The sequence below is a fragment of the Paenibacillus sp. FSL R5-0766 genome (assembly GCF_037971845.1).
Taxonomy (GTDB): domain Bacteria; phylum Bacillota; class Bacilli; order Paenibacillales; family Paenibacillaceae; genus Paenibacillus.
Genome location: NZ_CP150227.1, coordinates 6,631,861 through 6,689,531, shown reverse-complemented (window position 1 = coordinate 6,689,531; position 57,671 = coordinate 6,631,861). Strand labels below are relative to the sequence as shown.

At 47.2% G+C, this 57,671-nt stretch carries 48 protein-coding genes and 1 pseudogene (2 of these 49 only partly in view); 40 read left to right on the top strand and 9 right to left on the bottom strand.

Annotated elements, in window-relative coordinates; all coding sequences use genetic code 11:
• A protein-coding gene (locus tag MKY66_RS28900) for an NADH:flavin oxidoreductase/NADH oxidase (protein WP_076213962.1) crosses the window boundary here: on the top strand, positions 1-436 show its end. It extends 599 nt beyond the left edge of the window; only the last 436 of its 1,035 coding nucleotides appear in the window; the start codon falls outside the window, past its left edge; the stop codon is at positions 434-436.
• A gap of 316 nt (positions 437-752) precedes the next feature.
• On the opposite strand, the gene MKY66_RS28895 is transcribed toward MKY66_RS28900, so the two are convergent.
• Positions 753-1,520 (bottom strand): class I SAM-dependent methyltransferase, encoded by a 768-nt coding sequence (locus tag MKY66_RS28895; RefSeq protein ID WP_076213964.1) that lies wholly within the window; start codon positions 1,518-1,520, stop codon positions 753-755.
• A 227-nt stretch (positions 1,521-1,747) separates the two neighbouring features.
• Between MKY66_RS28895 and MKY66_RS28890 the strand changes: the two genes are divergently transcribed.
• The 8 genes and pseudogenes from MKY66_RS28890 to MKY66_RS28855 all read left to right on the top strand — a co-directional run bounded on the left by MKY66_RS28890 (position 1,748) and on the right by MKY66_RS28855 (position 14,423).
• Positions 1,748-2,176: an SRPBCC domain-containing protein gene (locus MKY66_RS28890; RefSeq protein WP_076213967.1), complete on the top strand. Its 429-nt coding sequence runs from the start codon at positions 1,748-1,750 to the stop codon at positions 2,174-2,176.
• Between the two features lie 258 nt (positions 2,177-2,434).
• Positions 2,435-5,512 carry an ATP-binding protein gene (locus MKY66_RS28885; protein ID WP_339806553.1) on the top strand — a complete coding sequence of 1,026 codons (3,078 nt, stop codon included), beginning with the start codon at positions 2,435-2,437 and terminating at the stop codon, positions 5,510-5,512.
• A gap of 62 nt (positions 5,513-5,574) precedes the next feature.
• The gene (locus MKY66_RS28880; RefSeq protein ID WP_339806551.1) at positions 5,575-6,771 is read left to right on the top strand and encodes a response regulator; all 1,197 of its coding nucleotides are present in this window, start codon (positions 5,575-5,577) and stop codon (positions 6,769-6,771) included.
• A 35-nt stretch (positions 6,772-6,806) separates the two neighbouring features.
• Positions 6,807-8,153 carry a deoxyribodipyrimidine photo-lyase gene (locus MKY66_RS28875; protein WP_076213975.1) on the top strand — a complete coding sequence of 449 codons (1,347 nt, stop codon included), beginning with the start codon at positions 6,807-6,809 and terminating at the stop codon, positions 8,151-8,153.
• 280 nt (positions 8,154-8,433) lie between these two features.
• The gene (locus MKY66_RS28870; RefSeq protein ID WP_076213978.1) at positions 8,434-9,606 is read left to right on the top strand and encodes an acyltransferase; all 1,173 of its coding nucleotides are present in this window, start codon (positions 8,434-8,436) and stop codon (positions 9,604-9,606) included.
• A 2,307-nt stretch (positions 9,607-11,913) separates the two neighbouring features.
• Positions 11,914-12,348 (top strand): annotated as a pseudogene (locus tag MKY66_RS28865) (HNH endonuclease); the annotation flags it as partial.
• Positions 12,349-12,644: 296 nt separating this feature from the next.
• Positions 12,645-13,280, top strand: coding sequence for a TVP38/TMEM64 family protein (locus tag MKY66_RS28860; RefSeq protein ID WP_339806549.1), 636 nt, complete (start codon positions 12,645-12,647; stop codon positions 13,278-13,280).
• 63 nt (positions 13,281-13,343) lie between these two features.
• Entirely contained in the window at positions 13,344-14,423 is a 1,080-nt protein-coding gene (locus tag MKY66_RS28855; protein WP_076212215.1) for a DUF1835 domain-containing protein, read from the top strand.
• Positions 14,424-14,690: 267 nt separating this feature from the next.
• Here the strand turns inward: MKY66_RS28855 and MKY66_RS28850 are convergent, their stop codons facing one another.
• On the bottom strand, positions 14,691-15,209 hold the full coding sequence (locus tag MKY66_RS28850; RefSeq protein ID WP_076212213.1) for a cupin domain-containing protein: 519 nt from the start codon (positions 15,207-15,209) through the stop codon (positions 14,691-14,693).
• 152 nt (positions 15,210-15,361) lie between these two features.
• Between MKY66_RS28850 and MKY66_RS28845 the strand changes: the two genes are divergently transcribed.
• Entirely contained in the window at positions 15,362-16,363 is a 1,002-nt protein-coding gene (locus MKY66_RS28845; RefSeq protein ID WP_179088537.1) for an NAD-dependent epimerase/dehydratase family protein, read from the top strand.
• A 166-nt stretch (positions 16,364-16,529) separates the two neighbouring features.
• On the opposite strand, the gene MKY66_RS28840 is transcribed toward MKY66_RS28845, so the two are convergent.
• Positions 16,530-16,703: a CsbD family protein gene (locus MKY66_RS28840; RefSeq protein ID WP_076212211.1), complete on the bottom strand. Its 174-nt coding sequence runs from the start codon at positions 16,701-16,703 to the stop codon at positions 16,530-16,532.
• 192 nt (positions 16,704-16,895) lie between these two features.
• On the opposite strand from MKY66_RS28840, the gene MKY66_RS28835 reads away from it, so the two are divergent.
• The 12 genes from MKY66_RS28835 to MKY66_RS28780 all read left to right on the top strand — a co-directional run bounded on the left by MKY66_RS28835 (position 16,896) and on the right by MKY66_RS28780 (position 31,713).
• Positions 16,896-17,828, top strand: a complete 933-nt coding sequence (locus MKY66_RS28835) for a hypothetical protein (RefSeq protein WP_076212209.1) — start codon at positions 16,896-16,898, stop codon at positions 17,826-17,828.
• A 35-nt stretch (positions 17,829-17,863) separates the two neighbouring features.
• Positions 17,864-19,663, top strand: coding sequence for a sigma-70 family RNA polymerase sigma factor (locus tag MKY66_RS28830; protein WP_076212208.1), 1,800 nt, complete (start codon positions 17,864-17,866; stop codon positions 19,661-19,663).
• A 688-nt stretch (positions 19,664-20,351) separates the two neighbouring features.
• On the top strand, positions 20,352-20,798 hold the full coding sequence (locus MKY66_RS28825) for a DUF1641 domain-containing protein (RefSeq protein WP_017691658.1): 447 nt from the start codon (positions 20,352-20,354) through the stop codon (positions 20,796-20,798).
• Positions 20,799-20,822: 24 nt separating this feature from the next.
• Positions 20,823-22,004 (top strand): NAD(P)/FAD-dependent oxidoreductase, encoded by a 1,182-nt coding sequence (locus MKY66_RS28820; protein ID WP_036606574.1) that lies wholly within the window; start codon positions 20,823-20,825, stop codon positions 22,002-22,004.
• A 317-nt stretch (positions 22,005-22,321) separates the two neighbouring features.
• Complete coding sequence (locus MKY66_RS28815; protein ID WP_076212206.1) at positions 22,322-22,966, top strand: SDR family oxidoreductase; 645 nt, start codon at positions 22,322-22,324, stop codon at positions 22,964-22,966.
• 55 nt (positions 22,967-23,021) lie between these two features.
• On the top strand, positions 23,022-23,777 hold the full coding sequence (locus MKY66_RS28810) for a response regulator transcription factor (protein ID WP_076212204.1): 756 nt from the start codon (positions 23,022-23,024) through the stop codon (positions 23,775-23,777).
• The gene (locus tag MKY66_RS28805; RefSeq protein WP_076212202.1) at positions 23,774-25,150 is read left to right on the top strand and encodes an ATP-binding protein; all 1,377 of its coding nucleotides are present in this window, start codon (positions 23,774-23,776) and stop codon (positions 25,148-25,150) included. Before MKY66_RS28810 ends, MKY66_RS28805 begins: the two co-directional genes overlap by 4 nt.
• Positions 25,151-25,485: 335 nt before the next feature.
• On the top strand, positions 25,486-26,286 hold the full coding sequence (locus MKY66_RS28800) for a PepSY domain-containing protein (protein ID WP_076212200.1): 801 nt from the start codon (positions 25,486-25,488) through the stop codon (positions 26,284-26,286).
• 232 nt (positions 26,287-26,518) lie between these two features.
• Positions 26,519-27,154 carry a PepSY domain-containing protein gene (locus tag MKY66_RS28795; RefSeq protein ID WP_083657137.1) on the top strand — a complete coding sequence of 212 codons (636 nt, stop codon included), beginning with the start codon at positions 26,519-26,521 and terminating at the stop codon, positions 27,152-27,154.
• A gap of 467 nt (positions 27,155-27,621) precedes the next feature.
• Entirely contained in the window at positions 27,622-29,025 is a 1,404-nt protein-coding gene (locus MKY66_RS28790; protein WP_256704265.1) for an RICIN domain-containing protein, read from the top strand.
• Positions 29,026-29,258: 233 nt separating this feature from the next.
• On the top strand, positions 29,259-30,044 hold the full coding sequence (locus MKY66_RS28785; RefSeq protein ID WP_047840868.1) for an ABC transporter ATP-binding protein: 786 nt from the start codon (positions 29,259-29,261) through the stop codon (positions 30,042-30,044).
• Between the two features lies 1 nt (position 30,045).
• Complete coding sequence (locus MKY66_RS28780) at positions 30,046-31,713, top strand: hypothetical protein (protein ID WP_076212194.1); 1,668 nt, start codon at positions 30,046-30,048, stop codon at positions 31,711-31,713.
• 438 nt (positions 31,714-32,151) lie between these two features.
• Here MKY66_RS28780 and MKY66_RS28775 read toward each other — a convergent pair whose 3' ends face one another.
• Positions 32,152-33,366, bottom strand: a complete 1,215-nt coding sequence (locus tag MKY66_RS28775; protein ID WP_179088535.1) for a Glu/Leu/Phe/Val dehydrogenase — start codon at positions 33,364-33,366, stop codon at positions 32,152-32,154.
• A 346-nt stretch (positions 33,367-33,712) separates the two neighbouring features.
• On the opposite strand from MKY66_RS28775, the gene MKY66_RS28770 reads away from it, so the two are divergent.
• From MKY66_RS28770 to MKY66_RS28760, 3 genes are all read left to right on the top strand, one after another.
• Positions 33,713-34,228 carry a DUF2179 domain-containing protein gene (locus MKY66_RS28770; RefSeq protein WP_076212190.1) on the top strand — a complete coding sequence of 172 codons (516 nt, stop codon included), beginning with the start codon at positions 33,713-33,715 and terminating at the stop codon, positions 34,226-34,228.
• Positions 34,229-34,517: 289 nt separating this feature from the next.
• Positions 34,518-35,945, top strand: a complete 1,428-nt coding sequence (locus tag MKY66_RS28765) for a hypothetical protein (RefSeq protein ID WP_143760331.1) — start codon at positions 34,518-34,520, stop codon at positions 35,943-35,945.
• A gap of 325 nt (positions 35,946-36,270) precedes the next feature.
• Positions 36,271-36,948 carry a hypothetical protein gene (locus tag MKY66_RS28760; protein WP_076212188.1) on the top strand — a complete coding sequence of 226 codons (678 nt, stop codon included), beginning with the start codon at positions 36,271-36,273 and terminating at the stop codon, positions 36,946-36,948.
• A gap of 75 nt (positions 36,949-37,023) precedes the next feature.
• On the opposite strand, the gene MKY66_RS28755 is transcribed toward MKY66_RS28760, so the two are convergent.
• The 3 genes from MKY66_RS28755 to MKY66_RS28745 form a co-directional block, all read right to left on the bottom strand.
• On the bottom strand, positions 37,024-38,100 hold the full coding sequence (locus MKY66_RS28755) for a substrate-binding domain-containing protein (RefSeq protein WP_076212186.1): 1,077 nt from the start codon (positions 38,098-38,100) through the stop codon (positions 37,024-37,026).
• A 140-nt stretch (positions 38,101-38,240) separates the two neighbouring features.
• Positions 38,241-39,425 carry a glycosidase gene (locus MKY66_RS28750; RefSeq protein ID WP_076212184.1) on the bottom strand — a complete coding sequence of 395 codons (1,185 nt, stop codon included), beginning with the start codon at positions 39,423-39,425 and terminating at the stop codon, positions 38,241-38,243.
• On the bottom strand, positions 39,422-40,612 hold the full coding sequence (locus tag MKY66_RS28745; RefSeq protein ID WP_076212182.1) for an AGE family epimerase/isomerase: 1,191 nt from the start codon (positions 40,610-40,612) through the stop codon (positions 39,422-39,424). Before MKY66_RS28745 ends, MKY66_RS28750 begins: the two co-directional genes overlap by 4 nt.
• A gap of 224 nt (positions 40,613-40,836) precedes the next feature.
• On the opposite strand from MKY66_RS28745, the gene MKY66_RS28740 reads away from it, so the two are divergent.
• From MKY66_RS28740 to nikE, 10 genes are all read left to right on the top strand, one after another.
• Positions 40,837-42,150: an extracellular solute-binding protein gene (locus MKY66_RS28740; protein ID WP_076212181.1), complete on the top strand. Its 1,314-nt coding sequence runs from the start codon at positions 40,837-40,839 to the stop codon at positions 42,148-42,150.
• A 196-nt stretch (positions 42,151-42,346) separates the two neighbouring features.
• Positions 42,347-43,234, top strand: coding sequence for a sugar ABC transporter permease (locus MKY66_RS28735; protein ID WP_036606603.1), 888 nt, complete (start codon positions 42,347-42,349; stop codon positions 43,232-43,234).
• Between the two features lie 2 nt (positions 43,235-43,236).
• A complete protein-coding gene (locus MKY66_RS28730) occupies positions 43,237-44,070 on the top strand; it encodes a carbohydrate ABC transporter permease (RefSeq protein ID WP_076212179.1) in 834 nt (277 codons plus the stop codon).
• A gap of 21 nt (positions 44,071-44,091) precedes the next feature.
• Positions 44,092-45,129 carry a glycoside hydrolase family 130 protein gene (locus tag MKY66_RS28725; protein WP_179088534.1) on the top strand — a complete coding sequence of 346 codons (1,038 nt, stop codon included), beginning with the start codon at positions 44,092-44,094 and terminating at the stop codon, positions 45,127-45,129.
• 201 nt (positions 45,130-45,330) lie between these two features.
• Positions 45,331-46,266: a 1,4-beta-xylanase gene (locus MKY66_RS28720; protein WP_076212546.1), complete on the top strand. Its 936-nt coding sequence runs from the start codon at positions 45,331-45,333 to the stop codon at positions 46,264-46,266.
• A 300-nt stretch (positions 46,267-46,566) separates the two neighbouring features.
• Entirely contained in the window at positions 46,567-48,201 is a 1,635-nt protein-coding gene (nikA, locus tag MKY66_RS28715) for a nickel ABC transporter substrate-binding protein (protein ID WP_076212542.1), read from the top strand.
• Between the two features lie 74 nt (positions 48,202-48,275).
• Positions 48,276-49,220: a nickel ABC transporter permease subunit NikB gene (gene nikB, locus MKY66_RS28710; RefSeq protein WP_076212175.1), complete on the top strand. Its 945-nt coding sequence runs from the start codon at positions 48,276-48,278 to the stop codon at positions 49,218-49,220.
• A complete protein-coding gene (gene nikC, locus MKY66_RS28705; protein WP_036606611.1) occupies positions 49,217-50,047 on the top strand; it encodes a nickel ABC transporter permease subunit NikC in 831 nt (276 codons plus the stop codon). The genes nikB and nikC overlap by 4 nt, the downstream gene beginning before the upstream one ends.
• Before the next feature lie 38 nt (positions 50,048-50,085).
• The gene (locus MKY66_RS28700; RefSeq protein ID WP_076212173.1) at positions 50,086-50,892 is read left to right on the top strand and encodes an ABC transporter ATP-binding protein; all 807 of its coding nucleotides are present in this window, start codon (positions 50,086-50,088) and stop codon (positions 50,890-50,892) included.
• 161 nt (positions 50,893-51,053) lie between these two features.
• Entirely contained in the window at positions 51,054-51,854 is an 801-nt protein-coding gene (nikE, locus tag MKY66_RS28695) for a nickel import ATP-binding protein NikE (protein WP_076212171.1), read from the top strand.
• A gap of 85 nt (positions 51,855-51,939) precedes the next feature.
• On the opposite strand, the gene MKY66_RS28690 is transcribed toward nikE, so the two are convergent.
• Entirely contained in the window at positions 51,940-52,212 is a 273-nt protein-coding gene (locus MKY66_RS28690) for a hypothetical protein (protein WP_076212169.1), read from the bottom strand.
• A gap of 18 nt (positions 52,213-52,230) precedes the next feature.
• Positions 52,231-53,613, bottom strand: coding sequence for a hypothetical protein (locus MKY66_RS28685; protein WP_076212167.1), 1,383 nt, complete (start codon positions 53,611-53,613; stop codon positions 52,231-52,233).
• 106 nt (positions 53,614-53,719) lie between these two features.
• Between MKY66_RS28685 and MKY66_RS28680 the strand changes: the two genes are divergently transcribed.
• The 5 genes from MKY66_RS28680 to MKY66_RS28660 form a co-directional block, all read left to right on the top strand.
• A complete protein-coding gene (locus tag MKY66_RS28680) occupies positions 53,720-54,049 on the top strand; it encodes a hypothetical protein (RefSeq protein WP_076212157.1) in 330 nt (109 codons plus the stop codon).
• 170 nt (positions 54,050-54,219) lie between these two features.
• Entirely contained in the window at positions 54,220-54,870 is a 651-nt protein-coding gene (locus MKY66_RS28675; RefSeq protein ID WP_256704255.1) for a stalk domain-containing protein, read from the top strand.
• Positions 54,871-55,163: 293 nt separating this feature from the next.
• Positions 55,164-55,487, top strand: coding sequence for a hypothetical protein (locus MKY66_RS28670; protein WP_083657135.1), 324 nt, complete (start codon positions 55,164-55,166; stop codon positions 55,485-55,487).
• A 204-nt stretch (positions 55,488-55,691) separates the two neighbouring features.
• Positions 55,692-56,645 carry a copper amine oxidase N-terminal domain-containing protein gene (locus MKY66_RS28665; protein WP_076212153.1) on the top strand — a complete coding sequence of 318 codons (954 nt, stop codon included), beginning with the start codon at positions 55,692-55,694 and terminating at the stop codon, positions 56,643-56,645.
• A gap of 6 nt (positions 56,646-56,651) precedes the next feature.
• Positions 56,652-57,671 carry the beginning of a DUF5704 domain-containing protein gene (locus MKY66_RS28660; protein WP_339806533.1) on the top strand. 2,358 nt of this gene lie beyond the right edge of the window, so only the first 1,020 of its 3,378 coding nucleotides appear in the window; it begins with the start codon at positions 56,652-56,654; its stop codon lies off the right edge, out of view.

Sequence of the window (57,671 nt, the reverse complement as noted above, 5' to 3'; positions counted from 1 at the left end):
GGCAGTGAAAAAAGAAATGCCAGCAGATATGCCACTGATTTTGCGGATTTCGGCCGTAGAATACGCGGATGGTGGATACGATATCGACCACACCATCAATATCGCTCGTGCCTACCAAGATGCAGGCGTGGACATGTTCCATATCAGTTCAGGTGGAGAAGGTCCTGCGGGACAGCGGAAACCGGGGAACTATCCGGGGTATCAGGTACCATTTGCCCGTCGCTTCCGTGAAGAACTGAACGTTCCTGTAATCGCAGTGGGTATGCTGGAGGATGCAGCATTGGCTCAGGCGGTGATTGGCAACGGCGATGCGGATCTGGTCGCGGTTGGTAGAGGTATGCTGCGTGATCCGTACTGGGCGAACCATGCCGCTCTGGAACTGGGTGTCAGTAAGGAGCAAGCCGCCATTGCGGAGCAATATTCTCGTGGATACTAATTTGCTCTAAATTGTATTTACACTTGCCACTCCGATGACAGAATAACTTTTCGATCGCTGTTATCCCCAGATTTTTTGATTCACTTTTTCAAAGGTGAAAATCTGAGGATAAAGGCGAAGCGTATGCTTTCGATGTAGCTTTCTTGCAGAAAGCTTGTAGCTTCACTTCTTCAAGTTATTTCTGTCCTCTTCGTTTTCGTGTAAATGTTAGTGCAAATTTTATATAGTAAAAAAGGCCACAGCATGGGTTAAACCTTATGCTGTGGCCTTATCTGTATAATGAGAAGCATCAGCATATCCATCCAATTACGGATGGCTACGCTCTTCGAGTTGCTTCATAGACGAATTTTTGATTCGACTGCGTGGGTGGTTGGTCCGGGTTAAAGTCGGCGTACACTTTAATGTCAGAGAAACCAATGTGTTCGAGAATTAGGCGTAACTCTTCTATGCCGTACCAACGTAGGGTAAGTTGTTGCAGCTCCGTAGCAACAAGAGCACCCTGACGCCATTGTTCGTAGCGAATCAGACTTACTTTATATTGGTGCAGAAGGTTCACTTCAATGGTTTTCACTTCTACAGTAATCGTATCACCATCGGGTAATGAAACGGTTGATGTTTCTACGGAAGAGGGTTGTGTCACATCGGGCAGAAACAGATCAAACACGAGCTTGCCGCCAGGTTCTAAATGCTGAAATAGATTACGTAATACGTTAATCGACGCCTGTCTGTCTTGGATGAGGAGCAGAGAACCACCGGGAATGATAATTGCCTCGTATCGATATGGAAGATCAAGCTTCTCCAGATCGGCAACGAACAGCTCAGGCATGGGTAATGCCCGCTCCATACAACGAGAACGGCATGAATTGATCATATCCATTGAATAATCAATTCCATCCACCTTCAAGCCTGCTTCAAGCAAAGGAATGAGCACTCGGCCTGATCCCGACATGGCTTCAAGGATACGTCCTTTGCAGCGCTGAAGATAATGGCGATAGAATTCAATGTCTCCTCCCAAGGAGTGTCCCACAGGTTTCGTAAGATCATAAACGGCGGTGCATAATGGACCGTAATAACTGAATGACATAGTATAGGTGTCCCCCACATGTAAATGAATTAAATTGCAAACGTGAAAGGGAACTCGTTAAGATTATCCCTTCCGGCAACGGTTGGAAATGGATTTTTCAGAGCAGACTATCATAGGATTCACGCACCTTTTATGGAATATGTTCCAATTATAGGGTGGGGATAAAGCGGAGGTCAACTTCTATTCGGGTAGTCATACGAAATGAAATGTATAAGGAGGTGATTCGAATGGATTCATCATCAAATTCATCAAGCGCACTGCCAGATATCCGGCAGGAACTGGTACTTCATGCACCTGTAGAGAAGGTGTGGGAAATGGTCTCGACCGAGCAGGGACTGAAAACCTGGTTCATGCCAGGCAATCTGGAACCCGTGGAAGGTCACGAGTTTATATTGGAAGCAGGCCCCTTCGGCCAATCACCATGTCAGGTGACGGAAGTTCATCCGCTGCACAAGCTGTCATTCCGCTGGGGTAAGGACTGGACGTTGACGTTCCAACTGAATGAACAGCCCGAAGGTACGGATTTCACACTGATTCACAGCGGTTGGGATGCGGATAAACTGACCGAGTTTGGACAGGCCCACGCTATCGTACGCGAACGTATGGAACAGGGATGGGCCGGAATCGTTCAGAAGCTTGCCCAAGTTGTTAAATAAATCTTCATTCAATCAACCCCAGGCCATTTCGCCCGTTCATTCCGGTGAAATTCGGCCTGGGGTTCCTTGGTGTACCAAGAGCTGGCGGAAACAGATAGAAATCCTTCAAATTATAACGAATTTGACCTATTATGATACGGAAACTATTTCCGTGAGCACCAGAAACGTGTAACATGAATTATAGTGATAAATCGACAGAATTAGACGTCTCTCGCCATTGTGGATGGAAGGAATACATAGATGAGAAAACACTGGATTATGCTGACCATAAGTTTCATATGCATTGTCATTGTTCCGCTGGGCTGGATCGCCCAGACGTTAATTAGTGAGCGGAGTAACCCCCAGGCTGCGGATGGAAGAATTGACCTGACCGAATGGGACTTTGATCGCAAGGGGGCAGCGTCTCTAAAGGGTGTCTGGGATTTCTACCCTGGGCAGTTGCTGAGTCCGGCAGATATTGAAGCAAGTGTATCCGGTCGCAAGCTTTTGCCGGCTTCGTCTGGCACTCAAGTTCCTGCCCGATGGAACAAATCTTTGGGGCAGGCGCATGGGTATGGAACCTATCATTTGCAAGTCCAGCTTACACCCCGGACGATGAAAAATGATTATGGTATACGCACACAGAATATACGCATGGCCCACCGGGTATTTATCGATGGTAAAGAGATTGGCGGCAAAGGTCTGCCAGGAAAGACCAAGGCGACAGATATACAATTAAATCTGCCCTTTACAGGATTCACGTCCATTGAGGGCAATACGGCTGATATTATCATTCAAGTATCGAACTATAGTTATTCTTCCGGGGGCATAGTAGCGCCCATTTTGTTTGGAGACGAGCATAGTATTCTGAAAAGTCAGCAACAAGATTGGCTCAGGGATCTGATGGCCTTATTCGGTTTTATCTTGCCAGCCGCCTTTTTTCTACTTCTGTTCAGATTACGACGTACGGAGAAGGAGCTTCGTTTTCTCGGATTATTCAGCCTTTCTGGTGCGGTGTACGCTCTGACACATGGGGAGAAGTTACTGGGTACGTTTGTACCGTTCCTGACCAATAATGAGATACTTCGGATTCAGCTCCTTAGTTCAGCCTTTGCCTATTACTTTTTGCTTCGATATATGGATGCCCGTGTGCCAGGAGCAGTTCATCAGTGGTTTGTTCGTCTGGCTGTAGTGCTAATCATTACTCAGACCATTGTGGGTATTACGCTTCCTCCGACGCTTTTCTCGTCTCTTGAGCTTCCCATGTTACTGATCTCGCTTGTTGTCATGTTGTATACGCTGCGAGCCATGTTCTATTGGTTGAAAGGCCGGCCGAATGACAGCCACTTTGCATTGGTGAGTATGATGAGCATACTCATGGTTGTTGTGTTGTATACGCTTGGTGCGTTCACTACCCTAGACACAGCGTTCTTTGCGCTGATTGAACTTTTATTATTTGTATTTGCCCAGATGATAGTGACCGCACTCCGCTTCGCACAATCATTCCGAGACGTGGAAGCCCTGTCAGAGCGTTTGCTGGCCATCGACAGCCTGAAGGACGAGTTCATGGCGAATACGTCTCATGAGCTGCGAACTCCCCTGCATGGCATCATTAATATTGCGCAATCCATGCTGGAAGGGGCGGCCGGAGCAGTCACGCCCAAGCAAGCCAAAAATCTCTCCATGATTACTTCAACCGGCAAACGCCTTTCACTGCTGGTTAACGATATTTTGGATTTTTCCAAATTAAAAAATAGTGAGATCGAGTTGAAACGGGTACCTGTTGATCTGGAATCCGTTGCTCGTACTGTGGTTGAAGTCTCGGGTTTCACGTTTGAGGACAAGCCGGTTATATTGATTCAGCAATGGCCCCAGTCTTTGCCACTTGTTGAGGCAGACGAAGATCGCCTAAGGCAAGTTCTGTATAACTTGCTGGGTAACGCCTATAAGTACACTGAGCAGGGTGAGATTCGATTGTACGCCAGTGCGGAGGGGGATTGGGTGAAGGTATCGGTCGCGGATACAGGGGTAGGCATTGCCTTGGACAAACAGGAGGATATCTTCCAGGCGTATGAGCAGAGTAACGGCACGATTGAGCGATTAAGTAATGGAACCGGACTGGGTCTGAGTATTACGCGAAAACTCGTTGAGCTTGGCGGTGGTGAGATCTGGGTTGAATCGGCGCCGGGGCAAGGTTCGACCTTTCATTTCACCCTGCCTGTTATGAAGCTGCCTATGTTGCAATCTCATTCGAAACCAGTTGCCGCCCGATATGTTGCTGCACAGGGGGCAGGGGCGAAGGAGCTTGTGACAAGAGAGTCAGATGAGCCGGATGATCTTCCCGAAGCGGAGCATACGATTCTGATTGTAGACGATGACCCTGTGAATCGACAGGTATTGCTCAACCTATTGTCGACAGAACGATATCGCGTGATTGCAGCGGACAGCGGGTCCACTGCATTAAAACTCCGTGAGGAGTTCCCGTCCATTGATCTTGTTATTACGGACTGGATGATGCCTAAGATGTCCGGGCTTGAGTTATGTCGCAAACTGCGCGAGCACAGTTCCTTGTCGGAGTTACCGATTCTGATGCTGACCGCCCGTGGGTTGCCTGAGGATATCAAACACGGATTCCAGGCGGGAGCCAATGACTTCCTGAGCAAACCGGTGGATGCCGGTGAATTGCGTGCCCGGGTTCGGACGTTAATTGAGATGCGGAGTTCTGTGCAGGAGGCTATTCGGACCGAAATGGCCTTTTTGCAGGCCCAGATCAAGCCACACTTTCTATATAATGCACTCAATGTCATTATCGCGACCTGTGCAGTGAATCCGGACAAAGCAACCGATCTGCTGATTGAATTGAGTCATTACCTGCGCGGAAGTTTTGACTTCCAGAACAGGGAGCAGCTTGTTCCTTTGACCAAAGAGCTGGAATTGGTGGAGTCTTATGTGCATCTGGAACAGGCGAGATTTGAGGAAAGGCTGGTGGTTGAGTATGAGGTGGAATCGGACGTGCATCTGTATCTGCCACCTCTCAGTATTCAGCCCCTTGTGGAGAATGCCATTCGCCACGGCGTGATGGAGCGGGCAGCCGGCGGGACTGTTCATCTTAGGATTTTCAAAGAGAGCGAGCATGTAGTCGTCCAGGTCCAGGATGATGGTGTAGGTATCCCTCCTGAGCGTATGGCTCAGGTCAAGTCTGGGCGCACCGAAGGTCCGGGAGGTGTCGGGCTGCAAAATATAAACCGTCGCCTGATGTCTCTCTATGGTCAGGGACTGGAGATTCATAGCCATGTGGGTAAAGGCACGCAGATCCGATTCCGTATCCCTGTGCAAAAGGTGGATTATTCCAATTAGTGTGCCGAGTGAAGCAATTATGGTTAACAGACTAGGGGGTGCCGATAAAATCGGTATTCCTATTGAATCTTTCATGGCAGGAGGCTGAAAGAACGGTGAGAGCCATTGTGATCGATGATGAGAAGCCAGCGCAGCTTCATCTGGAGCGACTACTACGAACGGACGGACGAATTACACCCGTGCAATGTTTTTCAACAGCTCGTGATGGTCTGCATTTTCTGGCAAAGGAACGTGTAGATGTTGTATTTTTGGACATTGGAATGCCCGAGATGAATGGCCTGGAAGCGGCTGAATATATACAGCAATTGGATCAGAGTATTCGTATTATCTTTGTTACGGCTTATGCGGACCATGCAGTGGAAGCATTTGAGTTGCATGCACTGGATTATGTACTGAAACCGGTAAGTTCCGCCCGATTGGCCAAAACCATTGATCGAGTAGCGGGCATAATGTCGCATAATTCCCAAGTTGCAGCCACCGCCGAGGTACAGGAATCGGAACCTGTATCTGTGGAGTTGGATACTGAAGTTCCGGGGCTGCTAACGTTCAAACATCTGGATATCTACAGAAGCTTGGATCAGGGAGCCAAGAAACATAAGTGGCGTACAACCAAATCACAGGAATTGTTTGCTTTTTTGTTTCATCACAGGGAAGAATGGGTAAGCAAGGAGATTCTGCTGGATAAGCTATGGGGTGATGTTTCCCAGGAAAAGGGATTAACCCATCTACATACTTCCGTGTACCAGATTCGAAAGCTGCTTAAGGAATGGAACATGACAGGCAAGCTTGAGTACAATATGAACCGCTATCGTCTGTTATCAGGCAATCTGGTAAGTGATGTGGATCAATTTGAAAAAGCCATGGTCTACAACGTCATCACATCAGACAATGTTGAAGACTTGAGACATATGATTCCGCTTTATCGTGGCGATTATCTGGAAGAGCATGATTATCATTGGGCACAGGCCAAAGCAAGGGAACTCAGACGCAAGTATACAGCGCTGGTTATGGATATCGCGAGATGGGATATGGAGCATGGTCGTGGCAAGGAAGCGATTGAGCAATTAACGATATTGCAGGAACGGGAGCCTTATTCGGAAGAGATCTGCCGACTCATGATGGAAGTGTATGCATCCATGGATGATCAGCAAGGCATACTTCGTTTATATCGTTCATTTACATTGACATTAAATGAGGATCTGGGATATCAGCCGGAGCCCGAAACAAGCAGGTTATATCAGAACCTGACGGATAAATAAACGTATGTAATGTAAGTTCAGACAGGAGGGTGAGCATGAAGCTATTCATACACCGCAAAGATTTGCGTACGGATGATTTGGCCGCATTCGATTATTTGCGGGAACACCAGGAAGAGAGTGTGCATGTTCTCATCTATGATTCATTCCTCCTGCGGCAAGGCCGAGAGAAGGAACACAGCGGTGTGAATTTCAGGCAGCACGCAGCGGAATTAGGCAGACAGTATCTTGAAGCCAAACGAAAACTGCATGTTGCTTATGGCAAACCGGCTGAAGTGGTTGATTTCATCCTGAACGAATTCGAAGGTGAGATTAACGAGATTGTGGTCCATCGGGACATGACGCCATATGCAATCGAGCGGGATAGGGCCATACGCAAAGTTAGTGAGGCGCACGAGGTTTCGTTCACACAACTGACGGATCATCTGCTGATGGATCTGAATGGATTTTCCAATTTTACAGGCAAGTCGGAGCCTTATAAAGTATTTGCGGCTTTTCATCGGCGGTGGGTGGAATTCATGAATGAACATCCCAACCCTCCTTCGGCAACAACGGTTGCAGCGTTGAAGGTGAGCGATCGTCAGATTGAATGGCCGGATGCAATGCAGGTACCTCCAGAGTTGCTGGAGGGCAGTCTTTCGAATGACGAAGACCCACATCTGCTGTTGGATCAATTTTTGTCGGATCGAATTGCTGAATATGGGGATCATCGGGATGAATATGAGGCGTACGAGCCAAGTCATCTCAGTTCTTACGTAGCTGTGGGGGCTGTATCCATTCGCAAAATGTATGATGCGGCGAGTCGCACGGCTGAGGCTGGGGAATGGATCAGGCAGTTGTGCTTCCGCGACTTCTATCTGTATCGAGCGGTCTATGAGAGTCACTATTTTACATATGAAAAGGTGTACGATCTCTCGGCTCTCCATGATGATCACTTTGAACGGTGGTGCAAGGCGGAGACAGGCATTCCGATTATTGATGCAGCGATGACGGAACTGAATGAAACCGGACATATGCCAAACCGGCTGCGGATTCTCACGGCGATGTTTCTCACCAAAAACCTGCAATGCCCATTCACCTTGGGCGAAGCTTATTTCAGGCGCAAGCTGCGTGACTATGATAACATTCAAAACCGTGGTAACTGGTTATGGTGTGCCTCGCTTGGGGAGAATGCGGCTCCGTATTTTCGCGTGAACAATCCAGTAACGCAATCCGAGAAGTATGATCCGCAAGGTGATTATATTCGCAAGTGGTTGCCTGAATTGAAGGATCTGCATAGCAAGGACATCCATCAGCCGCGCAAGGATGCCATTGTTGATCTGAAGGCATCGAGACAGGCAGCGATTGACGTGTATAAACAGATTCTGGCGAGTCGTGGGAAGTAGACTCAGTCAGGGCGTGATCATGCCCAAACCCAAATTTACCATTCTCATCCGGTTGATCCAATATTCATTTGGTTGAGAGCAGGATGTTCCACAGACCGCGTACTCGCGGTCTTTTTTACATATATAGACATGAAAATAGTGTGAAATGTGTTGAAAATTTAGGAATTGTTAAGAAAATGGACTATCCATCTTAAGCATTATGGCTTTTAATAGATAGAGAGCTTTATTGTATTAAGTCATATCTGACATATTGACGAACACATTAAGGAGAAACGTAAACATGAGTGAAACACTGAAAAGAGAGCGAATTCCAGAACTGAATCTGGTGCGTGCCATGGCAATTATCGGCGTACTGTGCGTGCATTCCACGTCCTATGCGACGGTGGACATGACGGGTTCAGGCTACTACTGGCTGTACAACTTTATTAATATCTTTATGAAATATGGTACGCCAACCTTTATTTTTATGAGCAGTTTTGTACTGTTCTATAACTATTACTCCCGTCCGCTGGATAAGAAACTCGTGAGTAACTTCTACAAGAAAAGATTTGTGTATATTTTGCTTCCATACTTCCTGTTTTCATTAATGTATTTTGTATTGCTGCATTTCACACATTATCAGGGCCGACCTTTCGGCGAATCGGCAGTAAGTTTTATCACGAAATTGTTTACGGGCAAGGCCTATACCCATCTGTACTTTGTGTTTATTAACATGCAATTTTATCTGTTATTCCCATTGGTGTTATGGTTGCTTAAGAAATATCCTTCTGTGGTGAAATGGTCTGTTCCGATTGGACTATTGATTCAATGGGCATTCATCGTAAGTAATAAATATGGATTCCAGGTACCCAACAAGGGAAGCTGGGCGTTCTCGTACTTCTCTTATTTCATGCTGGGTGCTTTTATCGGGGTGTATTTCCCTAAAATCAAGCAATGGTTTGTCATCAGTCGGGCCAATGCCACCAAAGGACGCGTAGCTTCATGGATTCTGCTCTGGGCGGTATGGATCATTGCCGGACTTGGCCATGTGTATATCTATTATCTGCTGCGTCTGAAGATCGCAACGTACAACACACTGTGGTATGAATTCTTCTGGAATGTGCATACCTTTGCTTGTGCGCTGGTACTTATCCAGGTCGCTTATCTGCTCTATCGCAAAGGACCATCACTGATCGTGAAGCCGCTAAACCGGCTTGGAGCCCTGTCGTTCGGGATCTACCTGATCCATCCCTTCTTCCTGCTGGTGTATCGTGAATTTCCACCGCAAACTGGTGTTTCCTGGTTAGTGCATCTGTGGTATGCCGGAGGATTCGGTGTAGCTCTGATCGCTTCGTGGATTGTCGTTGGATTGACGGCAAGGTTTGTTCCATATGCATGGGTCATCTTTGGCAATCTGCCAAAACCCAAACCACGTCTGGTCCCACAACAGAACTCAGGCCAACTGGACGTTTGATAAGATGTATTTCCAACACAGGAATAATAAACCGTTTCTTGGTCGACCTTAGGGGAGAGCGGGGAGCGGTTTTTTCGTCTATAGCGTGCCCAGCTAAGCACGCATCTTCTAGCCGGTGAAAATCCGGTCGCGGGAGAGGCCAAGCCCCGTGTAGCTAGGATACTTGCGTATGGAGAAATCTGTGCGTAAAAGCGTATCGACGAAAGTACCTGTCAGAGACAGGGCGAGCGACAGTCCAGGCCGTAACATCAAGTGAATCCTGCCGCGTCGTCAAAAAGGCCTTGCAAGAGGGAAAAGAGGAAGCCGAGTCTCGTGTAGATGGACGAAGGCCAGGGAAGCTGTTTTGAACTTGGAGCGACAGCGAAGAATCCTCCGGCGTAAGGGGAGCGGCATGGTCTGAAAGAGGATGCAGTGAACTGGGGAGACCCTCCCCTGCACGGATTTTTTTTTAGGAATCCGTAAAGTGGTACTCTATAAGCCAGAAGGTGAAGTGAGTGACCAGCAGGAAGGGAGTCCGAGGGGCTCATACTACCTGGGAACGCAGGACAACACAACCTGCGGGAGGGAAGGAGCCCTACTTTGTTCACGTTTCACCAAGAGGTACGAGTTCGTGAATGCCAAAATGGCTAACGACACGCTAGAAAACACTCAACAACTCTTATAGGGGAAACTAAGTCATGAGGCCAAAGCAAATATGCTGCATGCCCATGAAAGATGAACATCGGAAAGCCGTATGAGGGAAAACCTCACGTACGGTTTGATGAGGAGGGGCTGGGTTTTGCCCAGCCTTTTACTCTAGTAGATATGCTAGATGTGGGGAACGAGTGTTTCTTTTTCATGTATAAGGGGTAATCATAAGGCGGAACGATAATACATTATGGATAACAGGATTAAGGTGAATATAATGACAACATGCGAAAAATGCGGGAGACCGATGCAGGATATATTGGAATATGTGGAACACATTCTTCACGAATGCAGTGAACAGACACAGGAGTACAACTCGAAAGATTATCAGGCCTATGGCCATGAGGGTGTTCACGAGCAGATGTGATACAATAGAAAGAAACCGGATTCATACGGAACCGAGGTGACAACATGGAGACGGGTCCAGCCCCTTTCCGGCAAGGAAAGACGGAACAAGAAGCGCGACTGAGCAAAACGTGTATGTATTGCGGACAACAGCGGCCGATGTCCGAATTCCGGCGCAGAACCGGAAAGCGGGCAGGTCCCGGAGCCAGGCGTGGAGCCTGCCGCAGCTGTCGCCAGCTTGATGGACAGGCTGACCACGAGTCAGGTTCAAGCGTGAGCGGACGAACGAATGAACGGATCGAGCGTCAACGGGATGGCTTGGAGACACGTGCTGTTACTGCCAGACCCTCTGCATCTGCGAAAAATGAGGCAGGTCGTACCTCCCACGGTATGGAGCAGGGATCTGCTACGGTGTCTGAGTCTGACAGAATTCTGGTGTCTCAACCGTCAGCAGGCTCGTCATCTTCGAATGACGATGAACGTGCTGACTTGGTGACTTCCTCCCCCTCTTCTTCGGGTATTCGGAAGAAGAGGAGAAGACGGAGAAAGAGCAAGCGATCAGAGGGCATGACGGGCAATGAGCTGAGAGAGACGAGTCTGGAGCAGGATGCTTTGGCAGGTGAGGTAGGAGATGAGCCACAGCCAGGCGAGCACTGGCGTGGGGAAGAAGGGCATTCGCAGGGGCATGCTGCTGCGAATGAGAAGGGCAGTGCACAGCGGGCTGGCGCGCGAGCAGCCGCTGCAGTGCAGGCCGCCGAGCAAGCTGCGGCGGCCCACCAGGCTCTACTGCCAGCTGCGCCGCAAGGCCCGGCAGCAGAGCCCATGGCTGCGGATCAACCGACCGCAGCCAAACACAAGCGCAAGCGGCGCCGCAAGCGTGCTGCCGCGCTCGCGCCCGGCGCAGGGCAGGCCCGCAGCGTAGCTGCTGAGGCCCATGCGCCGGCACTGAGCGACCGTGGCGATGCCACCACGGTCGCTGCACCTACGGCGGCGGAGGCACAGCCTGCCGCCACCGGGCGCGAGCCCGGGCAAGCGCCGGGGGCTGCTGCGGAGGCAGGGCCTCCTGCGCCCGTGCGCCAGCCTGGCTCGCCAGGGTCCAAGCCGCGCCAGGCGCGCAAGGAGCGTGCGCCCAAGGCGAACGGCGAAGACGCTGCCCGCGGTGTATCTGGGCAGCGACCCGCGCATGCCAGCCGAAGCCACGGGGCTGGCACGGATGGCCGTCCCCGCCGCCAGACGCCGTCGGCCCCGGTAGCCATCGACCCGGAAGATCCGGCTTCGCTCCGGACCAACCGGCAAGGCATGGTACGGATGAGAGGCAAGACGGACAAAGGCAGACGCTGGCATCAGGAAGTGGACATGGAGCTTGCGGTCACGCTGGTGAAGGAAAAAGCCGCTGTGGTGGTCAATCGGTACACGATTCGCCGATTGTTCAGCAACAAGGATTTCAAACGGTATATTCTGACCCGGGATCACTACACCTGTTACTTCTGTGGATCGTACGGAGATACGATTGACCATCTGCTGCCGCGTGCCAAAGGTGGACATACCACTCCGCTCAACTGTGTCTGCGCCTGTAATCTGTGCAACCAGTCCAAAGCAGCGATGGATGCCGAAGAGTTCATGCGTTCCGGTATTCCCGAATGGAATGCTGCCCATCAGGCAGAGTTGATTGAACTGGCCATGCAGGAAGCGCAGCTGGAAGAAGGATAAATACCCCCGAAGATGGAATCGGGGTTTTGATATAAAGAGCACACCAAGACCACAGAGGTCGAGGTGTGCTTTTTTGATTTAATTTTGATTGGGGTGGGAAGTAAGTAAGTTTGCCGTGCAATAATTTCTTCAAATTGACATCGGTGTTCATCGAAGATGTACGTTATACTGGGAGGGAGTTGCTAAAGAAGCCTCATCATCCATAAGAATGATGAAATGTATAGTGAACATCAAGCCTGAGAACTTAGAATGTATAGATTGGATGGATGCAGATGACCCCGGCAGCATTGGACATTATGTCATATATTACGGAAGAAAATATTCGTTTCTGGCTGGAGAAGTTTCGCTCCCTGGGCCCGTTGCCGGGAATTTTGCTTACGTTTATGAAATCATTTGTACCGCCACTTCCGACGCTATTAATCGTAGGTGTGAACGGTGCAGTATATGGTCTGTGGGCAGGATTTATATATTCATGGATTGGCATGGTGCTCGGTTGTACCGTTACGTTCCTGATCGTACGGGAGATTGGGAAATCCGCTTTTGTGGAACGATGGGCACGCAAACCTCGTGTGCAACGCAGCATGGTATGGATTCGAAGGAATGCATTCAGTTATGTTTTTCTGCTGAGTATCTTCCCGGTAGGTCCGTTTGTCATTATTAATGTGGCGGCAGGTATCGCGCGAATGCGATTGTTATCCTTCCTGCTTGCGGTGGGTTGTGGCAAAGCGATAATGATCTTCTCAGTTACGTATATCGGTTCCAATGTGGAACAATTTCTGGAGCACCCTGTACGCTGGGTAGGCGTAGTGCTGTTTATTGCGGTATCCCTGTGGGCAAGCCGCAAACTGGAGCGACACTTTACCCGGTCATCGTCAGATGGAGAAGATCTGCATGATCTGAATCAACCAACTGGAAAATCGATTTCCTCTTAAAAGAATTATCAGTGAGCAGATATAGGATGTCAGTAATCTCATTAGCTCGAAGGAGGACCCAGCATGAATGATAATATCTATGTATTCAGCCGAACGATAAATCGTATGAGTGAAGATGAACTTCGTTCAATACTGCGTGTGCTCTATATGAAGTCAGGACATGTGGTCAAGCGGCAGGAAGAGCAAGGCGAAAAGGTGGATTTTGCGGAAGCGGTACAGTCACTGTTTCGGAATATGGATACCCCTTTTGATCTGGGTCGTCTGGAACAACAAGCTCTCGCCGAGGTCGACAAGCCAAATGAAATTCATATTACGTTTGGAGAATCACCTCTAAGTAGTCTGAAAATGGGAATGAGTACATTGCCTGATCAGGAAAAGCGGAGTTTTTTCTCTATAGATGATAATTATGCGGTAGGTCCGTTGGGTGATCTGACCCGGCGTGCAGACTTGCAACGCAGGCATCTCTGGCTGACCGAACGAATGTGTCTCAATGACCGTGAGGCATATGGCATGCATGAACTGGAATCATTATTTGAGCTCAACGCCACAATACAGTCCTTTGATTCCAAGACGTCGATCATTATCTGGTATGCGAATAATGCACGGGAGAAGACGGGACTGCTCTACGCCCTGTATCTATTGCGGAACAGCGAGAGCCCCATATATCTTATCGAGACGAGTGACTTATATAAGCAATTATTTGATAGACCTGACGTTCAATACGATGTGCTCCACACAGGCGAGATTCTTCCGCAAAAGCTTCTGGCGATGTGGCACGTTTGCTCTGAGCAAGAGCCACTGTCCAAGCAAGAGCGCCGCCAACTGGAGCAGGATTGGCTGGAACTTTCGGTACAGCCTGGGCTATTACGTATGATGGAGAATGGCGTGATTCGGAGCTTAACTGAAGATGCGTTGGACGAGTACATTATGCAGAAGGTGAGGGAGCTGACACCGAACTGGGAGCTAGGCAAGTATATCCGAGCAGCTCGTATTGTGGGTGAAGTGATTGGTACAAGTAGCCAGCATATAAGTGATGCGTTCGTGGAGTACCGTCTACGGCAACTGGTGCTGCAAGGCCAACTTGAAATGGATGGAAAGCCACTTGCAATGAGGTATTACAGTATTCGGCTTACCGAGCGCTGAGGCTGAAACGCACAGATAGAAAAACAAGCGACGAGATCGCAAAGTTTGGAATAAGACGGAAGATTTGAGCAGTTCCTTGCACAGACAGGAATATGATCACGAAGTGTCTCCGTTACCAGCTGTTCAGATTTAACACTTAAATAGACTGTTCCACCGGTGAGTAACTTCTACTTGTCCGGGGAACAGTCTATTTTTTCTCGGTAAGTACCGAACCAGCTTCGCTAGTGGATTGTCCAATAACATGCTTCTTGATTATCTCCATATCTATTATGATTTCTTCCCATTCCAGATTTCTAGTAACGGTCCGTGCTGCCCATAGACCGGATCGGTATCCGGGATCGGAACCTCTCGGATTTCCTGAAGAGCCTTGGCATGATCGTCTTCCTCACCTGTGCGTGTGTTGTAACTCATGCCGCCCGGATAAGCTCCGGCAATACGAAAATCAGTGCTGGACTCCAGACGTTTATGCCCTGTTCCAGCAGGAAGAACGACAACGTCGCCTGTTTGAAGGTAAACTTTCTGACCGTTTTCTCCGCCTAAAATCAGTTTCACGAATCCACTCACCACAGCAAGAGCCTCATGAGCATTACTATGATAATGATGATAATTGAACACACCATTCAACCAGCTATTTCCCCATCCGTTACGGTTCAGCAACGATTCTGCGTGAAGGGCCTCTTCAGCCCATACGTTTTTATACAAAAGCACAGGCAGGGTCGGATGATTGGGAATTACACCGTCATCCGGAAGGAATAACGTCTCTATGTCCTTTTTCCGTTCATTCATCTCACATCACCTCACTATAAATTACCCGATAACCTCAAGGACGAACAAAAAACAATTGTAAAATGATACAAAATGTATCATTTTAAGGTTATACTCAGTACATAAACTCTCTTCAATGCACTCGTTGTATAAATCGCAAGGGGGAATCGTGTGTGAACATTGTGATTACAGGGGCTTCTGGATTTGTGGGATTTAATCTTTCACAGTATTTGGCGCAAAAAGGGCATCGAATTACCCTTCTGGATCGGGATGATTACTGTCAGAGGCTGGTTCATATCTCTCCTCTGCACGAGATGCCGTTCATCTGTTGTGACCTTGCAGCGGACCGGATTCATCTACCTCCAGGAACAGATTACATAATTCATCTGGCGGCCATGCCACACGTGGATTATTCGTATCATCAGCCAGGGGAAGTTTTCCGCAATAATACACTTAGCACACAGTCTGTCCTGCAATATGCTACGGAACATCACATTCCAGTCTTGCTGGCTTCATCCGTTGAAGTGTATGGCGGCGATTGGGGCAGAGTCTATCACGAATCAGATCCGTATGCACCCGTCTCTCCTTATTCCGCGTCCAAAGTCGCGTGTGAAATGCTGGCTCACTCCTATGCTCAATGTTACCAGCTTCCAGTCAAACTCTTTCGTTTGACCAACCTCTATGGTCCATGGCAGTTGCCAGACCGTATTATTCCCCGAAATTTTGGTCGGATGTTGGACGGACTGCCTCTGGATATTCAGGGATCGGCAGTGCGTGATTTCTTGTATGTAGATGATGCCCTCCGGGCCATTGAACAGATCATGCTGAAAGGCAAAGACGGACAGGTCTACAACATATCAACAGGGCTTGGAACAACCATGCAGGAAATAGGGGAGATACTGAAACCAATGGATCGATCCGTAGCTACTGTAGAGATCCGGGAGCAAGAACCAACCCAGTCCAGAGGGTCGAGTCTGGTCGTACATTCAGGCAGATTGCGAGCGGAATTGGGATGGTTACCGCAAACCACGTTGGAAAAGGGATTGGAAAAAACCTTCCGTTGGTATCGGGAACATCCCGAATGGGTCAGACAGTTCAGCCGTGAATACCATACAACAAGGGAAACGCGCAGTTTCATTATCGATATGGCAAGATACGCAGTTCCAGCAGTATAAAAAGCGCAAAAAAAGCCAGGGAAGGGTGTATTGAGTAACACCTTCCTTGGCTTTTTTGCGCCTCCGTCTCACATTCGGATAACTTCCGAACACGGACGGTCAGGCTATTTTAAAACGATCTATTGCACGAAATCTTCGTGCTTTCTGAGGTTTGCATCAAAAGGATCTAGTGATCTCTTTTAATGTCGGCAATTTTATCCTGTACAGCACCTTTGGCTTTGTCTTTTTTACCCTCAGCCTGAAGGGATCTGTTGTTGGTTGCATTACCGATCTGATCCTTCACTTCGCCTTTGGCTTTGTTTACGCCTGCTTTGATTTTATCGCCAGTTGAATTACTCATATCGAACATCTCCTTCGTTTCTGGTGTAGTCCTTATTAACCGGGATGTCCGCATTCTAAACGTTCACTATTTCATGGCGGTCAGAAATTACTTCTGGATATTCTGTCACAAATGATCTGTACGAAGAGTCAGTATAAGTATAGGCATTGCATAATTGCGTGCTTCATTAAAGGAATGAGAGGATGTTATGATATGAGCAATTATATTGGAAATGGTGCGTATTGTTACGCCAATTCAGCTTCAATGCTGCTGTCGTCCATTGGAGAAAAGATAGATCCCGGTCTGCTTGAAACCATCGGTGGCTTTTCACTAGGGGCCTTTCGAACGCAGGAAGATATGCTTTTTTTTGATAACTGTACCTCCAGTCCTGATCTGGCCATCAGCAAGGCGATGAGCATTCTGGGATTTAGTGTGCGCGAAAGTGTGCAAGCACGGGGTACAGAGATGCCTGTAGATGAGCTAAGAGAGGCTTTGAAGCAGGGCCCTGTGATGATGGGGCCGCTGGATATGGGCAAACTCGTCTACAATCCCAACTCTCCCAACCTGGGTGGTTGCGATCATTATATAGTGGCGCTCAATATGAGTGGCGATGAAATATGGCTGCATGACCCGGCTGGATTTCCGAATGTCTTCCTGACACTGGATAAACTTGAGGAAGCATGGAAGTCTGAATTCCCATGGAGTAGCGGTGTGTATCGACGATGGTGGGGTCCTGAACGCATTGAAAATCCTGATGGGGAGGAGATTAACCACCGGGCTTTCACTTGGTTCAAATCAACCCTTACAGAACAGACCCATGATATTGCTGCACAGGAAAGACGAACCGGAGCTTCAGCCATTCTGCATAAGGCGGAACAGGTTCGTACTGGAGCAATCGATGATAATGAGTGGGCTCATTATGTGTATTTTGCTCTGCCAGTAGGCGCACGTCGTGCCCATGATTATGGTTTGTTTTTTAACACAATCCATCCTGACCTTTCTGCTTTGAAATATGCACAATCCCGCCAATTCGGGGAATGCCAATCCCGTCTTGTCTCTCGGAACTGGGAGGCTGCTGCGACAATCATGGTGGCAATCGCGGAGACGGAAGCCATGATCGAAGCTTCTATTTTGAAGATGGAGTAATGAAAGTGTAGACGTTATAAGAAAGGGAGATATACATGGATGGATTAACTAACAATCGCCATATCAGGCCAGGGTTAGATGAGACATTAGAGGATGGGCAAAAGGAGCCCGATATCGCGCTTATCCAACGAGCCCAAACGGGGAATACAGAGGCCTTTGGAGAGTTGATTCACCGTTACCGTGGGCAATTGTTTCGTTATGTGCGAGCACTCACGTATGATTCTTATCTCGCAGAAGACATTTTACAAGATGGGCTTATTCGTGCGTTCATTCATATGGGACAGCTTCAGAATGCTGAGCGTTTTATGGCCTGGATGCAGCGCATTGTGCGTAATCAGGCATACTCACATATGCAGCGCCAAAAGCAGCAGCGGGAAGAACATTTTTCTTCGTTCTTTGCATTTGGATTTGGAGCCGATGATGCCTCATGGAGCGATCAAGACTCGCTCGACATGACGCTGAATCATCTTTTGAATGACACAGATCGGAGATCGCAGGATACAGGCTATGATCCGTATCAAGCTGTTGCTCAGCAGGAAATGAGGAACAATCTCCACAGGCTGTTGGGTTGCCTGAATGAAAGAGAACAACAGGTCTTCACATCATATTGGATGGAGCAGCTGTCACCGCAAGAAATAGCCTGCAAGTTCAATCTGACAAGTGCCAATGTGTATCAAATTCTGTCCCGTTCACGTAAAAAAGTGTCTCAGCTTCATATTCATTTATCTGTAGAAGAAATGCTGGCAGAGTGGAATACACTCGGGCAAAATCGAGTGACTCTGGAGGAACCCCTTTCGTTTCGGGCTCCCCAAACCTGGAACTCGGCAGCAGCATCCATTCACGAGATGTTAGGTTATATCGGTCCATCTCCGTCTCTCCCCATGGTTATGGGGATGAGTGGACTTTCTTTTCGTTTGACCATCCTGCCTCAGGACATACATATTGCTGGACCTACTGCCTATAACTTCAAAGAGGTGCTTACAAGAGGATTGCAACATATGGGTTATCGTTCCCATGCGGTTGAGGCTTTGGCGAGCGAAGCGGGACTCAATGCCAATCTGGTCGATCCTTCGATGCTAGAGGAGAAAGCGAAAGGGAAAAGGTTGCTTAATCCAAGACTTGTCCAGGCCCTCTCCCTGATACGTTACGCCATTCATCGGGGAATTCCGGCCGTCGTGTGGGACCTGAATATTCCCGAATTCGGGTTGATCTATGGCTATGATGATGCAGCCCGGACCCTATACGGTACTGATTTCATTAAATCAGGAACAATTCCCTATGATCATGTAGGCCGGGGTGTGAATCAGGAAGTATTTGTACTGGCAGCCGAATCAGATGGCATGATACGAGAAATGAACTTGAACGCGGCACTGACAGCTGCGTTGGCTCATTATCGTGGAGAGGACCCGTATACCTTGCCGAACACAGTCAGTGGTGTGGCTGCCTATGCAGTCTGGAGAGAAGCCTTAAAATACAGACGGGTAGAACCGAACGGTCACGCCTATAACATTGCGGTTTTGTGGGATGCAAGACGTTATGCAAGTGAGTTTTTCAGAGAAATTTCTCTAAAGTGGGCTTCGACTGCCTGTTATTCCAACTTGATTCCATTCTGTCTTCAGGCAGAAGAGTTATATCGAAACATGTCCCAAAAGTTAAATACACTCACAGAATTATTTCCTTTTCCAGATGGAGGACTGCCTAATGAGAAGCTTCATGCCGATCAGGCTATCTCGATACTTCTGGAATTGGAGGAATTGGAGCGAGCCGCCGTTGTTGTAATAAAAGCGTTGCTTGAAGGAATGGAACAGCATTCCCCAGAAATAGTTATGGTGTGACCTAATTGTAACAATCAGATTGGACATACAGTGAAAACAAATATCAGGAGGCAGGGCGATCCGTCAGGCCTTCTTTTTGTCTTTTTTGCATTCGTGACGCAAGAGGTTCATACTTGAAATAGAAAAGATGTCTCAATGATGGAATAAGGCTGAGCCCAACGCTGCATAATAACGACAGTGACCAATTTCGTTGCATGATTATCTTGATATTGGAAAACAATTCCTGAAATTTTGGATAAACGAATCCTTCCTTGTGTACATATCGCACATCTGGTCATATGTGATCTTGTCTTAATACCACATGTGGTAGGAATACGGATCATGGACAGGAGGATCGGCGGCGTTAGCCTGCCTTCATGGGTTGACAAAAAAATCGATTTTGCTACAATGTTCACAATATCTTCACAAGTGTAAAAAATTTCTTTTTCATGTTCATGTGTAAGAGGTGTAATATAAGGGTATAGAGTTCGGTTTCGGCCTGCTTGTCGTTTTGTGCGTCAACACATGTTGTCCGCAATAGATCCAAGATACAATGCATGATATGGGAGTGGCCATGAGCTACGCTCATCCTATTGTGTGAAATTTGGTACATTTAGATGTATTCGATGTATTTTGTGGTTCGGCTCTGCTTGACAGGCATCATGAAAGTCGCGGACTTCTATCCCAAAGTAAAGGAGGACTTTCTCTTATGTCACAATCGCCTACTCAACAAGAGGTGCCAGTTACAGAAGGTGCCAACGTTTCCGAGCGCCAGTCCTTGGACGTTCTGGATCAACTGATGAAGCCTGAGGTACAGGAGTCTTTAACCGTTCTGGTGGAGAACCTGCCTAAATTGGCTGAAATGGTTACTGCTATGACAAAAGCTTATGACTTTGCACAAAGTGTAGCAACAGACAAAGTTCTGATCAGCGACACAATGAGCGCAATGGGCGAGTTCGCTAAGCCTGTTGTAGACAAAGCTAAAGGTGTAGCTTCTGCTGCCATCGAAGCCAATGACCGTGCGCAAACAGAGCAAACTTCAGTTGGCTTGTTCGCTATGCTGAAAATGCTTAAAGATCCAAACGTACAACAATCGCTTCGTTTTGCTCAATCTTTCTTGAGCATCTTGAACGAGCGTCAACAACCGAAACGTTAAGACTTAGAAGAACGGAGGATGGATATGTCGAAGCAAATTTTGATCTTGGGTGGAGGATACGGCGGTCTGTTGACTGCATTGACTGCGCGTCAATACTTGTCTCCAGAAGAAGCGACAATTACTGTCGTGAACCGTTACCCTACACACCAAATTATCACGGAACTGCACCGTCTTGCAGCGGGAAGCATTGCTGAACAAGCAGTTGCTCTTCCACTCGAAAAATTGCTGCGTGGCAAAAACGTGAACTTGAAAATCGATACGGTGGATACAATCAAGCCGGACGAGAAAAAAGTTCTGATGACCAGCGGCTCCACATACTCTTACGATGCACTTGTCGTTGCCTTGGGCAGCGAAACGGCATTCTTCGGAATTCCGGGATTGCAAGAGTACAGCTTCACGCTCAAATCGGTTAGCGATGCAAACCGTATTCGTGCACACGTTGAAGCACGTCTTGATGCTTACAAACAGTCCGGCAACAAAGCAGACGCTACGTTTGTTATTGGTGGCGGCGGCTTGACAGGTATTGAGCTTGTTGGCGAATTCGCTGACCTGCTTCCTGCTGTATGTCAAGAAAAAGGCATCGACTTCAAAGAAGTATCCCTGTACACAGTTGAAGCAGGTCCTTCCATCCTGGCAGGATTCCCGCCAGAGCTGGTTGAACGTGCTAAATCAAGTCTTGAGAAACGTGGCGTTAACTTCATCGTTGGCGTAGCGATTACCGAGATGAAAGAAAACGAAGTTCTGCTGAAAGACGGCAGCTCCATCCCTACGAACACACTCGTATGGACAGGTGGCGTACAAGGCAACGCGGTTGTTGCTAACAGCGGAATTGAAGTGGATCGTGGCCGTGCGAAAGTTACGGAAGTTCTGCAATCTACTTCTCACAAAGACGTGTTTGTTGCTGGTGACAGCGCAGTAGTCTTCCCTAGCGAAGGCGCTCGCCCTTACCCTCCAACAGCACAATTGGCTTGGCAAATGGGTGAGACTATTGGTCACAACTTGGGCGTTATGTTCAAAGGTGGCGCAATGGAATCCTTCACACCAGTATTCTCCGGTACGCTGGGAAGTCTGGGTCGTAAAGATGCTGTCGGCATGATCGGTGGCAACCAGACTCGTCTGAAAGGTCTGCCTGCAACCATGATGAAAGAAGCAAGTAACATCCGTTACCTGGCTCATATTCACGGTTTGTTTGCACTGGCTTACTAATCTTAATGCCATTCAAGGGCGCCCTTTGGGCGTCCTTTTTGGTTGTCACGATTACAAAGGATAACAGATATTCAGATGGAAAAAAGGTGCGGCAGAAGTGGTCAAATGTGAGGTCGCGTATAAAGTACCTAGGGGATATGGCATATTAATGGGACAACGGAAGACTTCACATTTCTTAGAGGTACTGAACAGGCATGGACATGAAGCCGGCGCTTAGAAGCGCCGGCTTTCGTTTAAATTATAGGATGAGCATCTTTAAATAAAAGGAACGGGGAGCAACAACAAGCCATCCGTTCAACTGAGAGGAGAAATGACATATGAACGTTTTAGTTATAGGAGCAAATGGACAAATTGGAAAGTTTGTGGTGGAGCAGCTGGCACAGGAAGGCAAACATAAAGTAACGGCTATGATCCGCAAACCGGAGCAGGCAGACGCACTGAAGGAACTCGGTGCAGATGTGGTGATCGGTGATCTGGAGGGTAGTGTGGAGGACTTGGCTGAGGCAATGAAGGACAATAATGCCATTGTGTTTACGGCGGGTTCTGGCGGATCTACCGGTCAGGACAAAACACTGCTGATTGATCTCGACGGTGCGGTGAAAACGATGGAAGCCGCAGAGCAGCAAGGAATCTCCAGATATATTCTGGTCAGTGCGTATGGCGCAGATCAACGGGAGAAATGGTCAGAGTCCATTAAGCCTTATTACGTGGCGAAACATTATGCGGATCGTGTGTTGTTTGCAAGTGATCTCAATTACACGATTATACGTCCAGGTGGTCTCAAGAATGAACCGGGCACAGGCAAGATTGCAGTTGGAACCGATCTGGAGCCGGGAAGCATCCCGCGTGAAGATGTGGCCCGTGTCATCGTGGCTTCTTTGCAGGAAGAGAAGACGTACCGGATGGCCTTTGATCTGATTGCCGGGGAGCATCCGGTTGAAGATGCCTTGGGCAAATTGTAGATGTTATTGTAAGATAACGGGAGAATGAAATGATGGGGATGAGGGGGAGCGCTGCATGAACGAAGCCGTGCTGGTCATAGAGGATGAGCCCAAAATAGCACGTCTGCTTGAACTGGAACTACAGTATGAGGGGTATCAGGTAGGCAAGGCTGGTAGTGGAACAGAAGGACTGGAGAAGTATGCAGAAGGACAGTGGGATCTGATTCTGCTGGATGTGATGTTGCCTGGTCTGAGTGGAATTGAAGTGTTGCGGCGAGTACGGGCCAAAGATGCTACGGTACCGATCATTATGCTCACTGCCAAAGATTCGGTAGAAGACAAAGTATCTGGCCTGGATCTCGGAGCCAATGACTACATCACCAAGCCGTTCCAGATTGAAGAGCTGCTTGCCCGAGTTCGGGCCGCATTGCGGCTTAGTGCAGTGGCGTCTGTTGTTTCTTCCGCTTCTTCGTCTACACCTGCTGATACGGGGAATGACTCTCCTGGGCATCAGGATGAAGCTGAGGCGGGCTGGTTGACGGCTGCCGGGTTGAAACTGAATGAAGGAACGCGAGAGGTATCCCGAGATGGTGTGGCCATTGAGCTTACTCCACGTGAGTTCGATCTGCTGGTGTATCTGCTTCAGAATCAACGTCAGGTGCTCAGTCGTGACCAGATTGTGCAGGCCGTGTGGGGATACGATTATTATGGAGATACCAATGTGGTGGATGTGTACATCCGTTATGTGCGCAAAAAGGTGGATAACGGATTCACACCGCCCTTAATACATACCGTACGGGGCGTTGGATACGTCCTGAAGGAACAGTTATGAGCCTGCGCAGTAAAATCTACGGATATTCGTCTGTATTATTTGCTGTGCTGTTAATCGCGGTGAACCTGTCGGTCTACATCGTGTTTGAACGGATGTCGATTGATAACGAGGTTAATCGGGTGGAAGCGGAAGCGGAGTCTATTGTCAAAGGAGTACGTCAGTCTGCCGGTTCCATTCCGCCGGACGACTTGTTGCGGGCCTACGCGCCTGTGAACGGCATGCTTCGGATTGTTAATGAAGACGGCACCAGTTCCCCGGTGACAACAACAGCAGCTTCCGAGCAGCTGAGCAAGCTACCTTATAAGTACGAAAGTGAGAAGAAATTGGAGTATACCCAAGTCGAACAGATTGGTTATGTGTGGGTATCAGTCCCGGTCATCTGGCCTGATGGCGAGGTGGTGAATGTACAAGTCACCGAGAGCATTGCAGAGACGGAGAATCGTCTGTCTGTACTTCGGACTGTGCTTGTGGCAGTCACGATTATTGCTCTGATCCCAGCCATTATCTCCAGCCGGATTCTGGCAAATCGGATGACCAGACCGATTCAGCAGATGACACGCACGATGAGTGACATTCAGTCCAGCGGCCAATTCAAGCGTCTTCCACTGGAGGAAGGGTCGAAGGATGAACTGAAAACGATGGGACAGACGTTTAACCGGATGATGGACCTGCTCGAATCCAACTTTGAACGACAGGAACGATTTGTATCCGATGCATCTCATGAGCTCAAAACACCGCTGACCATTATTGAAAGTTATGCCAGTCTGCTACAGCGGCGAGGAAAAGAGCGGCCTGAGGTATTTGATGAAGCGGTGGAAGCGATTCTGTCCGAATCGGTTCGTATGCGGGAGATGACCGAGCAACTGCTACTGCTTGCGAAGCAGCCAGAGCAGTGGAACGTACAGTTGGAGCGTGTGGATATCACGAGACTGGCGACAGACTCCACACGTGCGTTTCGCGAAGCCTATCACCGTGAAGTCCGGTGTGAAGATCCAGGTTCAATCTGGGCGATCAGCGATGAGAGCAAGCTGAAGCAGCTGTTGTTTATTTTGCTGGATAATGCCCGGAAGTATAGTGAAGATGCAATTGAAGTCAGGCTGGAAGCCAAGGGGCAAGAGTGCCGAATTCGGATTCTAGATAGAGGGATTGGTATGCGGGAGGACGAGCTGGAGAAGGTATTTGACCGATTCTACCGGGTTGATCCGGCCAGAACACGCAGTTTAGGCGCAAGCGGTTCAGGTCTGGGATTGTCGCTTGCCAAAGAGCTTGCAGGAGCAGTTGGAGCACGGATCGAACTGACCAGCACCGAGGGTGAAGGCACCGAGGCTTCGATTATTTTGCCTTTATCGGTTCAGAACGGGCCGCTCTCATGAAATTCTCATTCTTCTCTTATATACTATATAAACTGAACTAAAGATTGTTCACACTGACACTACGATGACAGAACAACCTTCCAATCGCTGTTATCCCCAGATTTTTCGATTCCCTTTTCTCAAGGGGAAAATCCGGGGATAGCGTATGCTTCCGATGTAGCTTTCTTGCAGAAAGCTTGTAGGCGAACGCTTCGCTTTTTCAGGTTTTTTCTGTCCTCTCCGTTACTGTGTAAAAGATTAGTTCATTTTATGTAGTAGCCATTGGAAACTAAACTCAGACCGAATATATAACAGATGAACTTGGGCTATTGGGAGAGTTATAAGGGGGAAACGTGATGACAGAGCATGAGCAGCGACCACCGGAGATGAAACGGCATGAACAGACGAACAGTGGGTGGGCAAAATCGCGAAGATCACTTTGGTGGGGTGCAGGGCTTCTCGTTGTGCTGATTGTGGCTGCTGTTGTGTGGTGGAAGCCGTGGCAATCGACGGGTGCGGTACTTACGGCAGATGCGGCAGCCCAGTCCGTACTGGATCAATATCCAGGGGAGATTGTGAATTCCACGTTGAAGGACGGGACGTATATCATGCAGCTCCGTTCGGAGACTGGCCTATATGATGTGCAAGTGGATGCCGTTACAGCTGCTGTGAATTCCATTAAACGGCTGGAGTCGAACCCGCAAGCGGAAGAGAAGACGTTATGGAGCCGCGAGCAGATCAAGACGGCGTTGTTAAAACAACAGACAGATAACCAATTGGTCTCGCTTGAACTTGTGGAGCAGCAAGGCAGTCCGGTATACACCGCGGTAGTGAAGGCAAAGGATAACAGCCGTGAAGAACTCACCATTGATCCATACACGGGAGAGACGATAGCTTCCAAAACAATAGCAGCCCCGACAACTGAACCAACCAAGGATGATCCCAAACCTCAGTTTCTGAGCGAGAAACAAGCCAAGCAGAAGGCACTTGCGGAGGTCCCGGGGGAAGTAGACGACATCGAACTGCGTGGAACCAACAGCGGGAATCCATATTATCTGGTTGAAATTGATTTGGAGGATGGCCGTGAGGCTATTGTACAGGTGAATGCCATCTCAGGAGCAATTCGTTCGGTGACTTGGGATGAGGACGATGATTAACATTTGTACAGGAATTCATTGAATATAGAGTTACACCTTGTTGGATAGATGATTCCTAATTTAGGGGTCATCTTTTTCATTTCTTTTAGATTACATACATAATGAACACTCATTAATTGAGCATTCTCTTCATTTTCTCATCAAATTCTAATCTAACTCTCGCTGATCTCTCATTCCTGCAGGTTATTCTATAAATGTAGACGAGAACGAAACAACAACAACGAGGAGATGAATGATGATGATGAACAAACATAAACTTTGGATTGGTAGCTTGTCAGCAGCAGTATTACTTGGTGGATCAGCCGTAGCGGCTAGCGGGAATGTGAACGGACAATCGGTGCAAACTACACCAACGTCAACAACACAATCTGCAACACAGAATCAGAACAGCACAGGTAAAATGCTGAATGCATCACAAGCGAAAGCGTTGGCGTTAAAAGCAGCCGATGGTAAAGTGGATGACGTGGATCTGGAGCGTAGAAACGGCCAAACGTTCTATGAAGTTGAGATCGACAGAAAAGGAACCAATGATGTTGTTGTTCGTCTGGATGCTTATACAGGCAAAATCCTTGCGGTTGTGAATGATGATGACTACGATGATGACGACGATTATAAAGGTACTGCAACAGGCAACACATCTAATAACTCTACTTCCAAGCAGGTCAAATTGACGGCATCCCAGGCTTCAAACATTGCGTTGAAACAAGTTACGGGTGGTAAAGTAACCAAAGTCGAGCTGGATCATGATGATGGTCGCTATGTGTATGAGATCGAACTGAGAACTGCTCAAGGTGAAGCAGATGTAGATATCGATGCCAACACAGGTAAAGTGTTATCGTTTGACCAGGATTTTGACGACGAAGATTAAGCAATAAGGGCGAGTATACGCCGATAAAACATCATATAAAAACCTGCCTATGAACAGCCGCACACACCTAGAGATCGTTACATCATGGAGGGGCAGGGCAGGTATAGCAGAGGACGCTTCGGGGGAAGCGTCTTTTTGTTGTTGATCGAGAGATCGGAGTATAAAATTGTACATCTTCCGCCGGATTGTTCACTATTCGAGCAGGAACGTGGCGGATACAATCGGAATCAGGGAGGTGAACGCCCAGCCAGTATTGCCAGGAATTCTAATGCTGAAATGCATCATCGATCGGAGGCAGATGAGACATATCGATTTTCTTTTATGTAAGCGCTCCACAAAAAAACATGGAGGTGCATTACGATATGGCTATGAACGATGGATGGTTGAAAAAGAATACACATTCACGTCGCTTTACCTGCCGCTTAAGTTATCTGCTTGCTTTGGTTTTGGCGCTGCAATCAATAGGTATGCTGCTCGCACCCGGACCGAATGCTTTAGCTGCTCCGCTCAGTGTAACGAACGGGGTACAGTTCAAGGATACTAATGGCAATGTCGTTCATGCTCATGGGGGCGGGATGATCAAGGCAAACGGGTATTATTACTGGTTTGGAGAGAACCGTAATACGAATGGAACGTTCAAGGCCGTATCCGTGTATCGTTCATCGGATCTGAAGAACTGGGAGTATCGCAATGATGTGCTCACCAGCAGCTCGGCAGCCGAGCTAAATATCTCCAACATTGAACGCCCAAAAGTCATCTATAACAGTTCGACTGGCAAATATGTGCTGTGGATGCACAAGGAGAATGGTCTGGATTATGGCGAGGCCCGAGTGGCGGTAGCTACTTCGAATACGGTTGATGGCAACTATACCTATGTGGGCAGTTATCGTCCACTTGGGTATGATTCCAGAGATATGACGGTGTACAACGATAACGGAACCGCTTATCTGATCTCTGCGACCCGGGTGAATGCAGATCTTAATATATATAAGCTGACCCCGGATTTCCTGGGTGTGGAATCCCTTGTCACAACACTATGGCCCGGACAATATCGTGAAGCACCTGCCCTATTCAAAAAAGACGGCGTCTACTTCCTGATCACCTCGGGTGCGACTGGCTGGAATCCAAATCAGGCCAAATATGCGACAGCCTCCAGCATTACAGGTACATGGAGCGGTCTTAGCAATTTTGGAGACAGCACAACGTATGGTTCTCAATCCACCTATGTTGTTCCAGTAGAAGGTTCACAGACCACATCCTATCTCTACATGGGTGATCGCTGGGCTGGTGCATGGAGCGGACCTGTCCAGGATTCCAAGTATGTCTGGCTGCCACTTTCATTCCCGAGCGCAACCAGTCTGGCGATGAACTGGGCCAGCAGTATTACGATAGATACAGCAACAGGGACCGTGACCGGAGTGAGTACACCGGATGTATGGGACCCGAATGCTTCATATCAGCTGATTAGCCGTAAAAGCAACAAATTGCTAAATGTCATTGGGGGTTCTTCCGCCAACGGTGCGGATCTGGAGCAGCGAGCAGATGGGGGGATGACAAGTCAACAGTGGCAGATTACCGATGCAGGTGGCGGTTATGTCAAAATCATCAACCGTTCCAGTGGCAAGCTGATCGGTGTGGAGAATGGTGCCACGACGGATGGGGCTGTCATTGAACAGTGGAATGATGGTGGCTGGGCCAGCCAGCAATGGCAGCTCGTCCATGTAGGTGGTGGTTATTATAAACTGAAGAACCGCAGTACAGGCAAGGTCTTGGACATCTCCAGTCAATCCTTGGCAGATGGGGCTGCGGCCATCCAGTGGACGGATAATGGCGGCACGAATCAACATTTTCAGATTGTTAAGGTGCAGTAAGATGTTTTAAATATTATAAAATAAGGTTCAACATAAAGTGGAAGCCCTTGTCTCTTACCATAAGGTGGGACAGGGGCTTTGTGATGTGTTCACGCTTGTTACGTGATGCTCTTATTCAATGGAATATCCAGATGTTGGCTTACATCGTGAGCTTTATCCGCTCATTACCATACCAAACTGTGGTAAACTAGTAGAATTGTAGAAAAAGATAGAGACAGGAGCTGGATAACGAAGTGAGTGAACAACAAGTGCTGTCCATTGAAAGCTTACGTATGAGATATAACGGACGTTATGTGCTGAACGGCATCGATCTGGAAGTGAATCGCGGTGAGATGATTGGATATATTGGTCCGAATGGGGCTGGCAAAAGTACAACGGTTAAGATTTTACTCGGGCTGGTTGAAGGATATGTAGGCACGGTGCGAATCTTTGGTAAAGATATTGCGGATGGGGATGTAGAGTATAAGCGCAGAATCGGTTATGTTCCGGAGGTCGCGGAATTGTACGAACAATTAACGCCTGCGGAGTATCTGACATTCACGGGGGAGTTATACGGCATGTCCTATGAAGATGCAGATTACAAAGCCAAGTTATTGATGGATTGTTTTGGACTGGAAAAATCATATCATTCCCGCATTGCCTCCTTTTCCAAAGGTATGCGTCAGAAAGTGCTGTTAATTTCTGCGCTGCTGCATGACCCGGATCTGTTGTTCCTGGATGAACCACTCAGCGGATTGGATGCCAATAGTGTGATGGTGGTCAAAGAGATTTTGTCACAATTGTCAGCCAAAGGCACAACGATCTTCTATTCGTCACACATTATGGATGTGGTGGAGAAGATCAGCAGTCGAATTGTACTGATCGCTGAAGGACGCGTAGTGGCAGACGGTACGTTCAAGCAGCTTCAACAGCAATCCATGGAAGGTACGCTGGAGGAAGTATTCAATCAATTAACGGGCTTTAATGAGCACAAAGCCATTGCTGAGCGTTTTGTATCCATTGTGCAGGAGGTGTACTGATATGGAGGAATCCTCCGACTTCCGCACACTCAAGATTCTGGATCGCTTTCGTCCGCTCATCGCCAGAACAGGGGCGGATTATGATGTGCTTCGCCTGATCTTGCGAGTGAAATTCCAGATGGATCAACGCAGAGTACCTACCATTTTGTCCAACAATTCAGGGAAAAAGGAGCGCAAGGAAGGTAATCAGTTTCTTCGATCCCTGTGGTTGTATGGATTAATGGGACTGATGATGGTTCCCTTCATCGTCTGGGATACGGGGCATTTCATGCTTCAGATGGGTCTTGTGTTTGGCATCTTAATGTTTATGATCATGACGTCCATGATCTCGGATTTTTCCTCCGTACTGCTGGACATTCGGGATCGTAATATTATTATGACTAAGCCTGTTAATGGGCGAACGGTGGGTATGGCCCGAGCCATCCATGCAGGCGTTTATCTGCTATTGCTGACGGGTTCATTAACCGGTATACCGCTAATTGCCGCGTTGGTGACGCATGGAATCGGATTCTTTCTGATTTTCCTTGTGGAACTGATTCTGATCAATATGCTGATTTTGGTGACAACGTCTCTGATCTACCTGTTCATGATGAAGTTTCTGGATGGTGAGAAGCTGAAGGATATGATTAACATGGTACAGATTCTGCTTTCCGTGGGGATTGCAATCGGTTATCAGCTGGTGATTCGTTCGTTCAGCATTATTGACTTTGGTATGGTATTTACACCGGCTTGGTGGCAGTTGCTGCTGCCTCCGTTATGGTATGCGGCTGCCTATGAATGGTTATTCGCGGGCGGTGGGAATGTGTGGATATATACGTTCACAGCACTTGCAGTCTTGGTTCCTGTAGTGAGTATGATCGTATATGTGAAGCTTATGCCTGCTTTTGAATTGTATTTGGAAAAAATGGCACATTCGGGTCAGTCCTCCGGACGCAGACGTGGAAGATGGGATCGGTTGATCTCCAAGGTGGTCAGTCGTTCCAGAGAGGAGCAGGCTTGCTTCCGTCTGTCAGCCAGCATGATGCGTAATGAACGGGAATTCAAGCTGAAGGTGTATCCATCGCTTGGTTTATCATTTGTTTTACCTTATGTATTTTGGTTTACCGAATTACAATCTTCTACCTGGGCGGAGTTTAGGCAAAGTTCGTTTGTATACACCTTTTACATTGTGCTGATGCTGGTTGTAACGGTGGTGGTCATGCTGAAATTTTCGGGACAATATAAGGCGTTCTGGACCTTTCGCGCTGCACCGATGGCGAATGATAGCGCGTTATATAAAGGCGCTCTGAAGGCATTCTTATGCAACATGTTCCTGCCTATATTTCTGGCAAATGCCATTCTGTTCACCTTGACATTTGGATTACGGATACTGCCGGATATTGCAATTATTATGTTGACGGCTACGGCGCTTGTCCCACTGGCAGGCAAGTTGTTGCTGCGTAAGCCGCCGTTCTCCCAATCCTTCAGTATGGCGCAGCAAAGTGATGGTTGGTATGTATTCGCCGCCCTTCCTGTACTTGCCATGTTATGGGGAGTCCATGTCTTTTTCCGCTCGGTATCGGGGGGAGTGTGGATCTATGGCGCGCTACTGATTGTAGCGAATGTATTGCTGTGGACGCTGCTGTATCGGGAGAAGAAGACAGCGAAGAAGAGGTCGGTTGCAGTTTGAAGTTGCAGCAGAGCTGAAGAATAAAAGAGTAAAAGAAGGAAATAAAAAGAGGGTGGATTACGTTGAGAGGGACGGTTTACAAGAAAACTCCATGTAATCCGTACAGAGAGCGATTGGAAAAAATGAGCCAAAGGGTCAACGTTCTAGAGAAGTAATAGATTAGAGTACAGTACACCATAGAAGCATGAATTAAACATCGAAGAACGAAGAGCTAAGAACCAAAGCGATAAGGGATTAGAGATGAGAAGGACGAAGTGATAAGAGCTTAGAAGAGTTATGAGTGCTAAGAAGAACTAAGAAGAACTAAGAAGAGCTTAAAGGAGCTAACCTAGACGCTGATGTCAGGGTTAGCTCTTTTTGTTAGGTGATGCTACCCCAAAGAAACTTCATCATAGCTAAATGGAGTGAAGCAGTGTAGGCTCCCCAGGAGGGGGCACCCTATCTCGTATGGCCTGCTCGGAGGATGGATTCCGCTAGCCGATCGGCTGCATCGGCTGTGGAGATTGCAGATTGCGCAGCTTCTGCGTATACCTTGCTCAGCGTGCCTGCAATCCCCGCCACCTTTTGGCGGATCAGGTCAGGCCCGGCGCCTTCCAGCTCGTAGGCGGTGGAGATGATTCCGCCTGCGTTGAGCACATAATCAGGCGCATACAGGATGCCGCGCGCCTGCATGCGGCCTGCAACCAGCTGTCGTTCACTCAGCTGGTTGTTGGCCGCCCCGGCAACGATGGAGCAGCGCAGCTTCTCCACCGTTGCCGGGGTCAGTACGCCCCCTAGGGCACAGGGGGCGAAGACCTTGCAGTCAGCGGCGTGGACATGGGCCGGATCGGCCGAGATGGCGCCGCTGAACTGCCCAAGGGCACGTTGTACACGCTCCGGTACAACGTCTGCCACATTGAGCCGTGCCCCGGCTGCATGCAGGTAACGGCACAGGGCATACCCGACCTTGCCCAGTCCCTGGACGGCAACGGGAATGCCCTGCAAAGATGCAATGCCTTGCTGGCGCAGCGAGGTCACAATGCCGATGTGTACGCCATAGGCGGTCATCTCGGCAGTGAAGTCATCCTGCGCCCCAAGCGAACCCGTGGTGTCCGTCACATGTGCGGTCTCCAGTCGGATCTGGTCCATGTCTGTCGCCGTGGTACCCAGATCAAGACCGGTCACGTATCGCCCGTTCAGCCGCTCCAGACAACGACCCAATGCACGAAAGCGCTGCGCCCGCTTGGATACATCCGTATCCAGACTTTTATCTTGTGAATGTGTCATCTCATCAGCGGCGACTTTCCGTTCAGCGGCAGCGCCCTTTTGCTGCTCTACCCCTAGATTTCCAACGACCTGCTTACCACTTTGAGACCCGCAACCATCCTCATCCGGTTTCGCATTCTTGGCAAAAGGTACATCCCATATGACCACTTTCCCGCCACCATACGGCAGTCCGGAGATTGCATTTTTGTACGTCATGCCTTTAGCAAGCTTCACAGCATCCCGAACAGCTTCTTCCTCGGATGCATACGTCCAGTAGCGGCATCCTCCGAGCGCAGGCCCAAGGACCGTGTTATGAATGGCAATGACCGCCCTCAATCCACTAACTGCATCATGGCAAAAAATGAGTTCCTCCATGCCTTCCCGCTCCATCTCCTGCCATAGCTGCATGACGGTACCCCCTTTTTGTTTTGACCCATCCATCCTCGTTTTGACCTGATATCCTGTGCCAGCGTGCTTGGCTTTATGATGATACAGCATATTCACAGGTACCGATTTTCGACCCTGGGACCTCCGCCGGGTTGATAATCGGTACAAACGGTTCTATAATTGCAGTTCCGACATGCCAGAGAGCAGAAAATGCCTACGGATTTACATTCAACCGTTTAGAATGAGGGCATAACGTCCAATGATGGAGATAGAGCGAACATACAGGAAGCATAGATGAAACGAAATCGTCGAGTATATGCAGCAAAGGGCCAATTCCGTTGGGAGGGCCAGGAAAGAGGGATTGTGATTGTTTAAAATATTGGTATTTATCTTTTTGATCCAGATTGTGTACGTATCCGCTTATACACTCCGGATGATTCTGACACTCAAAGGCCAGAAATACATCGCCGCACTGATCAGCATGGGTGAGATTGTGATCTATGTACTCGGTCTGAATCTGGTGCTCCAATACCTGACTCAGCCTTCGGCCCTGATCGTGTACGCGGTGGGTTATGGACTCGGTGTATTACTCGGGGCCTGGATTGAAGAGAAGATTGCCCTCGGTTACATTACCGTTAAAGTCATCTGTAACCAGATGGGCAACAACGTCGCGAATGCCCTGCGAGATAAAGGATATGGTGTTACTGCATGGGTGGGCAGTGGACGTGATGGAGATCGGCTTGTGATGGAGATTCTGGCAAAACGTAAAAACCAGAAACTGCTCTACCAGACGATTCTCGATCTGGACCCTAAAGCATTTGTTATTACCGTGGAGCCCAAACAGTTCCATGGCGGCTTCTGGACACGTTCCATCAAAAAGTAAAATCGAGCAGGTCTGCGGCAGATGCAGTCCTGCTTTTTTAATTTCATCCCATCTGGAATTGTCTTGTTGCCACGATATATCCCTGAAACCTTACTCCCCAAGTTAACTCCGTACGATTCAAGGTTGCTTCCAGTACAATCTCTAGCTACATCAGCATTCCCACCTATATGTGAGATAGGGATTATTGTTGTAATCGCTTTCAACACTTACATTGAGAACATGTCCTTCGTAACACGGCATGGCAGCGATGGACGAATGTTATCATCATATATTGGGAGGAATGGAATCGATGAAAATCAAATTTCGAAGTTTATGCAGCACAGCCTTGGCTCTAACGTTGGTGTTAACTTTATTGTCCGGACCAGCAAGTGTGCAGGCAGCGGGTAACGCAGACTACAATCTTACAGGCTTCTCCCAAGGGAATGCGGGTGGCGGGATCATTAGCGAATCCAACACAGCTACGTATAAGAAAGTGTATAATGCGACCGATCTGGCATTGGCGTTGAAAAAGAACTCCGGTGTCAAAGTTGTCGAGATCATGAACGATCTGAATCTGGGATGGAATGAAATTCCGAGCGCAGCGCAGACTTCTCCTTTTGCCAAGCATAATGATGCGCAGACGCATCCCGTATTAAAACAGACCGGTGTCAGCAAGCTCACGATTGACGGTTTCAATGGACTCACGATTTTCTCCGCCAACGGCTCCAAAATCAAACACGCTGCGATCAGCGTGAAACGAAGCTCCAACGTCATCATCCGCAACCTGGAATTTGATGAGTTATGGGAATGGGATGAATCCACCAAAGGTGATTACGACAAGAACGATTGGGATTACATCACCCTGGAGGAGAACAGCAACGTATGGATTGATCACTGCACATTTAATAAAGCCTATGACGGACTCGTCGATTCGAAAAAAGGAACCAGCGGCGTGACCATCTCCTGGTCCCTCTTCAAAGGGGATGACGGCAGCTCGAACAGCTGGGTTACCCAGCAGATTAACGAATTGGAAGCAAACAAGGCTTCCTATCCCATGTACAACTACCTTCGCAGCAGTGCTGTAGGTCTCAGCAAAGCCGATATTATCGCCATCTCTGGACCGCAAAAGAAAGGACATCTGGTCGGTTCGACCAGCCTGGAATCAGCTAACGCCAACCTGTCCATGACCCTGCACCATAACGTGTACAAAGATATTCAGGATCGGATGCCACGCCTGCGTGGAGGCAACGCACATGCATACAACATCGTGATGGATTCGACAGGGGCACGTGCCGCTAAAGCCAAAATTACAACGGGGATGGCAACAGCGATTGCGTCCAAAGGTTATAAGTTCGATATCATTGGCAATGGGGCAATCTCGACAGAGAGCGGAGCCGTATTAGTTGAGAAATCAGTCATCAAGGACGTGCTGTATCCTGTTCGCAACAATCAGACCGATCCGGCAGATCCAACCTATACCGGCAAAATCAGAGTGACCGATACTATGTATTCTTTGGATGGAAGCTCATTCCGTGGCAGCAGTGATACGTCTGGCAGTCCACTGGCACCAATCCCGGCCGTGGTGAAATCGTTCTCCTGGAACGGCTTCTCGACACTTCCTTACAGCTATACCACGGATGATCCATCTACGTTGAATGCACGCCTCACGGCTTCCAATGGCGCGGGTTCGGGTAAATTGACCTGGTCCAAGGACAATTGGTTGAAGACAAGTTATTGATATCAGAGTAACCTGTTGCTTTTACGTTCTTCAAATAAGGAAAAGAGTGCTCCTGCAGCTACGATAGCCGGGGGTGCTCTTTTTATATAATTTAGCTCCATATACAGTTTGGCGGGCCGCTTGAAAAGTGACTCCTTGTTAGGGTGGATCATCTCCAGCTACAGCATGTGTTGGTCTCCCCGGTGATCGTTGTAAATCTTTATTTATCTTCATTACCTTTGTGAGTAATTTATGACAAATTAACCATTTATACAAGTACGCCTTGTAATTTTACTTACCGGTAAATATAATTTATTAGAATTGACAATAAGGATGGTGAAGCAGCTTGGATGTATGGATATATTCCGCACTTACGCTTGTTTATTTGATACTTGTTGTTCGGATGGGCGTCGATTTAACCCAGAGGAAGCAATGGCTCGCGTATTCCAGTTTTCAGCTATTCGTAGCGTTCAGCTTGGCATATGACAATGGAATTATTGCTGTAGGTAATTTGATAGGGGATGGGGAAGTGTTAATGGTCCTCAGTAGCCTTCGATTTTGGCTACATGCCTTTGCTACCCCTACCCTTATTCTTGTTGGCTACCATATCTTGCGCAGCTCAGGTGCCAGGTTTGCCAATAGAAGTATAACGAGTGTGGTGGCATGGCTGATAACTTTAGGTTTGGTTATCTACCAGATTGTAGGTTTTACTTTATCCGAGGTTAAAAATCTCAAGGTTATAGAAGAGTATGGAGTACTGAGATATATGGCAGAAGGTCATGGAGGTCCGCCGATGATGGTGATCATCGTGGGGATTGTTCTGTTATTTGTTAGCCTGGTCGTTCTTTTCAAACATAAATGGGTATGGCTGTTTGTTGGGACTGCATTATTGTTTGCAGGGCAGTTAATCTCCCTGCCAGTGGAAACCGGTACTTTAACCAATGTGTATGAGTTGATCCTCATCCTCTCGATTTGGAGAACGACTACATTTTTGAAAAATTCAACAGATCATCGTCGTCGTTAAGCTCCGATGTATCAGAAAAGACTGGCCCGTAAGATAAAGGCCAGTCATCTGTGTTCCTATATTTCATTTTTTAATTCACATATTCATGGTATCTGATGAGGCAGGCACAGCACTCACCGAGTCACGATAGATGATGTTGCCTTTCACGTGTACACGGCCGAAACTGCGGTTTGGGTTGTCGACCTTTTTGAGCATGGACTGAACTGCCGTGCGTGCCATCTGTTCCACATCCACTTCAACAGTTGTGAGCTTGGGATCGGAGAGCATCGCATAGATATCATTATCAAAACCAACAACAGAGCATTGGCCAGGCACCTGAATATCCATGGAAGTCAGCTTCTGAACGAGCAGATGAGCGACCTGATCACAGTTGCATACAAAAGCGGTTGGCAGCTGTTCCGGCAGATCAATCTCAATAAACGTACCCCGTTCATCCCGATCATTCAGAACCAGATCCGGATTCATTGGCAACCGATGTTCCAGCAAGGATTTGTAGTACCCGAGGAATCGGTCCTGGATGCTGCTCGTGGAATACAGGTTCCCTACATAAGCAATGTTCCGGTGGCCTTGCTGAACCAAATAGTTCGTCAGCTCATAGGCAGCGTAAAAGTTATCGGTAACGACGGAATCGATGTCCGAATGTTCATCGTAGAAGTCGAGAAACATTTTGGGAACCTCCATCGATCGCACCAGTTCAATATACTCTTTGCTGATCTGTCCGAGCACAATGAAACCATCGACTTTGTTATCGCTGTATAGCTTGGGTAGCGTTAATTCTTCCTCATCCTCCACATTCAGAATGTGCAGAATACCGTAGTAGCCCTGTTCCTCCAGATGTTTGGTGATGCGTTGGAACACACGTACATAGAACGACTGCGTAGGCCCGGTAAAACGCTCCGGGATAATTACGCCAATATTATGGGTTAAGCCTTCCTTCATGGAACGGGCAGCAGCATTATACCGATAGCCCATTTCAACAGCAAGCACTTTAATTTTTTCCTTTAATTCGCCACTCACGCCATCTTTATCATTCAATGCTTTCGAGACGGTCACACTGCTGACCCCGAGCCTGTCGGCGATATCCCGCATGGTGATATTGTTCTTCAGTATGGTCGCCTCCTTCAAGCCGGTATAGGCACAATGTGCTGTCATTATGATGAGCGCTTTCCTCCAACATAATAACAATCCATATCAGTATACATCGTTACCCACTTGGAATAAAGCCATTCTGGCTGTTGTTTCGCTAATTTTCAGCACATTGCAGGTTTCTCTGAGAGGACGCTCTACCGATGTTACGTTAATTGTTTCTGTAAAAGCTTCTCATTCTGTTCAATCAGCTGACCCCGCTGGCTGGCACAGTCCAGGGAACGATACGGATCAGCCGGTGTATTGAACGTATAATCGACCAGTTTCTCCAGAGTCGTTGTTGCCACATGACAGCGGGTATCGCTGGAAGCGTAATAGATAAAGACTTCTTCCTTCTCATTGACCACAGCACCGTTGCAGAAAATAACATTGGACACATCGCCTACCCGCTCATCGTCATAAGGAGCAATGAAGTGGCCGCCCGGCTTGGCAATAATACGCGCCGGATCATTCAGATCCGTAGCGAAGGTGTATAACACGTAACGCAGGCCTGCTGCGGTGTTCCGAACTCCATGAGCAATGTGAATCCAGCCACGATCCGTCTTGAGCGGAGCGGGGCCTTGACCGTTTTTGACCTCATATACCGTATGATATTGCCGTTCGTCGATAATGGTCTCTTCATGAATGACAGGGTTCAAGATATCCTCACACAGACCAAAGGCGATTCCGCCGCCACTGCCTGTTGAGATGAAACCGTCCTGTGGACGGGTGTAGAAGGCATACTTTCCATCCACGAATTCCGGGTGCAAAACGACATTGCGCTGTTGAGGGGAATTCGTTGTGATGTTGGGCAACCGTTCCCAGCTTATAAGATCCCGTGTACGAACCAGTCCTGCCTGTGCAACTGCGCTGGATGTATCAAATGCAGGAGCATCAGGGTCTTTGCGTTCCGAGCAATAGATGCCATAGATCCAGCGATCTTCATGTTGAACGAGGCGCATATCATACTGATTGGTTTCATCCGCATCGATATCTTCCCAGACCAATGGTTTACCCGTGAAACGGAATCCGTCGATACCATTATCGCTCTCGGCGAGCGCAAAGATTGATTTGCGATCCAATCCTTCGGTACGAATAACCATGACGTATTTGCCATTGAAATAGATGGCTCCTGGGTTCAGTGTAGCGTTAATGCCCAGGCGCTCCATGAAATGCGGGTTCGTCGTCTCATCCAGATCGAATCTCCAATGCAGTGGTACGTGATGGCGAGTGATTACCGGATATTGGTACCGGTCATATACGCCGTTGTAGAAGGAAGAATTGATCTCATTAGGGCGAGTAAGCAGCTGCTCCTGTTTCTCCAGTAACTCCTTGTATTTCGGGTGTATCATTCTGATCCCATCCTCTCGATTAGTTCAATACAGAATCTGCTATTGTGATACGGGCATTTCCACGGTCCGGCAATTTCGCTCTGATCCGGTGTGCCGTTCCCATCAACCGACCAGTACCATTCCCCACCAGCGCGCTGATCAATGATGTTTTCTTTTGTATAGGTCCACAAGCGCTCCACTCTCTCCAGAAACATTGGATCACCTGTACGCTGATACGCGTTATAGAAACCGACCATCGCCTCGGCTTGAACCCACCAAATTCGCTTCTCATCGATATGTTCACCTTCTTGTTCATTTAACAGGGAACCATCTTCATTCACGGCTACATTGGAGATGTTATAGGCGATATCCGTTACCATTGCCGCATACTCCGGATGTTGTTCCATCCCTAGAACTTTCAGTGCTTCGTCAATCAGCCAGCTGGCTTCAATGTCATGTCCGAACGAGCGCAGGTCAATGATGGATTCCCAATGTTTGTTGAAAAATACCCCGAGAAACTTGGTGTCTTGGTCATACACGCGTTCATACAAAATTCCGAGCAGGCGTTCCAGCGCCGCCTTCACTTGTTGATCCGGCCACACGCGATAGAGCGTGGTGTAGGCCTCCAGCACATGGATATGCGTATTCATTGTGTAGTCCGCAATAACCCCATTTTCGCTCAGCATTTCATTGGGCTGTTCCTTCCATGTGCGATCAAATTGTTCCTTATACGCAGGTAGTTCGGCATCCAGACCTTTGTCCTCGATTAGAGCAAAAAGCGTTTTCGCAAGTTCTAATGCAGAAGCATCCCCGGTAGCACGATAGTACTCACTGAGTGAATAGACGCCGAATGATTGCGTATACACATGTTTGCTCGTATCCAGCGCTTCCCCTGTGTAATCTACCATCCAGTACATGCCGCCATATTCGGTATCCATCACATGATCGGCGAGAAAACGGTATGCATGTTCAGCATGCTCACGCCATCTCTCGTTTCCGGTAACCCGATACGCTGCTGCAAAAGACCAGAGTTGTCGTGCTGTGGCGATCCCGCCTTTGGGTGCCTGTTGATTAACCTGAAGATCATTGCCCACCCAGCCATAGAACCCACCGTGGGTTGTATCTTTAAGGTTGGACCAGAAGGGTAAAATCTGCTTCTCCCAATGCGCCTTAATTTCAGATTGAAGTTCGATTGTTTTTGTATTCATAAGTGAGCGCTCCTTCAAAATAGTGCATCAATCTAATTAAATTAAGTTAACGGTAACTTTATTAAATAATATTAGTGCCCTGAAAAACAGATGTCAACGACATGCATCGCAATTTTTATTGTTAAGTTATAAATAATTTAATTGACAGGTAAGCGTTACCATAATAGAATTCATTTTGTAACCTTAACGATAACTTAATTTATTTAAGAGAGGAGCCGAAACAATTGAGAAAAAACAAAGGTTGGATGATGTTGCTGACGATGCTGCTCATCACTTCACTACTTGCTGCATGTTCATCCGGAGGTGGATCTTCGCAGGCAGGGGAGGAGATCAGTACAGATCCGGCAGATATCAAAGGTGAAATAACCGTTCTGACGCAACGGACAGATATTGTGGATACCGTGTTCAAAGACTACGCTGCTGAGTTCAACAAGGAATATCCCGATGTGAAAGTAAATTTCCAGGCACTGGCCGACTACGAAGGACAAGTGAAGATCCGTATGAGCACCAAGGATTATGGTGATGTACTGATGATCCCGACCAGTGTTCCGATCGCAGATATCCCAGACTTTTTCGAGCCGCTCGGCACGTACGATGAATTGAAAGACAAATACACCGCCATTGAAGAACGCATGGTGGATGGTCAGGTCTACGGTATCCCTACCGTGATCACGTTCTCCGGGATCATTTATAACAAACAGGTCTTCAAAGACGCAGGCATTATGGAAGTTCCCAAAACACCGGAGCAATTCCAGGCTGCGCTTCAACTGGTCAAAGACAATACAGATGCGGTTCCGCTCTACACCAACTATGCATCCGGCTGGGCTCTCACGCAATGGGAATCGGATCTGCCAACCGTTGCAGGCAGTGTGGATTACGTTAACGTGGATCAACCGAACACAGATGAGAACTTTGTGCCTGGTCAGCCGCACTATGAACTATATAAAGTGCTCTATGATGCAGCCAAGAACGGTCTAATCGAGAAAGATCCAACAACAACCGACTGGGAAAGCTCCAAAGCAGATCTTGCCAAAGGCAAAATTGCCACAATGGCACTGGGCTCTTGGGCCATCACACAGATCCAAGGCATGACGGATACCCCGGACGACATTGGATTCTTACCTTTCCCAACCAATGCTAGTGAGGTTGTGGTTCCGCTCTCCGCCGACTATAACATCGGCATGAACGTAAACAGCGAGAACAAACCTGCTGCCAAAGCTTGGATTGACTGGTTCCTGGCGAAATCGAACTACGCAGTTGAACAGGGCGGCGGTATGGATGCAGCCAAGAATGCTGAATTACCACCGATTTTGGATCAATATAAAGATGTGAAATTCTCCACACTCACGCCTGCCAAAGAAGGTCAGGAAGGTCTGGTCGACAAGATTGATAACGAAGGCGAAATCGGTCTCTGGCAGCCTGACTTCAAGAAACGCATTATCGAAGCAGGTATTGGGAACCGCAAGGAATCGTATGACGACATCATGAAAGATCTGAACGACAAGTGGGTCAAAGCAAGAGCAGAACTCACAAAATAATTGGATTAACGTAAGTGGATCAGGTGATGAATGGACTGCGGGGATATAGGAATCCATATATGAATGGAGCATGGAGTATGTGGTATTTGAAAGCATGATACCCATGCTCTTTCCCCGGCAGTTATTCCTCCGGAATTCCATTGGACGGGAGTCTTTCGATATATAGGCGGGAAAACCGCTTGGAGGTGTGGAGAGCATGAAGTACTTAAAACTTTCGAATTGGGGCTACTCAGCGCAACGCATATTTATCATCTGTGCCTTCTCAATTATTCCGCTGGCGTTGCTGTTTACATTTGCATACTTACCGGTCATCAACATGTTCAAATACAGTTTCACCGATTGGAACGGATACAGCAAAAGGTTTGATTATGTTGGCTTTGAGAACTATACGCGTATCTTCAGTGATCCCGAATACTTCAAAGTATTTATTGTCAGCTTGTACTACTTCGTGGCTACGTTCTTACAGATGGGCTTGGCGCTTTACTTTGCCACCATTCTGAGTTTCAAAGTTCGAGGCAAAAACTTCTTCAAAGGCATACTGTTTTTCCCTTATTTGCTGAATGGGGTAGCCATCGGTTTTATTTTCCTCTTTTTCTTCAAACCGGACGGTACACTCGATATGCTCATGCATGCTGTCGGGCTGGGACAATACACACAGCTCTGGCTCGGTAATCCCAATATTATTAACGTGTCACTCGCAGGTGCCTCGGTATGGAGATACATGGGCTTCAACTTTATCATTTTCCTGGGTGCAATCTCCTCCATTCCAAAGGATGTGTATGAAGCATCCGATATTGATGGTGCCAATCGCTGGCAGCAATTCCGCCACATCATCCTGCCAAGCATTACACGCATCCTGCAGCTCAACCTGATCTTGGCGATTAGCGGCGCAATTAGTGCGTTCGATATTCCATATATCATGACCGATGGTTCCAACGGCAGTATGACATTTGTAATCCAAACGGTTCACTTGGCGTTTAAATACGGCAAGCTGGGACTGGCATCCGCCATGGCTGTGGTGCTGCTCATGATCGTTATTCTCGTTACGCTTGTGCAGCGCGTCACCATGAAAGGGGAGGAATAAACGTGACACAACTCAAATACACCCTTGCGAGCGTGGTTAAATATGCTTCCCTGGTGCTTGCGGCGTTTATCGCGCTGTTACCCATCGTGTTCATCCTGTTTGCATCTCTCAAAACCAATGCGGAATACGCTACCAGCAGTCCGCTTGCCCCGCCAGCCAACTGGCTGAACTTTGCGAACTATACGAAGGCTTTTGTGGATGGCAACATGTTGGTCGGTTTCAAAAATACGATCATTATCCTGATCATCTCCATTATAGGTGCAACCTTAACGGGTTCCATGATCGCGTATGTGTTGGATCGTTTCAAATTCAAAGGCAAGAAAATCATGGTCGCGGCATTCCTGCTCGCTACGCTGATTCCAAGTGTTACAACACAGGTCGCTACATTCCAGATCATCAACGCGCTCGACCTGTTTAACACACGCTGGGCGGCCATCGTGATGTATCTGGGTACAGATATCATCGCGGTTTATATTTTCCTGCAGTTCCTGGGCTCCATCTCAAGTGCACTGGATGAATCCGCCATGCTGGATGGCGCGTCGTACTTCACGATCTACTGGAAAATCATTCTGCCACTGCTGAAACCGGCCATTGTAACGGTCATTATCGTGAAGGGTGTGAACATCTATAACGACTTCTACACACCGTTCCTGTACATGCCAAAGACCGATCTACAGGTCATATCCACCGCCTTGTTCAAATTCAAGGGACCGTTCGGATCGCAGTGGGAAGTGATCAGCGCCGGCATCATGATCGCCATTATTCCAACCATGATCATCTTCCTGTTGTTACAGAAGTACATCTATAATGGCTTCGCGCAAGGCTCAGTTAAATAAAATCCGAAGGGAGAAATGAAAATGTCAGTTGCTGAAACGAAAAACGTACACATTGTTGGGGACGCTTTACCGAATATGCCTTGGGAGGAAAAACCGGAGGGAACGGAAGGCCCGGTATGGAGACACTCGGCGAATCCGGTGGTTCCGCGTAACCCGGTCAAAGGCATTGCCCGCATTTTCAACAGTGCTGTTGTACCGTATGAAGGAAAATTCATTGGGGTATTCCGTGCTGAAACTGTTAATGGACGTCCACACCTTCACATGGGCGCAAGCGAAGATGGTCTGGAGTGGACAATTGAAGAGGAACGCATTGCATTTGTGGATGAGAATGGCGATCCATTTATGCCGAACTATGCGTACGATCCACGTTTGGTCAAAGTCGAGGATACGTATTACATCATCTGGTGTACAGACTTCTACGGCGCAGCACTGGGCCTGGCCAAAACAGATGACTTCAAAACATTTGTCCGCCTCGAAAATCCAATGCTGCCGTTCAACCGTAATGGCGTGTTGTTTCCACGCAAAATCAACGACAACTATGTAATGTTGTCCAGACCAAGTGACAGTGGACATACGCCATTCGGAGACATTTTCCTGAGCGAAAGCCCGGATCTTGTGTATTGGGGCAAGCACCGTCATGTGATGAGCAAAGGCGGCCAAGGCTGGTGGCAATCGGTTAAAATTGGTGGCGGGCCTGCTCCGATCGAAACGTCCGAAGGTTGGCTGATGTTCTACCACGGCGTCACGGGAACCTGTAACGGATTGGTATATAGCATGGGTGCGGTCATTCTGGATCTGGATGAGCCGTCCAAAGTCAAATATCGTTCCTCCAACTTTGTGCTGACACCGGAAAAATGGTATGAAGAACAAGGTTTCGTTGATAACGTCATCTTCCCATGCGCAACACTGCATGATGCTGATACCGGACGTATCGCCATCTATTACGGGGCTGCCGACACGTATGTGGGTGTGGCGTATACGACCATCGAAGAGATCGTGAACTATGTGATCGAGACGGACGAGGTTATTGCAGGTGACCGCGAGGAAGGCAAGCTGTAATTGTAGTAAAACCTAAAAAAGTTAATTCACACACTAACGGAGAGTGTAGAACCAATCTGAAGAAACGGAGTGTTCGCATTTATCAACGGATTTTACCCTTTTTAAAGGGAATCAGAAAATCTGGGGATAACGGCGATCGGAAGATGGTACTGCACTCGGAGTGACAGGAACGGTGAAAGGGGCTTTACAGTGCAAACATATATGGATTACATCAAAGGATTTACATTTGGCTGGATGAGTGGCAGGGGCGACTTCCGCAAGCCGGAAGCCAAAGAGTCTTTGCGTCTGATGGCCGAACGTACAGGCAGTTCACATGTTATTTTTGCACTGGCCGCACATCAGGGTCATCCGCAGGCGGTAGAAGTGAAGTATCGGGGTGAACATCTGGTCGAGGATGATGAACTGGTCGACATGATTCGTTATGCCCGTACACTTGGGCTGCGTGTCATTCTGAAACCAACCGTCAACTGCACCGATGGCACGTGGCGTGCACACATTAACTTTTTTGATATCGATGTGCCGTGTGAGCCAAAGTGGAAGGATTGGTTCCGCAGCTACACAGAATTTCAGAAGCATTATGCAGCGATTGCAGAGCAGGAAAAGTGTGAGATGTTCATTGTAGGCTGTGAGATGGTGCAATCCGAGCGTCGGGATGAAGAGTGGCGCGAGGTGATCAAAGGTGTGCGTGAAGTGTACACGGGACTGGTGTCATACAACACGGACAAATATCAGGAAGATCATGTGAAATGGTGGGATGCAGTGGACGTGATCTCTTCCAGTGGGTATTACCCCATCGGAGACTGGGAGGCACAGCTGGATCGTATTGAACAGGCGATTGCTCCTTATGGCAAACCCTTTTTCTTCGCGGAAGCTGGTTGTCCCAGCCGCAGCGGATCAGCCCACGTACCAAACGATTGGGGGCTGGAAGGTGAAGTCAGCGCGGAGGAACAGGAGCATTTCTATGAAGCCATGTTCCGGCATGTCAGTCAGCGTGACTGGGTACGCGGATTCGGTCTGTGGGATTGGAGCGCACATCTACACGCGGAGAAGGATGCGCTGACCGATGACGGATATGGAGTGTACGGCAAGCCAGCGGAGCAGGTAATTCGTCGGTTCTATGAGGGCATCACTGTATAAGTTTAAACGAGAAACAAGAAGGCGTATGAAGATGGAATTCAGTAGTATATCTGCATATGTACTATCGTGATTTCCATGCTGTGAGCAAGGAATAACAGATTATTGTGGAACTTATTTTTGCAGTTGCGATTCATATGCAGGTCGAGAGGCTCTTCCTCCTATAGGAAGGGCTTTTTTGGCTATTTTAATAACAACACATACCATGTCGAATTTTGTTGACAAAAGGAGGTCTCCTGCCTATTCTTAATGGATGAATATGATAATCATTATCATAAAATAGAGAAAAGGGGTTCAACATCCATGTCTGTACAACATCGCAAATCTTCAGCCCTTACACTGGCAACTATGCTCTTGTTGTTATTCGTTATTGTGGGTTGTAGCAATACAGGAAGTGGAGATGAATCCTCATCTGCTGCTTCGGATCAAACATCTACGAAGTCGATTACGATGTCATGGCCACGTGATATCGGTACAATGAATCCGCACACGTACAATCCTTCGCAATTATTTGCCCAATCCATGCTCTATGAGCCGCTGATCAGTTACCAGATGGACGGAAAACTGGAACCTGCGCTGGCAGAATCATGGACCATCTCCGATGACGGCAAAGTATATACATTCAAGCTTCGCCAAGGTGTGAAATTCTCAGATGGTACGCCATTTAATGCTGAGATTGTGAAAAAGAATTTTGACGCTGTAATGAAAAATAAAGACACACATAGCTGGCTGGGCATTGTAGGTGTGCTCGACAAGACGGAGGTTGTGGACGATCAGACTTTCCGCATGACACTCACAGAGCCGTATTATCCTGTTCTTCAGGACTTGTCGGTGGTTCGTCCTTTCCGCTTCCTGGGTGAAGCCGGATTCCCGGATGACGGAGATACATCCCAAGGCATCAAAGAGCCGGTTGGAACGGGCCCGTGGATGCTGGCTGAATACAAGCAGGACGAATATGCCGTCTTTAAACGTAACCCGAATTATTGGGGAACAGCACCGAAGGTAGATCAGATTACGGTTAAGATCATTCCTGATGGGGAGACCCGTGTCCTTGCTTTTGAAAAAGGCGATCTCGACTTGATCTATGGTGAAGGTATGATCAGTCTGGATGCATTCCAACAACTTCGTGACAACGATGAGTATGTAACCCAACTGTCTGATCCGGTAGGCACTCGCAGCTTGCTGCTGAACTCTTCCAATCCAAAGCTGTCCGATGTCAGAGTGCGGATGGCGCTCCAGCAAGGGTTTAACAAAAAGGCGATGGTGGAAGGCGTGACTTCCGGTTTGGAAGAACCAGCCGATACCGTATTGTCCAAAAACTATCCGTATACCAATGTAGACTTGGAACCGATCACGTATGACGTGGAGAAATCCAAAGCTTTACTGGATGAAGCGGGTTGGAAGTTACCGGCTGGTGGTACGGTTCGTGAGAAAGATGGTCAGCAGCTTGATTTCGAGATGATTTTTGACAAGACGGACCCGATTCAGAAAGCGATGGCTGAGACCATTCAGGCAGAATGGAGTGAGCTTGGGGTTAAGGTAAAACTCACTGGGCTGGAACTTACGGTTCAGATCAAACGTCTAAAAGCCAATGATTTCGACCTGTATTTCTGGTACAACTATGGCGCGCCGTATGATCCACATTCCTTCATTAATGTTGTGGCAAGCCCTGGATTCGGGATTTCCGAGACCCTGAGTGCGTTGCCGATGAAAAAGGAACTGGACGATCAGGTGCATGCAGCCCTGTCATCTACAGACGAGACGAAGCGCCAGGAGTTATATGGCTCCATCCTGAAAACACTTCAGGAGCAATCGGCGATCGTACCGATCTCTTATATTAAGAAAATGGCTGTTTATCAGAAGAAAATTTCCAACTTTATTTTCCCGGCGAACCGTGATGAAAATCCGTTTGTGGGTATTGAATTAGGCAATCAATAAGTCGTAATGACTTTAATTTCGGAGTGGTAAGGCCTTGGAAAGGTCATGTAGCTTGATAAAGGGAGGAATGTTTGGTGATCGGTTATATTGGTAAACGAATGATCGCGATCATTCCTATCGTTTTTATCGCTACACTTGTTACCTTTGCGCTTATTCATATTTCACCGGTTGATCCAGCCGAGGCTTATCTGACAGCTGCTCATATCTATCCAACACCTGAGTTGCTTGCGCAAAAACGGCATGAGTTCGGTCTGGATCAGCCTTTATTAACCCAATATGTGCATACGATTCAGAAGATTGCCAAGCTCGACTTCGGAACTTCGTATCTCACCAACAAACCCGTATGGGATGAAGTGAAACTAAGGATTCCCGCTACGGCTGAACTAGCCTTCTGGAGTATGCTGTTATCAATTTTGGTGAGTATACCTTTGGGAATACTGGCGGCGGTGTATAAGAATAGCTGGATTGACATGGTCAGCCGTGCGATTTCCTATTTTGGAGCGTCGATTCCGCAATTCTGGCTCGGTTACCTGCTGATCTTCTTTTTCTCGGTGAAGCTGGACTGGCTGCCTGTGGAGGGACGTGGATCGTGGGAGAATCTGGTTCTGCCTACGATTACACTCTCCATGATCCTGATTGCGGTCTACACCCGATTGTTACGTTCCAGTGTACTGGAGCAATTGCAGGAGACATATGTACAGTACGCAAGAACACGCGGGATTCGCGAACGAGTGATTATGCTCAAGCATGTCCTGAAAATCGCCATATCGCCCCTTATTACGGGGATGGGGATGAGTATGGGCAAGCTGCTCACAGGCACCATTATTGTAGAGCAGGTGTTTTCCTGGCCGGGGTTCGGACGTTATTTTGTCGATGCGATATTTAACCGGGATATTCCCGTTATTCAATGTTATGTCTTCCTGGCGGCCTGCCTGTTCATCGTATGCAATCTGCTCGTTGATCTGGTGCAGCTCGTTATGGACCCACGGATTTCAGCGAAAGGACGGGCAGAACATTGATAAACAAATGGCGTGCGGTATTTAAAGGACAGAGAGCCATCCAGATCTGCTCGGTGATCATATTGCTTTTCTTCGTGATCGCGTTATTAGCCCCATGGATTGCTCCTCATGACCCGGTGAAGGTGAATCTGTTGCAGAAGCTGGCGAGTCCATCGCTTGAGCATTGGCTCGGAACGGATCATCTGGGACGCGACAATCTCACCAGGCTGATGTATGGAGCGCGGGTGTCGCTCGGATTTGCTACCCTGATCTTCCTATCATCTTTGCTCATTGGTGTCATTGTAGGTTCAATCTCCGGTTACCTTGGTGGTTGGGTGGACAGTCTGTTGATGCGCTTGTGTGAAGGCATTATGGCGTTTCCGAATCTGGTGCTGGTGCTCGGTATTGTAGGGATCTTTGGTCCAGGTCTGATGCAGGTGCTTCTAGCACTCATGATGGTACAGTGGGTGTATTATGCACGTATCTGCCGGAACATGGTCGTTAGTCTGAAAGAACGGAACTTCATCGCAGCGGCGCGGATTAGCGGCTCCTCTTCTTGGACGATTATTCGGAAACATATCATCCCCAACGTGCAGCGTCCGATCGTTGTGATGGGTACGCTGGAGATGGGGTGGGCGATTATGGATATATCTGCTCTGTCCTTCCTGGGACTCGGTATTCAACCCCCGAATGCAGAATGGGGCGCCATGATTCATGAAGGGACGGGTTACATTCGCAGTCATCCGGAGTTGATGATCTATCCAGGGGCATTGATTCTGCTCGTCGTCATTACGTTCAACATTTTGGGAGAAGCGTTATCCGAGCGTTATGGTATAGCAAAAAGGTAGTGGTTCGGAACCAAAGGCATATGGAGGTGAACGTAACGATGGATGATGCAGCGAAAGTACTCGAAGTTCGTGGTCTGCAAGTGAATCTTAGAACAGCGGAGGGTTCAGTCCCGTTACTGGAGCCTATTGATTTCGAATTAAAAAAAGGTCGTGTCTTCGGTCTCGTCGGTGAGAGTGGCAGCGGCAAGACCGTTACGTGTAACGCGTTGCTCCATCTGCTTGATCCGCGCAGGATGGAAGTGTCGGGCAGCATCCGTCTGAATGGACGGGAGCTTGGCTCGTTGTCAGGCGAGGAGATGCGGCGCATCCGGGGCAAGGACATCGGATTTATTATGCAGAATCCGATGAATGCTTTTACACCCGTATATACGATTGGATCTCAGTTCATTGAAACTTTGCGTACGCATTCAGGAATGTCCAAAGTAGCAGCCCGAGAGCGGACTATTGCTGCCTTGGCAGATATGAACTTGCCCGAACCAGCTAAACTGATGAAGCGATATCCATTCCAACTGAGTGGCGGCATGTTGCAGCGGGTGATGATCGCCATATCGATGTGCCTGCGACCCGCCTTGGTTATTGCTGATGAACCAACGACGGCACTGGATGTCGTGAATCAGTTCAAGGTGCTTCAGGAATTGGATCGGTTACGTACCGAATACGGAACATCCATCCTGCTCATCTCTCACGATCTGGGTGTGATCTCGCAAATGGCGGATGAAGTCGCGGTCATGCAGAAGGGACGAATTGTGGAGCAGGCGGATGTTTACCAACTGTTCGACCACCCGCAGCATGAGTATACCCGGATGTTGTTAAATGCCAGGCCAAGTATGTCTTTAGGACGATAGCGAATGACTGATGAGATGAATCGTTCCGTGAGTGTATGCGTAGAGCGGGTATGAACTGTATTTTGAGTGGGTAGTCGTAGGGGTGGAATGGGCATGGTGATGTGTAGATTCGGCCTCTTCGGAGATTGCTTCTGCCAAGTACAAGAGAGGAGGATGACCTGATGCTTCAGGTACGTGAAATAAGCCATAGCTATGGCAAACGTAATTGGCTGGATCGTTCAGGAGCGCGTCCTCCTGTGCTGGCAGACATCTCGCTTACGATTGAAAAGGGTGTGTGTCTGGGACTGCTGGGTACGAGCGGGGCTGGTAAAAGTACCTTGGGCAAAATCATTCTTGGTCTGGAGAAGCCCAGCCAGGGTCAGGTTTTATTTCAAGGTCAGGATATTTATCGATCCAGCAAACCCGTGCTTAAGGGATTACGGCGTGATCTGCAGGTTGTGTTCCAGGACTGTTATTCGGCTGTGAATCCACTCATGACTGCCGCGCAGATCATCGGTGAGCCACTGGATAATTATGAGCGATTGTCGGGAAAAGAACAACTTCGTGTGGTTGGACAACTGCTTGAGCAGGTTGGGCTTACACCTGAGGATGGGAGCAAGCTTCCGCACCAGTTCAGCGGTGGGCAATTACAGCGAGTTAACATCGCACGAGCCATTGCGCTCAAGCCAAAGTTAATCGTACTGGACGAATCAATCAGCAGCCTGGATATGGTGCACCAGACGCAAATCCTATCCTTACTGGGAGAGTTAAGAGCATCCTACGGGTTGTCTTACCTTTTTATCACACATGACATTCGAGCTGCCATGACGATCTGTGACCGCATTGCCGTGATGGATCAGGGAAAGCTGGTATATAGCGGTGATGCCGGGGATTCGGTAATGCAGTCTGATCATCCGGCTGTCCAGCAGTTGGTTACAGCTATTTTGCCTGAGCATCCCTCGGGTCGTATTTCGTTTAAATGAATTTTTTATAGTGAAGGAGGCTCCTTACCATATCGGTGGTAGGGAGCCTCTTTTTTACATCCTTATTTATCAGTTTAGTATTATCCTAATTTCCCCGATCTGCACGCTCCATACGATATGTATACTTCACAAGCTCAATCTGTTGCTGCTTGAAATCTGCAATCCATTCTCCTAAAATGTTCTGGAAACGATCCATCTTTCTTCGCAATTCTTCTGCAGATTTACCTTTCCAATCTCCAATACTTTCATCAATGGATCTTACATGACGTTTGTTAGCTTCAAGCATATCCATTAAATCATTGATTTCCTTCTCGGCATTCATCAAATCAACTAATTCTACAACAATGCTCCGTGACATATGCTTCGTCGCTCCTTTTTAACCCTCGTCGGCTTGTCTGAAATCTTCCGCTTTTTGATTAATATACTCTGCAATGACATGTGCTTCTTCTTCATACCAGCGGCTAAATTTGTGCAAATCACTTGTTAACCGATCGACAATAGGTTCAAGAGAGCGGCTATCACTGGACTCAATAAGTCTGAGAATGGCATTGGTTGCTGTGGGGAGGCTAGATTGAAATTCATTTACATGCTGCTGCATTTTTTGTCCAGCTCTTTGAAGATTCTCTAGTGAGAGTTGGATGGTAACCCCGGCACCGGCAGCAGCCATTTGTCCAAGAGGTCCTAGGTTGGCACCATACTTTTCAATTAATTTATTTACGGTATCCTTCATTTTTTCATTGGCAAGCAGGGTATTTATGTATTCCGTGTATCTTGGATTTCCACCAATTACTTCACCATCTCGTGTATAAAGTGTATTTGTAATAAAGCCATTCTTGTCAAACTTGAAGTTCTCCAGGCCGTGGGCCTTTTCTCCACCGAAAGAATTGAATAATTTTTCCCCCATGCCTTGAGTACCTATTGGGAGTGTAGTAGATACAAAAGTGATATTCTTCCAAAAGGGTGTGGAAATACCCGAAGAAGTACCGCTTGATTTGGATATTATAGGTATAGTGATTTGAACATATCTATTATTTGCTTCCTCGTACGTCTTATTAATCATGATTGTATTGGCTGCATGCCGCGTCGATGAATTGAAAAAACCTGCTCCAACACCATCTCCTGGGTTGACATAAGCTGTGTTTTTTTTGTCATATTCTCCGGCATCTATTTTCTTCAGGATATCATCGGAGACAACTGCTCGAATGCTAGCTGGGTTGTATGTAGTGGATGACAGGTTGTTTCTAACAGAGACGTATTGAGCAAGCGCTCCTCCCAGTGAATGTCCTGTAGTAGAAATTTCTGCTTGTGGGTATTCTTTTCTAACGGATATGTATAATTGATCTGCCTGATAGAATTGATTATTTTCATACTGAGAGTTAGGACCATATACTTGAGGAGATATAAGTTTTTTTTCAGCCTCATTTAAATTCGGGTTGTTATGGACACTTGTCCACTGTTGTTCTGCGTATTTGGTACGTCCCCCAATTACGTCTTTAATGTCCGTTCCGTAGTCTGTTATCACGCTCTTAATGGGGCGGTCAGGTGGCTCAGTTCCTCTGTAACCAATGATGACTTGATCCGTTTTTTTATTATAGAAAACTTCAGCATGAAATCCACTTTTCTCGTCATTGAGCATACCTGAAGGTTTGATTACTTTCCAGTCAGTGCTATTCTCAAGTGAAGACTCAGATGGGATATCACTTTTATAAACTTCCTGAGATATGGAGTGGTAGGTTTCATCACTAATAAAATTACTCATTTGGACACACCTTTTTTGATATTTATTCTGAATAAAAGTAGTATTATTTTACCATATGAACTAAACTGTACATAGTATTATTTTACCATAAATTGAGGTGGTTTCTTTGAAATACAGAAAGTTTTTTATTTTTTTATTGGTCCTTATTAGTATACTTTTTATATATAGTAAGATATCAGAGACAAAAAAACAGGCATTATATGAAAGAGCAGTACCTATCGGTCAAGCATACTTTATGAAATATTATGGTGCAAATATAATTTTCACAAAGTATGAATTAAATACTCCTGTTACAGAGGATATTGTTCTGTATGGTTACGTAAAAGAAGATCAACAGATACATGTATCTCTCTCTATTAATATCAATACATTTGAACCAAGAAATGCAATGGGGCCGCACGATTTCATAATAAAGCGTAATCCGCCGTTGGAATAATGCAAATGGTGGTCGTATTTCTCCAAGTTTGTATGATATTTAGGATTTGTTAGACCTATGCAAAGAAAAAAATACTGGGAAGTGAAAGTGAGAAGAAGTACATATGGAAAGCAGAAGCAGAGGGATTTAGATAATGAAGAAACTGTTTTTAGGCTGTAATAGCGAGTATATTGACTGTAAGCATGATAGGTTCGGAAAACAAAGCATTTGCAGCTGTGAAGCAAAACCGGACTTTCGTTCCCCTGCGTCTGGTGAGTGAAGGTCTTGGCCAGAAGGTCGAGTGGGACAAGATTGGCCGTTGGGTCTGGACCGGGAACAAAGACTTCCGGAGTACAGATGATAAGGAATTCAAACTGACGAAGCTAAATGATTTCAAGGCGTATACCAAAAGCGATGTATACTTCAAAAACATAAAGTATAAAACCTTTTCAGGAGTTAAGATCATCAAGGAAAGTGACCTTCCAATCCAGTTGGGCGACAGCCAAGTAGTCTATAGCATTGATATGATTAAAAGCAAAGTAACTGGTGAAAATTTAGTTCAGATTCGCAGTAATCATAGAGGTAATCCTATTGTCTTTTTGAAGAAAAATAATCATGTGAAGGGTCGCGGCGTTATCGACGTATCTTTTGTAAATAACGGCGATAAAACGGGGATGAACCATTATCCAGTGATCAGTGAGTCTGATAAGTTTCAAAATGGAGAATATATTTCAAATTATCAGGACTGGATGAATTTTAAAATTACACAACCCGACTATATTCTACTGGAAGATGGCGACTTGGAAGATTACGCTGTAGCAATCGTCAATCCATTCAAGTAGGGGCTGATCAAGATGAAACGAACGATTAGTTCCTTAATAAGTCTGGTACGTATAATGTCCTCTGGTGCTTGTTATACTCACGCTTCACCCAGGTAAGGCAAAAGCAACCGTACACTCTATTAGTTCAAACAGGTTCTTACAAGACAAGGGTATTCCCGATCTGTATTACTTTGTCGGGATGTTTATTACGAAGTTTGGAGGGATTCAGAGGAAAGTGGACATGTGAAGGTTATCCTTCTGGATCTAAGGTTCCGAACAAAGAGATAATAGACCAATAAAGAAGGTAGTATTAAATGAGTGCTAAACTGAAGACTGTATTGATAATATTTGCGTCTTTAGTCTTATTGGTGAGTGGATGTGCAATTACATATCAAGTGAAAAATAATAATATTGTTAGAAAGGCCACTCCCATAGGAATTGAATATTTTAAAAGTGAGTATAATATTACCGTTAAATTTACAGATTCTCAGGTTTTTCCGGGTTATATAAATTCGAAGGTGGTGTTGTATGGGTATGTGAAGAACGATATTAATCAAAGAATTTCTATTGCAATTGACTATAATACTCATGAAGTTGAACATGTGGGTGGGCCAAAGTGGTTGCTTCAATCTGAATAACTTTCTTTGGGAAGAGTGTCAGGGTGATGGAGAAGAATATTATTTTGAATTCTTATACCTATATTACATGAGGATTTAATAGTGAAATATTATTACTATTTCTAATTTTTGTTTGATACTTAGGATTTTTTATACCTATGCAAAGAAAAAGCTACTGGGAAGTTAAAGTGAGAAGAGTACATATAGAAAGCAGGGATTTAGATAATGAAGAAACTTTTATTAACTGTATTAGCAAGTACATTGACTGTAAGCATGATAGGTTCGGGAAACGAAGTAGTTGCAGCTGCAAGCACTCCGAAGCAAGTAGAGGTATTGCTGAATACCGTTAAAATGAAATTTCCAGATGCGAAGCCATTCCAGGATGGCCAAGGTAGCGTTATGGTTCCAATCCGATTTATATCAGAAGCCCTGGGTGCAAAGGTGGCATACTCGAAGGTTGGCAAAGTTTCCAAGGTCGGGATCATCAGCAAAGATCATAAAGTGGACATGACGATCGGGCAAACTTCAGCCCTCGTCGATGGCCAGAAGAAGGACTATGGTACGCAAATCATTCTGAAGCAAAACCGGACTTTCGTTCCGCTGCGTCTGGTGAGTGAAGGTCTTGGCCAGAAGGTAGAGTGGGACAAGATTGGCCGTTGGGTCTGGATCGGGAACAAAGACTTCCGGAGTACAGATGACAAGCAGTTCAAGCTTACGAAGTTGAGTGATTTCAAGGCGTATACAAAAAGTGATGTTATGTTCAAGAATATTAATGATGAGAAGTATTCAGGCGTAAAGATCATCAAAGAAAGTGACCTTCCTATCCAGTTAGGAAATAGCCAGGTGGTATATAGTATGGAAGTAATCAAAAGTGCAATCACGGGAGATGATGAAGTTCAGATTCGTAGTAATCACAGAGGAAACCCTATTGCCTTTTTGATCAAAAATAATCATGCAAAATCGCGTGGAGTCATCGACGTAGCTTTTATTGACAATGGTGACAAAACAGGGCTGAATTACTATCCAGTTGTGAGTCAGTCAGATAAATTTCAGAATGGAAACTACATTCAAAACTACACAGACTGGATGAATTTTAAAATTACTCAAGCTGATTATATTCTTCTTAGGGATGGCGATCTCGACAATTATGCCGTAGCGATCGTTAATCCGTTTAAATAAAGGGTCATGGTCTTGATGAAAAAGGCGATCAGTTCCCTATTAAGTCTAGTAATTATTTTATCTTCTGTGCTTGTTATATTCACGTATCACCCAGGAAAGGCCGAAGCAGCTGTCCACTCTATTAGTTCAAATAGGCTCCTGCAGGACAAGGATAACCCAAATCTGTATTACTTTGTAGGGATGGTATACTACGAAGTTTGGAGTAATTCAGCAGGACAATGGACAGGTGCTGGTCATCATCCAGACTCAAAGGTTCCAAAGGTAGATGGCGGAACTTATGAATTTACGTTCGGATCGAACAGAAAGGTTAAAAACATTACGGTCGAACAATTCAAATATGAATGGAAAGCTGCTGACGGTACAAAACTTGGTGACTTAACCTTTGAAAAATCTAGGACAGGCGAATTAAGAGAAAACCCAAAACAATATTATCAGAATGCCACATCAAGTAGAGACTACGATAATTATGATGATACACCTGTTAATGGAAAGGGAACAAACAAAGCATCTAAAGAAGTATTCGTACTGGATGGTATCTTGAAAGCAAAAGTGGAAGCCGTTAACAGAAAGGAAGAAGAAAGAAGAAAAAATGGTACTGTTTTCTCGCCAAACGTAGAAGGCTGGCGTTACTATTTCCCTACTCTCTTCAAGATTGAACTCGAACCAGCTGAGGGCATGGCTATTATTCAGCACTTTGATACAAAAGGTAATCCGTTAGATGGTGTTGATGGGTTTAGAGATAAGGAAATAAAGTTAGAGAAGGGTATAGACTATAGGTTCTCTCATACAGCCCCAGGCGAAAAATATACATATGAAGGTCACAAGAAGAGTACTCGGGAAAAGCCAAAAGTGACGGGCGGTTCTCGAACTGCTGGAGACCCAGCAGGGTTCAAATATGATGGCAAGTTTCCAACATATTATGTCTATTACTACTACAGACTAAAAGTTCCAGATGATGATCCGGACGAACCAGATAACGTCTGCACCACGCCGGAGCCTGGACAGATGATGGACGGTGAGGACATG

Excerpts from the sequence above, each read along its gene's own strand:
- MKY66_RS28895 (WP_076213964.1), bottom strand. The coding sequence starts at position 1,520 with ATGTCATTCAGTTATTACGGTCCATTATGCACCGCCGTTTATGATCTT.
- MKY66_RS28890 (WP_076213967.1), top strand. The coding sequence starts at position 1,748 with ATGGATTCATCATCAAATTCATCAAGCGCACTGCCAGATATCCGGCAG.
- MKY66_RS28885 (WP_339806553.1), top strand. The coding sequence starts at position 2,435 with ATGCTGACCATAAGTTTCATATGCATTGTCATTGTTCCGCTGGGCTGG.
- MKY66_RS28875 (WP_076213975.1), top strand. The coding sequence starts at position 6,807 with ATGAAGCTATTCATACACCGCAAAGATTTGCGTACGGATGATTTGGCC.
- MKY66_RS28870 (WP_076213978.1), top strand. The coding sequence starts at position 8,434 with ATGAGTGAAACACTGAAAAGAGAGCGAATTCCAGAACTGAATCTGGTG.
- MKY66_RS28860 (WP_339806549.1), top strand. The coding sequence starts at position 12,645 with ATGTCATATATTACGGAAGAAAATATTCGTTTCTGGCTGGAGAAGTTT.
- MKY66_RS28855 (WP_076212215.1), top strand. The coding sequence starts at position 13,344 with ATGAATGATAATATCTATGTATTCAGCCGAACGATAAATCGTATGAGT.
- MKY66_RS28850 (WP_076212213.1), bottom strand. The coding sequence starts at position 15,209 with ATGAATGAACGGAAAAAGGACATAGAGACGTTATTCCTTCCGGATGAC.
- MKY66_RS28840 (WP_076212211.1), bottom strand. The coding sequence starts at position 16,703 with ATGAGTAATTCAACTGGCGATAAAATCAAAGCAGGCGTAAACAAAGCC.
- MKY66_RS28835 (WP_076212209.1), top strand. The coding sequence starts at position 16,896 with ATGAGCAATTATATTGGAAATGGTGCGTATTGTTACGCCAATTCAGCT.
- MKY66_RS28830 (WP_076212208.1), top strand. The coding sequence starts at position 17,864 with ATGGATGGATTAACTAACAATCGCCATATCAGGCCAGGGTTAGATGAG.
- MKY66_RS28825 (WP_017691658.1), top strand. The coding sequence starts at position 20,352 with ATGTCACAATCGCCTACTCAACAAGAGGTGCCAGTTACAGAAGGTGCC.
- MKY66_RS28820 (WP_036606574.1), top strand. The coding sequence starts at position 20,823 with ATGTCGAAGCAAATTTTGATCTTGGGTGGAGGATACGGCGGTCTGTTG.
- MKY66_RS28815 (WP_076212206.1), top strand. The coding sequence starts at position 22,322 with ATGAACGTTTTAGTTATAGGAGCAAATGGACAAATTGGAAAGTTTGTG.
- MKY66_RS28810 (WP_076212204.1), top strand. The coding sequence starts at position 23,022 with ATGAACGAAGCCGTGCTGGTCATAGAGGATGAGCCCAAAATAGCACGT.
- MKY66_RS28805 (WP_076212202.1), top strand. The coding sequence starts at position 23,774 with ATGAGCCTGCGCAGTAAAATCTACGGATATTCGTCTGTATTATTTGCT.
- MKY66_RS28800 (WP_076212200.1), top strand. The coding sequence starts at position 25,486 with ATGACAGAGCATGAGCAGCGACCACCGGAGATGAAACGGCATGAACAG.
- MKY66_RS28795 (WP_083657137.1), top strand. The coding sequence starts at position 26,519 with ATGATGATGATGAACAAACATAAACTTTGGATTGGTAGCTTGTCAGCA.
- MKY66_RS28790 (WP_256704265.1), top strand. The coding sequence starts at position 27,622 with ATGCTGCTCGCACCCGGACCGAATGCTTTAGCTGCTCCGCTCAGTGTA.
- MKY66_RS28780 (WP_076212194.1), top strand. The coding sequence starts at position 30,046 with ATGGAGGAATCCTCCGACTTCCGCACACTCAAGATTCTGGATCGCTTT.
- MKY66_RS28775 (WP_179088535.1), bottom strand. The coding sequence starts at position 33,366 with ATGCAGCTATGGCAGGAGATGGAGCGGGAAGGCATGGAGGAACTCATT.
- MKY66_RS28765 (WP_143760331.1), top strand. The coding sequence starts at position 34,518 with ATGAAAATCAAATTTCGAAGTTTATGCAGCACAGCCTTGGCTCTAACG.
- MKY66_RS28755 (WP_076212186.1), bottom strand. The coding sequence starts at position 38,100 with ATGACAGCACATTGTGCCTATACCGGCTTGAAGGAGGCGACCATACTG.
- MKY66_RS28750 (WP_076212184.1), bottom strand. The coding sequence starts at position 39,425 with ATGATACACCCGAAATACAAGGAGTTACTGGAGAAACAGGAGCAGCTG.
- MKY66_RS28745 (WP_076212182.1), bottom strand. The coding sequence starts at position 40,612 with ATGAATACAAAAACAATCGAACTTCAATCTGAAATTAAGGCGCATTGG.
- MKY66_RS28735 (WP_036606603.1), top strand. The coding sequence starts at position 42,347 with ATGAAGTACTTAAAACTTTCGAATTGGGGCTACTCAGCGCAACGCATA.
- MKY66_RS28725 (WP_179088534.1), top strand. The coding sequence starts at position 44,092 with ATGTCAGTTGCTGAAACGAAAAACGTACACATTGTTGGGGACGCTTTA.
- MKY66_RS28720 (WP_076212546.1), top strand. The coding sequence starts at position 45,331 with ATGGATTACATCAAAGGATTTACATTTGGCTGGATGAGTGGCAGGGGC.
- nikA (WP_076212542.1), top strand. The coding sequence starts at position 46,567 with ATGTCTGTACAACATCGCAAATCTTCAGCCCTTACACTGGCAACTATG.
- MKY66_RS28700 (WP_076212173.1), top strand. The coding sequence starts at position 50,086 with ATGGATGATGCAGCGAAAGTACTCGAAGTTCGTGGTCTGCAAGTGAAT.
- nikE (WP_076212171.1), top strand. The coding sequence starts at position 51,054 with ATGCTTCAGGTACGTGAAATAAGCCATAGCTATGGCAAACGTAATTGG.
- MKY66_RS28690 (WP_076212169.1), bottom strand. The coding sequence starts at position 52,212 with ATGTCACGGAGCATTGTTGTAGAATTAGTTGATTTGATGAATGCCGAG.
- MKY66_RS28685 (WP_076212167.1), bottom strand. The coding sequence starts at position 53,613 with ATGAGTAATTTTATTAGTGATGAAACCTACCACTCCATATCTCAGGAA.
- MKY66_RS28670 (WP_083657135.1), top strand. The coding sequence starts at position 55,164 with ATGAGTGCTAAACTGAAGACTGTATTGATAATATTTGCGTCTTTAGTC.
- MKY66_RS28665 (WP_076212153.1), top strand. The coding sequence starts at position 55,692 with ATGAAGAAACTTTTATTAACTGTATTAGCAAGTACATTGACTGTAAGC.